The organism is Arthrobacter sp. AK01, assembly GCF_021109375.1.
Lineage (GTDB): Bacteria > Actinomycetota > Actinomycetes > Actinomycetales > Micrococcaceae > Arthrobacter.
The window spans coordinates 1-42,560 of the sequence record NZ_JAJOHP010000042.1 but is presented as its reverse complement, the minus strand read 5'-3'; the positions used below and the strand labels follow the sequence as shown (position 1 = coordinate 42,560).

Sequence of the window (42,560 nt, the reverse complement as noted above, 5' to 3'; positions counted from 1 at the left end):
GCATCAGCCATCGCGGTGTTGAGCGCTTTGGCCATGGTGAGGCTCTGCGGGCCAGTTGCCTCTGCGGTGGCCGGGGGCCCCCCCCCCCCCCCCGGGGGGCGGCCCGGCCCAGGTTGCCCAAACCGTTCGCGCCCTGCGGCGAGCCCAGTTCCTCGAAGAACTCCACGTTGGCCCGGACGTAGTCGGCCCATTCATCCGGGACATCGTCCGCGTAGTAGATCGCCTCAACGGGGCACACAGGATCGCATGCCCCGCAGTCCACACATTCAGACGGATGGATATAGAGCGAGCGTTCGCCCTCGTAGATGCAGTCCACGGGGCATTCCTCGATGCACGCTTTGTCCTTGACATCAACGCAGGGCTGGGCGATCACGTAGCTCATGGCTCGCTACACACCCGTGTAGACGGTCTTGCCCCACGTGTAGAAGTCCAGGGCGGACCTGCCTTGCTCACGGAAGGTATTCGTTGAGGAGTCCTTCACGCCGCCGAAAGGCACGTTGAGGTCCAGCCCCGCGGTGGGGCGGTTGACCTTGACCACGCCGGCCTGCGCCCGTGCGGCAAAGTCCGTCGCGAGGGCCAGCGAGTCCGTGCAGATGCCGGCGGTGAGGCCATAGCGGGAATCGTTGATGGCAGCGAGGCCGGCCTCGTAATCGGGCACCTCAAGTACCGCAACCACGGGACCGAAAATTTCTTCGGTGACCGCGGCGTCGTCGAACGCCAGGTCAGCCAGAACCGCGGCCGGGAAGAACAGCGGACCGTTCGGGTCGCCGTCGTGGCTTCCGTGCAGGAGCGTTGCGCCGCGTTCGACGGCGGTACGCACCGCGGCCTGGTCCTGTTCGAATTGCTGCCTGCTCACCACGGCGCCCATCCGGGCATCCGGGTCAAGACCGTCACCGGTGCTGTATGCAGCGGCCTCCTGGACCAGTGCGTCCAGGAACGCAGCGCGGATTCCCGGCGTCACGTACACGCGCGAGGTTGCCGTGCAGGCCTGTCCCGTCAGGCCGAAAGCACCTGCCGCCACCACCTGGGCAGCCTTGCGGGCATCGGCGTCGTCGAGGACCAGGACACCGTTCTTGCCGCCCATTTCCAGCTGGACCCGGGCCCGGCGGCCGTTCAGGATCTCCTGCAGTCCGAGGCCCACATTGGTGGAGCCCGTGAAGGACATTCCGGCGATGCGCGGATCCCGGGCCAGGGCATCACCCACCACGCGGCCTTTGCCATGCACCACGTTGAATACGCCCGCGGGCAGTCCGGCGTCCTGGAGTGCACGGGCCAGGTGGGTTGCCGACAACGGCGTGAGTTCAGCCGGCTTAATGACCACGGTGTTCCCGCTGATCAGGGCCGGGGCAGTCTTCCATGCCGGGATGGCGATGGGGAAGTTCCACGGGGTAATGAGGCCGATGACGCCCAGCGGCTCGCGGCGTGTGGTGATGGTGGTGTCCGGCAATCCGCTGGGCAGGACCTCACCGGTGGCGGCCCAGCCGAGGGAGCCGAAGAAACGGAGGACGTCAGAGGCCCGCTTGACCTCGCCTTTGGCCTCGGCCAGGGTTTTGCCTTCTTCACGGACCAAGTCCTCGGCGATGGCAGCCTGGCGTTCGATCAACAGGTTGCCGGCAGCGATGAGGATGGCGCCCCGCGACGGTGCGGGCATGGCAGCCCAGCCCGGCTGGGCTGCTGCGGCTGCCGTGACGGCGGCGTCAAGGTCCCCGGCAGTACCGCTGGGGGAGAGCGCGGCGAGCTCTTCCGGACGGGCCGGGTTCATCCGCTGGGTGTCGGCTTCGCCCAGCCAATGGCCGTTGATGAGGTGTTGTGCGGTGATGCTGGAGTGTTGTCCGGGGTTGGTATTCACGGCAAGGGTGGTTTCCAGGGCTGTGGACGTCATGGCGTTTCCTTTGAAAGTAGTGGGGTTAGAGGCTGCGGATCAGTCCGCCGTCGCACCTGAGCGCGACTCCGGTGATGTACGACGCCGGCGCGCTGCACAGGAACGCGGCGGCCGCACCGAACTCGGCGGGTTCTCCATAGCGGCGTGCAGGGATGGTCTTGCGGGATTCGAGCTGGATGTCTTCCATGGTGGTGCCGCGTCGTTTGGCGGCGGCTTGGTCCAGCTGGGTGACACGATCCGTGGCGATCCGGCCGGGCAGCAGCAGGTTCACGGTGACTTCATCCAACGCCACTTCAGCGGCGAGCGTCTTGAGGTACCCGGCCAGGGCAGCGCGTCCGGTGTTGGAGACGGCGAGGTTGGGCAGCGGAGCGACGACGCCGCTGGATCCGATGGCCAGGATGCGGCCCCAACGCCGTTCCCGCATCCCCGGAAGGACGTGCGATACCAAGGCGTGATGGGGTTTGACCAGGAGATCGAAGGCCGCGGCGATGTCGTCCGAACTCAAGGTCGCGGCGGCGCCGGGCTTGGGGCCGGGACCGTTGAGGACCAGGATGTCGATGGGTCCCAAGTCCGCCACGGTCTGTTCAATGGCGGACTCGATGCCTTCGGCAGTGGTGAGGTCGGCCTCGATGGCGACGGCGTCAAAACCGCTGGTACCCAGTGAGCCAGTCCCGTACGCAGCCTGCAGTTCCCCGACGATCTCCTTGGCGCGGTCCCTGCGGCGGCCAACGATCGCCACCCGTACTCCCTCGGCAGCCAAAGCACGCGCCACGGCCAGGCCCAGCCCACCCGTGGACGCAGCAATCAACGCGGTCTTGCCGGCAATTCCCAGGTCCATCAGAAGCTCCCCACTGTTGTTTTCGCGGTCTCCAGTGCCGACGCTGCTTCGCCCAGGTGCGTCCCCATGCTGGTCCGCAGGTTCTCGGGGAAGCCCGCCGCTGGCGCCCGGACGCCCGGGTCTTTGATGAGGCCGCGTTCGCGCAGGCATTCCTTGCGGATGGCCAACGCCACCTTGGCCTGCTGCTCAAAGTTGATCAGTGGCAGATAGGGCAGCAACTCGCGTTGGGCGGCCTCGTAGCCGTCCTCTTGCCACGCCCGTACACAGGCGATCAAGGCTTCGGGGTAGGAGAACCCCGTCATGGCGCCGGCCGCACCGGCCATGAGTTCGTCCAGCAGGCCCTGCCCGCCAAGACCACCAAAGATGGAAACGCCGACGGCGGCACTCAGCTCCGCGATCGCGACGCTGGTGGGCGGCGCTTCGGCCTTAACGGCGATCACGTACTCGCAGGCGTTGACCACGGAGATCAGCGCGGACGTCGCGATGCTGACACCGCTGGCCAGTGGGTAATCCTGCAGGACCACCTTGGCGCCGGTAGCACGGTGAATGGCCTCCAGATGGTCAATCACCGTCCCAGCTTTGGCAGAGTTGGCCTGAACCATCACGGCCGCGAGCCGGCTGCCGGCCACTTCCTGGGCTGCAAGTACTTCCTCGATGGCAGTGCGGGTGGCCAGGGCGGTCACGCCAACGACCAAAGGGAGCGAGGTGCATTCGACCACGGTTTCCAGGACATCCCGGCTTTCCTCGGCCGTGAGCGCGGCTGCTTCGCCGAAGACGCCCAGGACGGTGAGCCCGGTGGCGCCGATGGCTTCATAGTGCTCCACAAGCCCGGCCAGACTGTCCAGGTCAACGTCCAGTGTGCTGCCTTGGAACGGGGTGGCTACGACGCCCCACACGCCTGCAGGCAGGGATTCTCTGTTTTTGGGCGCAACGGATTGCGTCATGGTTGGTTCCTTTCAGTGCAAACCGCAAAATACGGGAAGGCGGATTACTTAGCGGCCCGGCCAGACAGGCGGGCGTTTTTCCTGGAAAGCGCGGACGCCTTCGGCTGAGTCTTCGCTGTCCAAGGCAGCCATGAGGGCTGGCAGTCGAAGGCCGCGGGCTTCCTTCGCCGTGAGATGGGTGGTCTGTGTGACCATCTGCTTCACTGCCCGGACCGACGTGGGGGCGCAGGCAACGATCTGGTCCACCCAGCGCTGCACCGCGGCGTCCAGCTCTTCAGCCGGAACCACCTCGTTGACCAGGCCCATGGAGTGCATTTCCGCGGCGTCGGCTTTGCGACCGGTCAGCAGCATGCCCATGGCCTGCGTGTGCGGGATCCGCCGCACCAACTGGTGGATGCCGCCGTCGAGCGCCAACCGCCCCACGCGAGGCTCGGTCAGGCCGAATTTCGCGGTATCGGCCGCCACCACGATGTCTGCGCCGAGCACCATCTCCATGCCGCCGCCCAGGGCGTAGCCGTTGACTCGGGCGATCACCGGGATATCGAGGGTGGTGCGCAGGCTCAGGCCGCCGAAGCCGTTGGGATCCAGGCCGGCCCAGTATTCAAGGCCCGTCTTGTCCACGGCGGAGGCAGACATGTCCGCGCCCACCGAGAAGGCACGGGATCCGGCGCCCGTGATCACGACGACACGCACTGATGGATCGTTCTCCAGCTGGTCCCAGATCCCGTTGAGCCGGGCTTGGGCGGTGGCATCGACGGCGTTGAGGACATGCTGGCGATCGATGACCACCGTTGCCACATGGTTCTCAATGGTCAGGGTCACGGTGTCAACGTGGGACTCCACAACAGTCGTCATCGGAGGACCCCCAACTGCTGCAGGCGTTCGATGGTTTCCTGGTCAAAGCCGTTCTCCAACAGGACCTCCACGTTGTGCTCGCCCAGGCGGGGCGCTGCACGACGGATGCTGGGAGGCGTTGCCGAGAGCCGGATGGGCGCGTTCAGCATGCGGACCGTGCCTACTGAGGGGTGTTCGGCTTCCACGATCATGCCGTTGGCTTCTGTCTGTGCATCCGCCAACGCCTGCTCCAAGGTGTGCACCGGAGCGTTGAGCAGCCCTTGCTCCTCGAGCTGGTGTGTCCAGTACTCGGTGGAGTTGGTGGCGATGTGCTCCCGGAAGATCGCCTGCAACGCCGGCTTGTTCTTGAACTGCTGTTCCAGGCTGGAGAATTCCGGACGCTGCGTCAGGTCCTCATCCAGCCCCAGGGCGTCGGAGATCCGGGCCAGCGGGTCCGGCGTGAAGCCACCCACCATGCACACGGCACCGTCAGTGGTTTCGAAGACGCCGCTCAGGGGCATGGCACCCCAGTTGACCTCGTAACCGCGGTTGAGCTGCATGCACGCCTCCTGCATCTGCAGGTGCAGCATGGAGTCATACATGGTCACCTCCACACGCTGGCCAACTCCGGACGTTTCCCGGGTGCGCAACGCCAGCAGGATGCCCTGCATGAGGTGCATGCCGGTGATGTAGTCGCACAAGGTGGTGGGGTAGATGGCCGGCTTGGTGTCCTCGGACTCGCGCCGCCACATCACACCGGAGTATGCCTGCGCGATCGCGTCCTGGCCGCCCTTGTGCGAGTAGGGACCGTCCGGGCCGAAACCGGTGCCCGATGCCCAGATGATCCCCGGGTTCGTGGCCTTGAGCTCTTCGTAGCCGAAGCCCATGCGCTCCATGACACCGGAACGGAAGTTACTGACCACTACGTCTGCACCGGCCAGCAGCCGGTGCAACACGTCGCGGCCTTCTTCGGTGCGGGTGTCCACGGAGACGCTGCGCTTGTTCCGGTTGATGGACAGGAAGATCGGGTTGTCCTGGCCGTCCTGGTCCGGGAAGGAATTGCGCGAGATGTCACCGGCGCCCGGGCGTTCCACCTTGATGATGTCCGCGCCGTAGTCACCCAGCAGTTGCGTGCAGGATGGGCCCATGAACACTTGCGTAAAGTCGACGATCTTGATGCCATCCAGCGGGAGCGGCACGGTTGCGGGAGACCCGGTGGCGAGTGCCGCCGTCGTGCTTTCCTGCTGTTCCGGTTCTACGGTCACGGTGCTCATGCCGGCACCGCCGCGGTTGCGTCGACGGTAGCGTTCGACGACGGGACGTCGCCCGGGTCTGCACCGTGGTGGCGCATGCCCTGCTGGATGTCCAGCGCGGAGACGTCGCGGACCAGGAGGTTGTTCTCCACGGCGAGTGCTGCTGCGACGCCGACGGCCTGGCCCATGGCCATGCAGGGCGGGATCTCGCGGGACATCTTCTGCGCCTCCGGCGTTGCGGAGTAGTGGCGGCCGGCCACCAGGAGTTGGTCCACTTCCTTGGGCAGGAGCGAGCGGTAGGGGTAGTAGTAGTCGCGGCCGCGGGCCACGGTGTCAGCGAAGTGCCGGCGCTGGGTGACGTCGTCCTTGGTCATGACGTACTCGCCCTCCAGGAGGCGGGTCTGGCGAACACCCATCTGCGAGGCGACGTCCAGCATGTAGCAGTTTTCGAAGCCGGGGAGGTTGGCGCGGACGTAGTCCACGGCCTCGGAGATGCGGTCCCTCGCGGCAAACTCCGCGGCAGTCATGTCGGCGGGATCCACGCCATCAAAGCCGGTCATGTGGGGGGCGTTGCACCACACCACGCCGTCGATGGGCGTCTTGAGCCACCACAGTTCCCACGCCCCGCCGAGGAGGCGCTTGATCTTGCGGTTGATGGCCCGGGCTTCCTTGGGGTTGGCCTGCTCGAAGGCTTCGGCGGCGTTGGTGTCCACGTTGCCCAGGCGGAAGACCAGCGTGGTGAGGTAGTTGTCCTTGGCGTAGCTGGCGCCGGCACGGGAAGCGACGTCAATGTCACCGGTGGTGTCAATGACGACGTCGGCCATGAACGCCTGCGGGCCAAGCTTGGTTTCGCAGATGACGCCCTTGATCACGCCGTTGTCCACGATGGGACGGGAGAACCAGGAGTGCAGGCGGAGGTCCACGCCGGCTTCGCGGACGAGGTCGTTGGAGACGCGCTTCCAGCCATCGGGATCGAAGGCGGCGGCGTAGCAGATGGGCTTGGGGTTGGTGTGGGAATGGAAGTCGAAGGTGCCGTAGCGGCCCCACTTGTTCCAGAGTTCCTCGGAGGTCTTGCGGTCATCTGCCGGCGGGACGATTGCCAAGCCGAGCTTCTGGAGGCGTTCGACGTACTCGGAGACGATGCCCGTGACAGTGATTTCCTGGCCGTTGATCATGTCATCGAGAACCAGGACCATACCGCCCGACGCCAGGCCGCCCAAGGATGAGTAGCGTTCCAGCAGGGTGACCTTGGCGCCGGAACGGGCCGCGGTGACGGCAGCGGCCACGCCGGCGGGACCACCACCAACTACCAGGACATTGGAGCGTGAGATGACCGGGGCGGTGAGGTCCGCCGTCGTGGTGCTGAGTTCCAGTGAGTTCAGAGCGTTCATGGGAGGTTCCTTACTTTCCGACGAAGATGCCGTTGCTGCGGCGTGCGGCGAGGTAGAAGACGATGCTGAGGATGGACAGGACGGCCACGTAGACCGGGAAAACCCAGGTGAGGTTCAGCGATTGGAACCAGACCAGAAGATAGGAAGCAGTGCCGCCGAAGAGGGCAACGCCGATGCCGTAGCCCAGGGCCACGCCCGTGCCGCGGATGTTCTTGGGCATCAGGGACGAGCTGACCACGTTGTAGAGGGTCATGTTCAGGACCAGGACAATGGAGCCGCCAAGAAGTACGGCCGCGAAGCCGCCGATGCCTGGCTGGACGTACATCAGCATGAGGAATACGGATGGGATGGCAAGGATTCGGGTGACGAGGAACCACTTGGACATTGCCTTGCCGTCGGCCAGCTTGCCGATGACCCAGCTGCCGACCACCAGGATGACGCCCAGGATGGTGGTGAGGGCGAAGACGGCGGTGGGATCTTCCTTGAATCCGCTGCGTGCTGCGCTGGGGAGCCCGACGTTCCAGGCGTAGTTGTAGGCCTGTGCTGCGCCCACCACGAAGATGATGGCCAGGACGGACAGCCAGTGCTTACGGACTCCGGACCACACTGCGCGGGGGGTGTTGGTGGCCATTTCCTCGGCCTTGAGCGTTTCCGGCAGGGAACGGCGGAGGTAGAGAACCACGAATCCGAAGAGGGCGCCGATGATGAACGGTACGCGCCAGCCCCAGTCGGCCATAGCGGCTCCGCCCAGGACCAGGCTGCAGAGGAAGCTGATGAGCGAGGCGAGGAGGATGCCGATGTTGACGTAGAAGGACATGATGCCGGCCACGTAGCCTTCCCGACCCTCTGGGGCGAGTTCAACGGCGTGCGAGGTGGACAGCGGAGCCTCAATGCCGGTGGAAATGCCTTGCAGGACGCGGCAAACCAGCAGGATGATTCCCGCAGCGGGGCCGATGGTCGCATAGCTTGGAGTGACGGCGATGACCAGCGTTGTTCCGGCCATCAACATGATGGAGAGCAGCATGACGCGGCGGCGGCCGATACGGTCGGCCAAGGTTCCCAGCAGGATGCCGCCCAGGGGACGGAACGCGAATCCGACGGCGAACACGGCCAAGGCGTTCAGCGTTGCGGAGAGTGGATCGGTGTTGGGGAAGAAGTTGGGGCCGATGAAGGCGGACAGGAGTCCGAAGACCATCCAGTCGTACCATTCCAGGGCGTTTCCGAGGCCCAGGCCCAGCAGGCCTTTGCGGACTTCCGGGGTGAATTTTGCGTTCTTCCGGGGAGATGAATGGGTGGTGCTTGGTGATGGGACTACGTTGTCCGTCGTTGTGGTGTCGAGCATGGAAGTGTCCTTACGCTGACGCCCAGGAGGGCGTGGGAGGGTATGACGCAGGAACGCCTGTTGGAGGAGGCGCTTGATGCGAAAGTGGCAAGGATTGTCAGCGGCCACGGTGTCGTGTCCGGACAGTTAAGGGAAAACGCTGGCGCCGTGTCGGGGCGGCAGGGTTACCACGCGTGTGGTGCGTTGACCCAGATGGCTACGCATACCTCTTCGTAGCTGTTCTTGTACCAGTGGGGAATCTCTGAGGAGTAGGTGATGGAGTCGCCCTCTTCAAGGCTGTAGCAGACGCCGTTGAGATAGACGTCCTTACGGCCGGAGATGATGTAGCAGAACTCTTCACCGCTGTGGGTAAAGGGGGTGTCGCTGGTGTCATGCCCTGGGGGCGTGCTGATCCACTGCGCTTCGATGCTGCCGTCGCGGTTCGGGGTGAGCAGCTCGTGCACTGCTTCACCCACGGATTCGCGGGTGACGTTCTTAAGGTTGCGTCGATCGGACCTGCGGACCACGGGAGACTTGGATTCTTCCTGGCCGATGAAGAATCTTCCCACCGGGATGTCCAGGCCGTGGGCCAATTGAGCGAGTGTGGTGAAGGAAGGGTTGGCCATGCCGCGTTCGATTTGGCTGACGATCGCCTGGCTAAGGCCGGTGATGTCCGAGAGTTGGGCCAAGGTCATTCCCTTTGCCTTGCGCATGGTGCGCACCTTGTTTCCGACGGTCGCCAGCAGTTCGCTGGTGGCCGGTGGAGCAGGAGTCTCGGTAGTCATTGCCGCATCCTTCGTTGGTGAGCTAACTCACACAACTATAGTGAAGATCTTTAGCGAGTCAATGGTTTCTCTTCAATAAGGTGAAGAAATTTACAGGAGTGGTGTTTCAAGCTCACTGATGGTCCCGCGCACGTAAAGGTCGATTTCGCTGACCTGCGGAGCGAGTTCGTAGAGGTGGTCCGCGTTGGGCAGGAGCCGGATGCTGATCTCAAGCTCTGTCGCCAGCCGGTTCATGCAGATGGCACCCACCATGTGGCTGGAGGTCTTCAAGCTCAGGACAGCGTCCATGGCGTCTTCCATGTCCAGGTTTTCCAAGGCACGATGAAGCCGCGAAACCCGCCACGGCAGGAGGGCTACGTAGTTACGGACGAAGGCGCCGATGATGGCTTGGTCTCCGCCAAGCTCAGCCTGGAGTTCGGTCAGGACGGTGCGATCCACCAGGGCGTCTGTGCACTCGTCATACTCAGACACCAGACTCCTCCCGCCTCCAAACAATAGATTCACGATTCAACAGTAGGACCCGTTCAACTGCCGACGCGCCATAAAAGCAAAGCTTGATCCAATCTTGAGCGGACTCAGAGGGAGTCTTGATCACCGGCCCACAGAGTTGGGACGAGCAGCTGAAAGATCGCGGATCCGGGGGATTCCAGGCTTGAATCAAGGAACGGGAAACAGCATGAACAGTAGTGCTCGTCCAGCACCAGGCCTCATGGTCATCATCGTCTTTTGCATGACCGTTCTCCTTGGCATCGGTGGCACCGCAGCGTTCGCACTCTGGGAACAGAGCACCCGTCCCGCAGCTACTGATCAGTCGGTCACGTCCGCCCCATCTGCTCCGCCTGCGCGATAGCCGGAGGGGTTCCCAGGCTGCCCATCCAGAAACTCCGTGAGCCGGTCTTCCAGTACTGACCGGTCCTTCAGCTGGCACTCCCATACCGTCAGCACGTCCCAGCCTCCCGCAGCCAGCTGCTCCCGTTGCTCGGCATCGCGTTGACGGGTCCGGGTTCGCTTGGCTTCCCAGAACCCGGCATTGGCCGCTGGCGCATGCTGCCCGACCCGGCAGTCATGGAAATGCCAGAAACAGCCGTTGACGAAAATGACCTTGCGCCGTCCCGCGAACACCAAGTCCGGACGCCCCGGCAGCTTCGCCGCCCCGGCCTGGCCGTGCAGCCGGTACCGGTACCCTTTCGCGTGCAGGAGCTTGCGGACCACCACGCGGAGTTTTTGTACACCTCTTGCCCCTAAGACCGGGTTTTAGAGGCATTAGCTGTACAAAAACTCCAGGGTTACTGTCCTGGGCGCCTGGAAGGACAACAACCGGAGCCAATCCGGGTTTGAGTCCCGAAGCCGGACACCCTTGAGGGCAGCTGCCGTTTCATGAACGACGACGGCGGCCTCCAGCTCGGCGAGCTTGGCACCCAGGCACCGGTGGATCCCGGAGCCGAAGGCGAGGCCGTAGGGCGTGGGGCCCGGACGATCGGCGCCGGAAGTTTCAGCACCGGCAGTATCGGCGCCGGCAGTATCTGCCCAAGGGAATCCGTGATTGCCCGTCAGCTCCAAGAGAATCTCCTCACCCGCCGGGATACGCTGACCGTCCAGCTCCGTGTCCTGGCTGGCCACCCGTCGCCACGTGGGCACGGAAGACTCCGTTGCAAGGACGTGGCGGACCAGGTCGCGGGCCTTGGGGGCGGAAGCGGCTTCGCACCAGGAGATGCCACGGGACCCTTCGGCCAAGCGGAACAACGTGGTGCTGATCAGTTGCGTGGTGGTCTCCTGTCCAGCGATCAGCAGGAAGTAGCCCAGGGAGCAGATCCCGGGAGTGCTGAGACCGTGGCGGGCCAGCGCATTGAAGAGGTTGGGTTCCGGCGATGCCACCGATTCCAACACCAGTTCCCTGAGCCAGGAGTAGAAGTCTGCGGTGCTGTGGGCCAGCTCGAGTTGCCGGTCCTCATCCGGCCAGCCCCAGAACAGTTCCAACGAGTCCAGGCTCCACGCTTTCAACGCCGGCACGTCGCGGACCGGCAAACCCAGCATCTCCAGCATCACGATGGCCGGGGGATCGGCGGCCACGGCCTGCACCAGGTCCACGCTCCCTCCGGAGGCCATCAGTTGCGCGGCGCGGGCAGCTGATTCGCGCGCCAAGGCACGAATGCGGGGTTCCATCGCTGCCACTTTGGCTGGCGTGAAGAAACCCGCCACTACCTTGCGGATGCCTGCGTGTGTCCCGGTGTCGTTGCTGGCCAGGACCGGCGGAAGCGCAAACCGGGCCTTCTGCAGCACCCGCAGCGCCCGTCCGCTCAACGGCGTCACGGCCAGCAGCGCGTTGGCCGGGCTGAAGTCCTGCGGCCTGTGCAGCACTTCGCGGACAGTATCCGGGTTCCGGAGCACCCGGTAAGGGCAGGCGCCGGACTCGGGAAGACCCACTTCGGTGGTTGCTGCCGCGCTCATGCCGGCAGCCCCTCAAGCCATGCGCATGAATGGGCGCGGAAATCGGCAGGATCCAGTCCGGAGGCATCAACCGGGATGGCACCAAGGAATGGAACCGGCCACGAGGTGATGGCAGCCCTGTTACTCCGCTCCACCGCGCCCGGCGTCACCGGCCAGCTTCCGAGAACCACTCCCACTACGGGCAAGGTCCTTCGGTCCAATGCCTCCAGCGTCAGCGCCGTGTGGTTCAAGGTGCCCAGGGCGGACCGCGCCACCACAACAAAAGCAGCCGAATCGCCCAGCCGGGTTCCCAGATCGGCCAGCGTCCCGCCGTCGTGATCCAACTCCACTAGCAGTCCGCCGGCGCCCTCCACCAGCACGTGATCGTGCGCTGCTGACAGCTCACGGATCCGCCCGGCGTGAACGTCCAGCAGTGGCAGGGTGACCTCATCGAGGACGGCTGCAGGGACGGGCGCCATGGGCTCTTGGAGAACGACGCCAGCCTCCGTCGTGAGCGGATCCGCCAAGCGGGTCACCTCGGCGCAATCGGAATCGCCCACCACATTTCCGCTCTGGCAGGGCTTGTAAACGGCAACCGTCCGGCCCCTCTGATGAAGGGCAGCGGTGACGGCCGCCGTCGTGATGGTCTTACCGACGCCGGTATCGGTGCCGGTGACCAGGACGATGGGAGGCAGTTTCATGATGTTCTCTCCAGAATGCCGCGCAACGTCGCGCAGGCGTGGTCGATGTCAGCCGGGGTGAGGGTGGCCCTGGCCGTGAGGCGAAGGCGGGACACCCCATCCGGGACGGACGGTGGGCGGAAGCACCCCACTAGGACGCCCTCCGCATGGGCGGCCCCGCTGGCAGCGAGAGCCTCTGCAGCGGAGGGCATCGGGATGGACTGGACTGCTCCGGCGGAGCGTTCGACGGCGCTGCCGAGCCTCTCCAGCGCAGGCTGAAGGTGGGCAGCCATGGCAGCTGCGTTGTGGTGGACAGCCGCTGCACGCCACGGTTCGGTACGCACGACGCCGATGGCAGCGAGCGCCGCGGCCGCCGCCGGGGGAGCGAGTGCTGTGTCGAAAATGAAGCTTCGGGCCCTGTTCACCAAGTGCTCCCTGAGCAGGGCTGGGCCCAGCACGGCTCCGCCTTGGCTGCCAAGTGCCTTGGACAGGGTGGCTGTGACGATGACGTTGGGATGGCCGGCCAATCCGGTTCCCGCGATCGCGCCACGTCCGGCGTCCTTCCCGGAGCCCGCGACGCCCAGGCTGTGGGCTTCGTCAACCAGCAGCACGGCGTCATGGGCTTCGGCCAGGTCCAGGAGTTCCAGTAGCGGTGCGGCATCCCCGCCCACGCTATAAATGGACTCCACGACGATGATCCCCCGTGGCTGGGTACGTTTGGCCAGTTTTTCCGCCGCGTCCGCCACGCTGTTGTGCGTGAATTCCTTCACCTCGGAGCGGCTCAGCCGGAAGCCATCGATCAGCGAGGCATGGCACTGCGTGTCGGCAACAATCAATGCCCCCGGGCCGCCGAGGGCGGTAGTGACTCCAAGGTTCGCTAGATAGCCGGAGGAGAAAACCAGCCCGGCGTCCATCCCTGTCAGCTCAGCGAGTCCGTGCTCCAACTCCAGGTGCAGCGCGGTGGTGCCCGCTACCAGTCGGGACGACGTGGCGCCCGTGCCCCACTTGGCGATGGCTTCCCGCGCGGCTTCGGCGAGCCTGGGATCCGTGGCCAAGCCGAGGTAGTCGTTACTGGCGAGGTCGATCATCCGGTGGTCCGCCCGGCGAACTTGAGGCATCCTCACCAAGCCCCGGCGCTCGCGGACCCGGGCCTGTTCCTGCAGCCACGTGGCCATGGCGGTGCTCACGCGGCCACCACCTGGTGGGAGGTTTCCGCCACGGCGGCCACCATGCCAGCGGCCATCGCGCGCACTTCAGCGTCCGAACTAATGTACGGCGGCATCGCATAGACCAGGTTCCGGAACGGGCGAACCCACACGCCATGCTCGACGGCGGCCTTCGTCACCGCGGTCACATCCACCGCGTCCCTCAATTCGATGACGCCCACGGCGCCGAAGGTACGGACGCCGGCAACGGCGTCGAGCGTCATCGCCGGGGCCAAACCCTCGGCAAGTGCGGTGCCAACGCGTTCCACGTCCTCTCGCCAAGCTCCCGTGGCAATGATGCCGAGGCTTGCGTTGGCGGCGGCGCACGCCAGGGGATTGGCCATGAAGGTGGGACCGTGCAGGAGTGCCCCGGCGCCTCCGGAAGATACCGCCCGGGCAACGTCGCCGGTACACAGCGTCGCAGCCAAGGTGAGGTAACCGCCGGTGAGCGCTTTGCCGACGCACATGATGTCCGGGACGACGCGTGCGTGGTCCGCGGCGAAGAGTTCGCCGGTTCGCCCGAAACCCGTGGCGATCTCGTCCAGGGTCAGCAGCAGTCCGTGGCGGTCCGCGATCCCACGCAGGATCCGAACGCACTCGGCCGGGTACATGAACATGCCGCCTGCGCCTTGAAGCAATGGCTCCACGATAATCGCGGCGAGTTCGTTGGAATGCTCCACGGCAAGGCGCTCCACGGCGGCCCGCCATTCCTCGATTCCGGCGGGGGTGGCTGTTGCGGCCGCAGGTGGGCGGGGCGCGAAGACGTTGCGGGCCAGCAACCCTGGGAAGGACGAATGCATGCCGTCCACAGGATCGCAGACGCCCATGGCCGCGAACGTGTCCCCGTGGTAACCGCCACGGATGGTCAGGAAACTCTGCCGCGTGGGCCGGCCGGTTGCCGTCTGGAACTGCGCCGCCAGTTTGAGCGCGACCTCGACCGAGATGGATCCCGAATCTGCCAGGAACACCCGTTCCAGGCGCCTCCCCGGTTCGCCCGGAGCCATGGACAGCAGGCGTTCCGCGAGTTCCACGGCGGGCTGGTGCGTGAGCCCGCCGAACATCACGTGGCTGAAACTGCTGAGCTGGCGCTGGATGGCGGCGTCCATGACGGGGTTCCGGTAGCCGTGGATCACCGACCACCACGACGACATCGCGTCCAGCACCTCATGCGTTCGTCCCCGTTCGTCGCGAAGCCGCAGCGCCACGCCGTCGGCCGCTTCCACCTCCCACAGGGGAAGCGTCGGGGAGGCAGGCGCGTAAGGGTGCCATAGGCTCGCGCGGTCACGCTCGATCAGCGTGCTCATGATGCCAGCCGTCCGTGCCTGGAACAGTCCGCGGTCCAGCCCAGCGGCGTGACCTGGACCTTCATGCGGCGGCGGCACTGCGGGCAGAAGCGCGGCGGCTCCATCGCCAGCCGCTGGTGGCAGTTTTGCTGGGAGTCCGACGTCGGGCTGTCACCGCTGCCATGGACGTTACCGCCGCAATGCCCGCAAAACTGTTGGAAGTCTGCGGTGGTCACAGCGACTTCTGGAATTCCTTGATGGGCATGTTGAGCTCCACCAGCAGGTTCAGGTCGGCGTGGGCGGGGCGCCCCAGGGTGGTGAGGTAGTTGCCCACGATGACAGCGTTGATTCCGCCGAGCAGGCCCTCGCGGGTGCCGAGGTCGCCGAGGGTGAGTTCACGGCCACCGGCATAGCGGAGCACGGTCCGGGGCATGGCGAGCCGGAACGCCGCGATGGCACGGAGGGCGTCCTTGCCGTCCATGATGCCTTGGTTCTCCAGGGGTGTTCCGGGTCGGGGGTTGAGGAAGTTGAGCGGGACTTCGTGGGGTTCAAGGGCCGCGAGCTGGGCTGCGAGTTCGGCACGCTGGGCCACTGATTCGCCCATGCCGATCAGGGCGCCGCAGCACAGTTCCATGCCGGCGGCCTTGACCATGGCGCACGTTTCCAGGCGTTCTTCGTAGCTATGGGTGGTCACAACCTCGGGGAAGTAGCTCCGGGCCGTTTCAAGGTTGTGGTTGTACCGGTGGACGCCCCACTCGGCCAGCTGGTCCACTTGCCGCTGCGTGAGCATGCCAAGCGAGCAGGCGATGTTGATCTCCACTGCTTCGTTGATACGGTCGATCGCGAACTTGATCTGGTTCATGAGCTTGATGTCGGGCCCGCGTACGGCTGCGACGATGCAGAACTCCGTGGCCCCCGTGGCGGCGGTCTCCTTGGCGGCCTTGACCAGTTCCGGAATGTCCAGCCAGACACCGCGTACAGGGGAGTCGAACAGGCCGGACTGGCTGCAGAAATGACAGTCCTCGGGGCAGCCGCCGGTCTTGATGGAGATGATGCCCTCCACTTCCACGTCCTCGCCGCAGTGCTTGAGGCGAACCTCGTGGGCCAGTTGCAGGGCTGCGGGGATGGCGTCGTCGGGGAGCTCAAGGATCTCGATGAGTTGGGCTTCGGTCAGGCCCTCGCCGCGTTCGAGGACCTGCTCGCGGGCGGTGTCCAGGATGGCGTAGGTGGTGGTTTCCCGGGATTCCTGGGTTGCTTGGGTGCTCATGTCCTTGACGGTATCCGCGCTGGTGAAGGGCGATTTTGTGGGGTGCGTACAAACGCGGGTGGTTGATTTTGGACTTGACTGCCCAGGGCGCCTGGTGCAGAAGTTACAGCTGTGAAACATGGACGTGACTGAATTGACGCGCTGCGTGACTAGCGTCGGGGGCGAGGCACAGACCCCGACGAAAGCGACCACGAATGATCGACGACAAGACGAGTACCGCCACACTGGAGCCGACGACGGCGGCAAGCACCGCCGTCGGAACCGGCACCTCGGGTGCTCCAGCAGCCGGCAACTCCGACGCAATGAGTGCAGCGAAGGAGAGCCTGGAGGATTACACGCTCCGCTTCGCCCCGCGCTCCTACCGGAAGTGGAGCGCCGGTGTGGTGGCCACGAGCGCGCTGGGTGGCATCGCCTACCTGGCCGACTTTTCGATCGGCGCGAACATCGGCATCGCGTACGGAACGGTGAATGCGATCTTTGGCATCATTGTGGCGGCCGTGATCATCTTCGCCACCGGGTTCCCGTTGGCCTACTACGCCGCCCGGTACAACATCGACCTTGACCTCATCACCCGAGGCTCGGGCTTTGGCTACTACGGCTCGGTGGTCACCAACATCATCTTCGCCACCTTCACGTTCATCTTCTTCGCCCTCGAGGGCTCCATCATGGCCCAGGGGTTGCAGTTGGGCCTGGGTATCCCTCAATGGATCGGCTACGCAGTGTCCACCATCATCATCATTCCCTTGGTGATCTATGGGATGAAGACACTCGCTACGTTGCAGGTGTGGACCACTCCGCTCTGGCTGTTGCTGATGGTGGTTCCCGTTGGCTACCTGCTGCTGTCGCACCCCGAGAGCATCGATGCCTTCTTCGCTTTCACCGGTGCGTCCGGCGGGGGCGGCCCCAACCTGGCCTCGGTGATGCTGGCCGCAGGTGTTTGTTTGTCCCTGATGGCGCAGATCGCTGAGCAGATCGACTACCTTCGCTTCATGCCGCCCAAGACCGCCGAGAACAAGGGTGCCTGGTGGCGCGCCGTGATCCTCGCCGGACCGGGCTGGGTCATCTTCGGTGCCATCAAGCAGATCATTGGCCTCTTCATCGCGATCTACCTCATTGCCAAGCTGGACCCCGCAGCTGCTTCTTCCGCGAATGAGCCGGTCCACCAGTTCCTGGGCGTCTACGAGGAGATGATGCCGGCATGGCTGGCGATGACACTGGCTGTGGTGCTGGTGGTTATTTCCCAGATCAAGATCAACGTCACCAACGCCTACTCGGGTTCGCTGGCCTGGACCAACTCCTTCACCCGCATCACCAAGACCTACCCGGGCCGCATGGTGTTCGTGGTGGTCAACCTGGTCATCGCGCTGATCCTGATGGAGTCGAACATGTTCGAGTTCCTCAACACCATCCTCGGTTTCTACGCCAACTGCGCCATGGCCTGGGTGGTCACGGTTGCCTCCGATATCGCGATCAACAAGTACCTTCTGAAGATCTCGCCCAAGGTTCCGGAGTTCCGCCGCGGCATGCTCTACGCCGTGAACCCGGTGGGCTTCGTGTCCATGCTGGTCTCAGCGGGAGTCTCCATCGCGGTGTTCTTCGGGGCGTTCGGTTCCGGTGTCCAGCCGTTCTCGCCCATCTTCGCGGTGGGTCTGGCCCTGGTACTGCCGCCCGTGCTCGCCCTTGCCACGAAGGGCCGCTACTACCTGCGCCGGACTGACGACGGCATCGACCTCTCCATGTTCGATGCCGACGGCAACCCGAGCGACGCGAAGCTTCTCTGCCACGTCACGGGCCTTGAGTTCGAACGCCCGGACATGCTCCGGTCCGGTCAGGACGGGCCCGACGGCGAACCCCAGTACATCTCGTCCCTTGCCTTGTCCACGGATAAGTCGGGCGAGCTGGTGCTCCCGGCCCAGAAGTAGCCGCTCCCCGAACCCCACCAGGTGTCAGACCAGGTCGTTTTGAGAGCTCAGTAGGACCTGATCTGCGACCTACTTGGGTGCACGCAGAACGCCCCGGCTTCCAGGAAAGGAGCCGGGGCGTTCTGCTGTGTGTTTAGTGCTGTGTTTGCGGGGCCAGGGGCTTACTTGTCGAAGGCGTCCTTTGCGGCGTCCTTGACGTTCTCGCCGGCCTGCTTGGTCTTGGCCGCCGCTTGGTCAGCGACACCCTCGGCCTGCAGTTTCTCGTTGTTGGTGGCGTCGCCCAAGGCTTCCTTTGCCTTGCCGGTGACTTCCTGTGCCTTGTTGCTGATCTTGTCTCCGAGTCCCATGGGCCCTCCTTCGATGTAATCAAACGCTGACAATTGCTAGGCTATCGAGCAATTCTGGGTACTTCCTGAATGGAGTCCAAAAATAGTCAGGATGCTTACACTGAGACCATGGCTGCGGAGATCCGGAACGAACAAACGGAGAAGACCGACCTTGACGAGGACATCGCCATGGCCTTGGTCAACAATGTGGCGTCCGGGTCCTACGATCCTGACGGGGAGAGCGCGGATCCCCGCACCAAATACCCGTCGGGAGAATTCGAGCCACAAACCCAGGATTACCCCGGCTGGACCGAGGCCATGAACCCACGGCCCGACCACGGCGAGCAAAGCTATGTGGGCCACCACCGCCTGCTGGGCCGCCGGACCTTGATCACCGGCGGCGACAGCGGAATCGGCAAGGCTGTGGCCATCGCCTTTGCCCGGGAAGGTGCCGATGTTGCGTTCACCTACCTGCCCGAAGAAGAGCAGGACGCCGAGCACACGGTCCAGCTGATTGAAGACGCCGGAAGCAGGGCATTGGCATTACCAGGCGACCTGCGGGACGAGGAGTTCTGCCAGGAGGTCATTGCCCAAACCGTGATGGATTTCGGTGGGCTCAACGTCCTGGTGAACAACGCCGGGTTCCAGATGACAACAAGCCAAGGACTCGAAGACCTCAGCACCGATCAGTTTGACCGGACGTTCAAGACCAATGTCTACGCCCTGTTCTGGCTCACCAAGGCTGCCCTCCCTCACCTGCAGCCGGGCTCCGCAATCATCAACACCTCGTCCATCCAGGGCTACCACCCAAGCCCGTCCCTGATCGACTACGCCGCTACCAAAGCAGCGATCAACAGCATGACCTTTTCCTTGGCGGAATCACTGGGGCCGAAGGGCGTACGCGTCAACGCTGTAGCCCCAGGTCCGGTGTGGACCCCGCTGCAGCCGCCCACCCAGCCCGTGGAAAAGATCCAAGCGTTCGGGCAGGACACCCCGCTGGGCCGTGCGGGGCAGCCGGCCGAACTTGCTTCGACCTATGTGTTGTTGGCCAGTGAGGATTCCAGCTATATCTCGGGATCGGTCATTGGCGTCACGGGTGGGAAGCACTTGGCCTGATCGTCCGGGGGTTCAAAACGTGGGATCAGGGACGTCTTCGACGCTGAGTGGGCACCGGCCTTGCCGAAACTACCGGCAAATAAAACCATAAGTAATCTGATCATCGGTGTTAACATGGTGGGCAAGGGAGAGTTTCGGGCAGAGATGACCGAGGAGTGTCCGCATTGCCGTCAATGAAAAACCCTCTGGTTCCAGGGGACGCAACCCGTCCTCACGCCGAACCCCTCCGGTGCAGCCAATGCCGGTCCGCTGATCACTTGGATCTGGAAACCATCGAATCCATTGACCCGCATGCCGGCGATTTGATGGTCCGGGTGTCCTACAGCTGCCTCGCCTGCGAGGCGTCGTACGCCCACAACGCTGCGTTCCATGACGTTGCCGCGGTCCTCAACCGGAACGGAAGCGTTTCCGGTTTGCTCCAATTCGGTGGGACGTACTTTCACTGCGGAGAAGCCATGACCTTCGCGAAATCGTCCGCCCGGAGCGTATACGCCCCCATGACCACTGAGGACGTGGACGACGGCTTGCTGGACGTTTACCTGAAGACGCGCGTGATCCAATGCCGCTGCGGATTCCGGATGGAGCTGCCGGCCTGAGAGCCCGTAGTTTCGAGGTGGCCTCATCGGGGCACACCTCGAGTATCAAGCACAGCGTGGGCCACGAGCGGCACCCATAAAAGCCGCCCATCAGGAGGTAGTGCACATGGACACGGGACAACTGGTTCTCATCATCGTGTTGGCCGTCGTCGTTATTGCTGTGGTGATTGCCGCAGTGGTGATTGGACGCCGTAAGAGAACGGAGATGAACCGGCACCGGGCCGAGGAGTTGCGTGAGAAGGCAGCCGAGGAAGCCATCGGAGCACACCAAGCCAAAGCCGAGTCGGCGCAGGCTGAAGCGGCCGCGCTCCAGGCGGAAGTCGAGGCGAACCGGCTTCGCAAGGACGCGGAGCGCCACGCGGAGAAGGCCGGCGAGGCGCATGAGCGGGTCGAGGAGCACCTTCGGCACGCTGACAAGCTGGACCCCAACGTCAGGGATGGCCGCGGGACAGACGAGGAACGCAATGAGCATACGGAGCGCGCGACTGGTCGGGACCAGGCAACGGTCGACGACGGTGCGCGCCTGAGGCGCGACCGCAACGGACGTGACGATTCGGTGCGTGACGGTTCAGTGCGTGACGATTCAACGCGCGAGGGTGACAGGAATTCATAGTTTCCATGGAACGGAGGCAGGAAGTGAGCATCGTGGTGAGACGAACAGGTCAGGCGGTGCGCTCGGCTGAGTCGAAGGCGAGCCGGCACGCGGTTGACGTCGTTTTGGGGCATTTGGGGGAGATCGGCCCGGCAGTAGCGGCACTGCGGCGCGAATCTTCCAGGCTCGCCGAATGGGGCGAACAGCTGGCACTCGTCAGGCTGCGCGGTGGAACTGTCTTTGCCGCGGGCAGCGACGGGTCCTCGCACGAGGCCCAGAGATTCACTTCCGAGCTTGCCGCCCACGATCCCGGGGACGGTTCCGGCTTCAAAGCGATCTACATCCCCAAAGGCACCGACGGATCAGATGGGGCCGCAGGAAGTATTAGTGCCCGGATCTCGGATCAGGTCCGACGCGGAGACATTGTGGTGCTGCTCGCCGCGAAGGGAATCACCGAGGACCTCAGGGATGCTGCTGCCGCCGCGAAGTCTGGTGGAGCGCGGGTGTGGGCTCTGACCGGAAAGGAATCCAAGGACCTGGCGCAGTCGGTCGATGAGGCCATCTGCGTCAACACGGACCCCGCCCACGCGGAGGAAGCGCACCTCGTCGCGGTGCTGGCCCTCTGTGAGTGCTTCGACGACGCACTGAAGAACCGCAACGCGGAGTAAGTCCTCCCGCGCTGACACGTGCGTGTGATCTGCGCCTCCATCGGAATAGTTGCAGACGCCTTGCAGTTGGGCAGAGTGAACCTGTTTCATTCTGAAAGGAACTGCGCATGCTGTTTTCCCCCCTGGCCCTCGGCGAGCTAGAACTTTCCAACCGACTGGTGATGGCGCCCCTGACGCGTCTTCGTGCGGGTCAGAATGGCGTGCCGGGTCCGTTGATCGCCGAGCATTACAGGCAGCGGGCTTCCTTGGGGCTGATCGTGAGCGAGGGTACCTACCCGGTTGCGGCCGGCCAGTCATACCCGGGACAGCCCGGACTCGTCACCGAGGAGCAAATCGCGGGTTGGAAGACAGTCACCGAGGCCGTTCACTCCGACGGTGGGCGCATCTTCGCGCAGGTCATGCACGGTGGCCGCGTTTCGCACTCGGACATCACGGGCGGCAATGAGATCGTTGGTCCCAGCGCTGTCGCCATCGACGGCGCCGTCCGCACCCCCAGCGGCAAGCAGCCGTACCCGGTCCCGCGCGAACTCCGCACCGACGAACTGCCGGGTGTCATTCAGGAAATCGTCACCGCATCCAAGAACGCCATCGACGCAGGGTTCGACGGCGTGGAACTCCACTCCGCCAATGGTTACCTGCTGCACGAATTCCTTGCGCCCAATTCCAACATCCGCACGGACAGCTACGGTGGCTCCCCGGAGAACCGGGCCCGCTTCGTGATCGAGACCGTCAACGCCGTGGTGGAAGCCCTCGGTGCCAACCGTGTGGGCATCCGGATTTCCCCGGAGCACAACGTCCAGGGCATCGCGGAAACCGATGCCGCTGACGTCCGGGCAACATATGAAGTCCTGGTGGACACCATCGCACCGCTGAACCTCGCCTACCTGAGCATCCTGCACCACGACCCCAAGAGCAGCCTGGTCCAGGACCTCCGGGAGCGTTTCAATGGGACGTTCCTTGTCAACACCGGGTTCAGCGAAATCACGACCCGCGACGAAGCCTTCGCCATCATCGAAGGCGGCCTCGCGGACGCCGTGGTGGTCGGCCGCCCTGCCATCGCCAACCCGGACCTCGCCCGCCGCTGGCGCGACAGCCTGCCGCTCAACGAGCCGGACGCCTCCACTTTCTACGCCGACGGCGCCGAGGGCTACACCGACTACCCGTTCTATGCGAACTAGGTCTGTCATCCGCTGTTAGCCCAAAGCACCTCAGCAAAACCACGACGTCGGCGCCCGCCCGGGTGCCGACGTCGTGGTTTAACCTTGCGGCCGCCCGCGCGGAATATGACCGGCCCCGCGCCTGCTTTCCTATAGGATTTGTGGCATGTCTGATCCTTCCCCTGCTGGTGCCCGCGCTGGTTTTCCCGTCAGCCGCCAAGTGTTGGCCGACCACGTTTATGAAGCGCTCCTCGAGTGGCTCATGGACGGCCGCCTGGAGCCCGGGGCGGCCGTGAGCATCGACGGGATGGCGCGCGAACTCGACGTTTCTCCCACTCCGGTGCGCGAAGCCCTGGCTCGCCTGGAGCACACTGGCATGGTCCGGCGCGTTGCGCTGAAAGGGTACCGGGTGGCGCCCGTATTCACCCGGGAGGACTTTGCGGAGCTTATGGAAGCCCGCCTGTCCATCGAGCCCGTTAACGCCAAGTTGGCTTGTTCCCGCATGACGCCGGACGGATTGGAGGCCCTGAAGCGGGCCGTGGAGGATCTCAAGACCGCCCCTCGTGGGGGCACGTTTGCCGAGTACCGCAGCTACCTTGAGGCAGACGAACGGTTCCATCAGCTCATCGCCGCGCAGGCCAACAACCAGTTCCTGCTCGCGGCCTACAACACCCTCGGTGGCCAGATCCAGCGCTTCCGGCTGTTCGGGGGAGTGGGCATCACTGATGCGGAGCAAGCCATTGCAGAGCACCAGGCTGTGCTTGACGCCATGCTCGGCGGCGACCCGGAGAAGGCCGCGGAGATGATGGTTGACCACGTCGAAAAGGTCCGTGGCCGGGCTATGGCTGACGCGCCGGAGGACTAAACACCGGACTAAACAAGGGGCTCGCCGGCTGCGCTGGCGGGCCTTCTTTGTGCGCACAGTGACCCCCTTCACATGCATATGTAAGACATATAGGATCTAGGAAGTTCCGGAAAAGGGTTGACAGTCTTGCTTGATTCGTAAATCCTATAGGAAACAGGATTCCACGAAGGAGTGATCGTCATGGCGTACACCGCCGAGAATTGGCCCATTACCGCGGCCCTCCTGCAGTTCCCGGGCACCGACGCCGCGGGGCAGCAGGTCAACGACGCCGATGCTTCCGTTTGGGCTTCGGTCCTCCAGGAAGTGAAGGACGCAGGTTTCGCCAACGCGGACCTCACTGACAGCTGGGTTCGTCCCGGCGACCTCAGCAAGGATCGCCTCGCCGAGTTCAAGCAGACCGCTGATGAAGTGGGCATCGGTGTTCCGGTCATCTCTGCCATCCGCCGCAGCGTCATCCACGCGACGGACTGGGCCGAGAACCTGGCGTACAGCCACCGGACCATTGACGCCGCCGCGGAGCTCGGTTGCGAAGTCGTATCGTTTGGACTCCACCAGGCCATCACCCCGGAGCAGCAGAAGCAGCTGTGGTTCTGGACCGTCGAGGGCTACAAGGACCCGGTGGGGGACAAGGAAGCGTGGGGCAACGCCGTCTCCCGCCTCCGTGAGCTCGGCCAGCACGCAGCAGACGCCGGCATCCTCCTTTCCCTGGAAATGTACGAGGACACGTACCTCGGAACCGCTGACTCTTCAGTTCAACTGGTCCAGGACATCGGCCTGGCCAACGTGGGCCTCAACCCGGACCTCGGCAACCTCATCCGACTGCACCGGCCCATCGAGGACTGGCGCGAGATGGTGGCAAAGACCCTGCCGTACTCGAACTACTGGCACATGAAGAACTACATCCGCGACGAAGACGTTGCCCGCGACAGCTACATCACCATGCCGGCCCCGATGGAAAGCGGACTCATCAACTACCGCGAAGCCTTCAAACTGGCTCTCTCCGTGGGCTTCCAGGGCATCCTCTGCACCGAGCACTACGGCGGCGACGGCCTGAGCGTCACAGCCAGCAACCAGGACTACCTCCGCCGCCACGTCCTGCCCAAGAGCGAAGGCTACGAACTCGGCAAGAGCCAGGTAGCGCAGGGGCGCCAGGAACCAGCCACGCAGCTCGCAGGAGTTTAGGAACATGACACAGATTTTCGACAACCCGGCAGACTTCGCCGATGAAGCGTTGGACGGCTTCGTTGCGGCCAACCGTGGCTATGTTGCCAGAGTTGATGGCGGCGTCGTCCGCTCCACTGAAGTCCCTGCCGGCCAGGTGGCGTTGGTGGTCGGCGGCGGTTCGGGACACTACCCGGCGTTCGCCGGACTCGTCGGACCCGGACTCGCGACGGGCTCGGCCTGCGGGAACATGTTCGCATCCCCGGCCGCAGGCCAGGTGTACCGGGTGGCCAAGGCTGCCAACGCCGGAGGCGGAGTCCTCCTGAGCTACGGCAATTACGCCGGCGACGTCCTGCACTTCGGCCAGGCCCAGCTCCGGCTCAACGCCGAGGGCATCGAAACACGCACGGTCACCGTCACGGACGACATCGCCAGTGCTCCGATCGGCGAACTCGGGAAACGCCGTGGCATTGCCGGTGACCTGACGGTCTTCAAGATCGCCGGTGCCGCGGCCGAAGCGGGACTGGACCTTGACGACGTCGAGCGTTTGGCCATCAAGACCAACTACCGGACCCGTTCGCTGGGTGTGGCCTTTGACGGGTGCACACTGCCGGGCGCCAAGGATCCGCTGTTCCACGTGCCGGCCGGACAGATGTCGCTCGGCCTCGGGATTCACGGCGAGCCCGGCATCTCCGAGCACCCGATGCCAACAGCATCCGAGCTGGCCGAACTTCTCGTCTCTAAACTCCTCAACGACAAGCCCGAGGACGCAGGTGACCGGGTGGTTGCCATCGTCAACGGACTTGGCACGGTGAAGTACGACGAACTCTTCCTGCTGTTCGGCAAGGTCGAGAAGCTGCTGACCGCGGCCGGGCTCACCGTCGTTGAACCGGAATGCGGCGAGTTGGTGACCAGCCTGGATATGTCCGGACTGTCCCTGACCCTGCTGTGGTTGGACGAGGAATTGGAACAGTACTGGGCTGCGCCTGCCGACACCCCGGCGTTCCGCAAGGGCAGCATGTCGCCCCGTGCACCTCGCGCTGACGCGGAAATCGACGACGCCCAAACGGCCGACGCAGAACAGACCACCTCGGCTGCAGCCGACCTCGGGCGGTTGGCTCTTGCCATCCTCGCCCAGGTGCGGGACGTTGTGGTGGACCATGAGGAAGAGCTCGGCAAGCTGGACGCCATTGCTGGAGACGGCGACCACGGAATCGGCATGCGCCGTGGCGTGGATGCCGCAGCGGCGGCCGGGGAAAGCGTGGCCGGTTCGTCTGCAGCACGCATCCTGACCACGGCCGGGGAGGCCTGGAGCGAACGCGCCGGCGGCACGTCCGGAGCCCTGTGGGGCTCGGCAGTTATCGCCGCCGGACAAGCACTGGGCAACCGGGATGCATACGCGGCGCAGGACGCAGCGGCCGCGGTCAATGCCTTCGTCCGCGCCATCACCGAACTCGGCAAAGCCGAGCCGGGGGACAAGACCATGGTGGACGCGCTCCTGCCGTTCAGGGACGCCTTCCAGACGGAGCTCGACGGCGGCGCTCCCGTTGACCGGGCCCTGGCGGTCGCCGCCGCGGCGGCCCAGTCAGCTGCCGCGAAGACCGCGGACCTGCGTCCCCTCAAGGGCCGGGCCCGTCCCCTCGCGGAAAAGAGCCTGGGCCATCCCGACCCCGGGGCAGTCTCCTTCGGGCTGATTGCCGCCAGGATTTCACAGTTCATCGATTCACAACTGGCCACGGTTGCCGCAGCCGGAGAGCTGTCGGCAACGGCCGGAAACGGAGCCCAAGCATGAGCAACACCCAAGGCTGGCGCATCGTCGTTGGCAATGACGAAGCCGGAGTCGAGTACAAGCAGGCACTTCTCGCCTTGCTGGAGGCGGACCCGCGCGTGGCATCGGTGACCGACGTCGGCGTTGGTTTCAACGACTCCACCGCGTACCCGCACGTCGCCGTTGACGCCGCCCGCAAAGTGGCCGAGGGGGAGGCAGACAGGGCACTCCTGATCTGTGGCACAGGGCTCGGGGTTGCTATTGCAGCCAACAAGGTCCCAGGAATCCGCGCGGTCACCGCCCACGACAGCTACTCCGTGGAGCGTTCGGTGCTGAGCAACAACGCCCAGGTCCTCACCCTCGGCCAGCGGGTGATTGGCTTGGAACTGGCCAAAAAGCTCGTAGGGGAGTGGCTCGACCACCGCTTCGACCACACCTCATCTTCCGCCGCCAAGGTGGATGCCATCTGCTCGTACGAGCCCGACTACACGAAGGCAGTCTGATCATGACCACTCCTGAAGCAACCGAAGGTTCCTCGAAGAACGCAGCCCGGAAGATCGCCGTCGTCGGCTCCGGCTACATGGGTGGCGGCATCGCCCAGGTCTTGGCTCTTGGCGGGGCGCGTGTTGCGCTGGCCGATGTCTCTGCCGAGATCGCGCAGAAGAACTTCGACCGCCTCCTGGTGGAGTCGGACCAGTTCATTGCCGACGGACTCTTCCCAGCGGGTTCCACGGAAATCCTCAAGCAGAACCTGTGGGCCGCCAAGGACATTGAGGAAGCAGTCGCGGACGCCGACTTCATCGAAGAAGCCGTTCCCGAAGTCCTGGAGATCAAGCACCAGACCCTCGCCCGGATCAGTGCCGCGGCCCGCCCGGACGCCGTGATCGGTTCGAACACCTCCACCATCTCCATTGGTGCGCTCGCGGAGGCCGTCACCAACCCGGAGCGCTTCCTGGGCGTCCACTTCTCCAACCCGTCGCCGTTCATTCCTGGCGTCGAGGTCATCCCGCACGCTGGCACCGCTGCCGCTACCGTCGCCGCCTCCCGCGAGCTGGTCCACGCGGCCGGCAAGCAGACCGCCGTCGTCAAGGACGTTACCGGTTTCGTGCTCAACCGCCTGCAGTACGCGCTCTTCCACGAAGCGGCGCAGCTGGTGGAGCAGGGCATCGCAACAGCGGACGACGTCGACACCCTGGTCCGTACGACATTCGGCTTCCGCTTGCCGTTCTTTGGTCCGTTCGCCATCGCGGATATGGCCGGTTTGGATGTCTACAACTTCTGCTACAAGTCGCTGCAAACAGGATTCCCGGAACGCTTCGCGACGCCGAAGATCCTGTCGGACCTGGTTGAGGCAGGCAAGCTCGGCACCAAGACCGGCGCCGGGTTCCTCAACGTCCCCGCCGAGCGCACGCCCGAACTCATCGCTTACCGCAACAAGGCCTACGTCGCTATGCAGAAGCTCATTGAAGAGCTCGGCCCGGCCCCCATCAACTAACCCTTCCTTCAGGAGTAAACACATGACTTTCCCCGCAGAACGCACCGCAATCGTCACCGGCGCCGTTTCCGAACGTGGCATCGGCCGCGCAACAGTCAACTACCTGGCCGCCCAAGGCTGGAACATCGGCATCATCGACCTGGATGACGCCGCCTGCAAGATCGCAGCCAAGGAAATCGCCGCGGAATACGGCGTCCAGGCCCACGGCGTTGGCGCCAACGTGGCCAGCGAGGCCGAGGTCCGCGCCGCCATTGACGAACTGGAGGCAGAATTGCCGCAGATCGTCGCCCTGGCCAATGTTGCCGGAGTCAGCTCGCCTGTTGGTTACCTCGAACTCGAACCGGCCGAATGGGACCGGGTCCTGAACATCAACCTCAATGGCGTCCACTACGCCACCCGCCGCGTGGCCGAGTCCATGGTCAAGAACCGCATCGGCCGCATCGTGAACATCTCCTCCGTTTCAGCCCAGCGTGGCGGCGGAACCTTCTCCAAGACCCCGTACTCGGTGGCCAAGGCCGGCGTCATCGGCCTGACCCGCGCAACCGCCCGTGAGCTGGGTGAGTACGACATCACCGTCAACGCCATTTCCCCCGGTCCCATCGACACCGACATCATGGGCGGCACCCTGAGCCAGGAACGCAAGGACGAACTCACCAAGGACCTTGTGGTGAACCGGGTGGGCTCCACCCGCGACATTGCTGCCGCCATCGCCTTCCTCATCAGCGAGGACTCCGGATACATCTCCGGCCAGACGCTGAATGTGGATGGCGGACTGTACATGCACTAGGCCCCCATGCGGACCTGGACAAGAGAACGCAAGATCTACCTTGCCGTGGGCATCCTTGCCTGCGCAGTGGGCATGGTGCTCATTTTCTTCCCGCGCTGACCGCGGCTGCATTAGTTGTTTCCTGTCACTCAAAGAGGAGTTTCAATGTCTGTTGCCACCAATTCCACCAAGGAGTTGCTGGATACGCCGGTCCTCAAATCGGCGATCTCCAAAGCGTCACGGCGGCTCATGCCGATGCTCGTCATCCTGTACGTGGTGGCCTTCCTGGACCGCACCAACGTTGGCTTCGCAGAAGCAGCGCTGGAAGTGGACAAGGGCATCACAGCGGGCGCCTACGCCCTGGGCGCGGGGATCTTCTTCATCGGTTACGCGCTGTTCGAGATCCCCAGCAACCTGCTGCTCACCAAGTTCGGGGCCAAGGTGTGGCTCGCCCGCATCGCCATCACGTGGGGCATCGTCTCGGCGTGTTTTGCTTTCGTGCAGGGCGAGACGTCGTTCATCATTCTCCGGTTCTTGCTGGGCGTCACTGAGGCCGGCTTGTTCCCGGGCGTCATCATGTTCCTGGCGGCGTGGTTCCCCAACAAGGTCCGAGTGAAGATGTTCGCCATCTTCTACCTGGCCCAGCCCTTCTCCCAGATGATGGGTGCACCGCTGTCCGGTTGGCTCATCAACATCGGTGACCAGGTCCCGGGCGTTGCAGGCTGGCAGGTGATGTTCTTCGTCGAAGGCATGCTGGCCGTCCTGGCCGGTATCGCCGCCTACTTCTTCCTGATCAACAGCCCACAGGACGCCAAGTTCCTGACCAAGGAAGAGAAAAAGGCGCTGTCCGACGTCATGGCACTCGAAGACACCGTCAAGGAGGAAACGGGTCCCCGGGGCGTCCTGGCCTCCATGCGGAACGGCCGCGTCTGGTACTTCACCGTCATCTACTTCTGCCTGCAGGTAGCGGTCTACGGTGTGACGTTCTACCTGCCCCAGCAGGTGGCGCAGCTGACCGGACAAAAGGTGGGCATCGCCGTCGGACTTCTTGCGGCTATCCCGTGGTTCTTCGGAATCTTCGCCTGCTACTTCATCGGCAAGGCCGCCAACACGGTGGCGCGTCGTCGCCGTTGGGGCACGGCACTGTTCATCTCCACGGGGCTCTGCATCTTCGGATCCGCGTGGGCGGGCGCCAACCAGCTGCCCGCGCTCGGCATCATCTTCATCACCTTGGCGGTGTGCAGCTTCTTGTCCACCGGTCCCATTTGCTGGTCGTATCCGACGGCGTTCCTCACCGGAACTGCCGCGGCTGCCGGCATCGGGCTGATCAACTCCCTTGGAAACCTGGGCGGGTTCGTCGCCCCGATCCTGCGCACCACGGTCAACCAGGTCACGGCCTCGGACACGGGAACCATGGGCGTCTACGCCTTGGGCGTCCTGCCTTTCGTCGCGGCATTGCTGATGTTCGGTACCAAGCGCTTCAGCAACAAGGCCGACGAACTGCTGGGCAAGTAGATCGTGATGCTCTCTGCTCCTGACACCCTGTTCATCGGGGTCAGCACCAAGATGTACATGGGCTACGCGCAGAGCCTGGCGTGGTTGGAGCAGCTGGTGGCAGAAGTGGACGCCCGTCCGGCCCTTGCGGCCGGGCGGGTGGTCCCGTTCGTGATCCCGTCCTTTCCGGTTTTGCCCGCAGCGGCGCGGATGCTGGAGGGCACATCCTTGGTGCTCGGCGCCCAGAACTGCGGCTGGTCTGATGGTCCGTGGACGGGTGAAGTTTCTCCGTCGATGCTTGCTGAACTCGGGGCTGGCCTGGTGGAAATCGGTCATGCCGAGCGGCGACGTTTCTTTGCAGAAGACGAGGCGATGATCGCGCTCAAGGTCAGCGCCGCCGTCGACTCCGGGCTGACGCCGCTGCTGTGTGTGGGGGAACGCGACGTCGGCGATCCGGAGGCGGCGGCTGATACGGTGTTCCGGCAGATCAAGGCAGCAGTGGCAGGTGACTGGTCCGTTGCCTCACAACTGGTTATCGCTTACGAACCTGTGTGGGCGATCGGTGCCCCGGAGCCCGCCTCAGCCGGGTATGTTTCGCGGGTAGCGGCCGCGCTACGGGAATCGCTGGGCCAGCACGGACTGGCAAGAATGCCCGTGGTCTACGGCGGATCGGCACAACCAGGCTTGTTGCCACAGCTGGACGGGGTGTCAGGGCTTTTCCTTGGCCGGTTCGCGCACGACGCCACCAACTTTGGCCGGGTCCTGGACGAAGCCCTGAGTTTTTGTACAGCAGATGCCCCTAAGACGCCTTCTAAAGGGCATTAGGTGTACAAAAACTCCGCTGGCAGAGGGCCACGAATCCGCCAAGGTTCTCCAGGCCTTCCGGATGCGTCGGCAGGTAGTTGGTAAGCTCCGGCGAACGCACGACGACGGCACGCCACTGCCCGCGCGAGACCGCCACGTTGATCCGGTTGCGGGACAGCAGGAATTCCATGCCGCGGGGAACTTCGCCAGCTGCCGACGCTGCCATGGAAACGATGACCACAGGTGCTTCCTGGCCCTGGAACTTGTCCACGGTACCCACACGCACCTTGCCCAGCCCTGCTGCCCTGAGCTCATGCTTGATGAGCTGGACCTGGGCGTTGTAGGCCGCGACCACCAGGATGTCTGTTTCCTCGAGGGGGCGGCAGTCCGGAGAGTCCGAAGGGTCCAGCCATTTCAAGCCCAGATGAGCCTGGACTTGCCGCACCACTTCGGCAGCTTCCTCGGGGGAAGCCGTCGAGTTGGCCGTATGCGGCACGTAAACGCAGGAAATACCCGGAGCCGCGCCCTCCACGGATCGTTCCTTCGCCGCAGGGGCAGCCTCGAGCCGATTGTCGTAGGACAGCTCGGAAACGGCGCTGCACAGCTCCGGATGCATGCGCCACGACAACGCCAGGAAATAGCCCAGATGTGCGGGCAACGTGTTGTAGCCCTCCGACAACCAGCCCAAAGCTGATTCATCAACCGGTTCCGGGTGCTTGCCCTGGGTGACCTGCGGAAGCTGCTGTGGATCGCCCAGCAGCAGGAGCCGTTTGGCTGCCCGGCTGACGGCCATGGTGTTGGCAAGCGAGAACTGTCCCGCTTCGTCGATGACCAGGAGGTCAAGCGAACCGGCCGGGACTTCCTTGCCCACCATGGTCCAGGCGGTGCCTCCGATCAGGGCCCCACCTGGCCGGGCCAGCAGCTCTTCGACGTCGCCCTTGGCACAGTTCGTCCAGGGCACAGGATCGTTGTGCTTGACATCCTTGGCCACGAGGCGGGGATCGACGCCGGCCTTCTCCACGGCAGCGCAGAGCATGTTTTCCACGACCGCATGGGATTGCGCCACGACCCCGACTTTCCACCCGTCGGCTACCAGCCTGGCAAGCACGTGGGCACCCACGTGGGTCTTCCCGCTGCCAGGTGGACCTTGGACTGCCACGTAGGAATGGTCCAGGTCCTTCACTGCCGCCGTAATGGCATCAATGTAGCCATCGGGGCCGGAGGGTATGGCTGGAAGGTGGGCCAAGGTGCGCAGCCGCGGCTGCTGCCGGCGGACCAGGTCCAAGGCCGGATCCTTGGGCCAGGAAGGCAACGATGCGCGGAGCTTGGTGGCCAACGCGGCCAAGGCGGCCCGCTGCCCATTCGTCTGAATCGGGCTGTCCGGGGTCAGCGCCATGGGGGTTTGTGTGAACTCCGTCGAATCGTTGCGTAGTTTCTCGGCGATGGTGACCGATTCGAAGTCTCCCTCTTCGCCGACGTCGATGACCTCCGTTCCAGCCCAACCCGCACGGCCGAGCACCGGGGATTCCTTGGCCGCCAACGCGTCCGGCAACGGGGATTGGTACATGCGGAAGTACTTCCTGCCGCGGTCCAGTCCGGCTCCGTCACCTGACCGGCCGAGCAGTTTCACGATCCGTGCAGGGTTGCTGCGAGGGGTTGGCTTGGCCCAGTCCTGCAGCAACTCGACGTGGTCCACGATGAAGAGATCGCGGGACTCGTCCCATTGCGAAGTCGGCTTTTCCAAGCGGTCGAAGTGCCCCCACCAGTGCTGCTTGTCCTCGCGGCGGTGATACCCGACTCCGGCGGCGACGATGCCGATGGCCCGGAAGTCCGACGGCGTCTGATCATCTTCGGGCAACCGGGCAAGGTAGTCGAAAAGGGCCTTCTCTTCCGGTGGTGCCTCGTACTTCTCCGGCTCGGCCTCTGATCGGGGCTCGTCCTCCACGGGGCCGCCCGGAACGATCGAGCGCTCCGCAGCACGGGCGAGCAGCCAGTTACGCAACTCCAGTGTTGAGAGGCAGTCGTATTCGTTGTAGTCCCGGATACCTTCGAGAATGGTGGCAGCTTGCTGGGCTTGGCCCGTGTCCCTGGCAGTGCAGAAGTCGGCGTAGGCAACCACGGAAGCACCGGCGTCGGTGACATCACCCGAGCGCAGATGCTGCCCCATGTAGAGGGGTTCCAGCTTCTTGATGCTGTAAGAGTTCTCGGAGACCCGGATGCTGTGCCGGACGGTGTCGTAGAGGTCCACCAGGACGCCTTGGCGCAGGAGGTCATCGACGGCGGTTTCGCCCACCACATGCGTCAGCGAAAGATTGCGAAGGGCCGTCTTTTCGTAGGCCGCGTAGTGGTAGATGTGCATTCCGGGGTAAATGGCGCGGCGCTTGGCAACGTATTCCAGGAAGTCCACAAACGCTTGGCCTTCCTCCACCCGCGAGTGCGCCCAGAACGGCCGGAAAACAGGCTCAGCGCCCGGTTCCACTGGGTTCTCGATAACCCCGAACAGATACTCGAGGCCCCACTTTCCGCTGGCGGGATCCTGCCAGAGGGGGTCTCCCTCGAAGTCGAAGAAGATGTCGCCCTGATCGGGAGCCGGGAGCCTTCCCAATGTGTTATCCGGGAGCACCTTGTAACTAACGGATTTGGCTTCACCGGTTTTGTCCGTGTAGTTGACGGTGCCGTCCGGGGTGCCTGTGCCGGTCTGGAGTTGGGCTTGCTCGCGGAGCCTGAGCAGCGTCGAGTCGCCAGTGGCCGGCATGGCTGCGAGCTGATCGATGGTGGTCACCCCGGTCTCGATCAGTTTCTTGCGACGGCTGATTCTCATGCCAGCCACCATGAGCAGATCCCTGTGCAGCTGGACCTGCTCGGCGCAGTAGTCACAGCGGCCGCAAGCGGAGAAACGGGTGTCGCCCCACTCCGCGGGGCCGGCCTCCGAAACATGGGCAGTTGTCATGCCGAGGAAGCGTTCCCGGCGTTCCTTGAAGACGGGGAGGATCTGTGCAAGTGGGTGGTCGCTGTGGACGCGGTTGCCCAGCACCAGGGTGACGGTTGGATCCGGGGTTATTCCGGCCTTGAGGAGCTGGTCTCCGTAGGCGGCAAGCTGCAAAAGTGCTGTGACCTTGGCATGGCGGGCCAGCTTGGTATCGAACACCGCATACAGTCCGCCGGGTTGCTTGACCAGAAAATCCGAGCGTCCGTGGAACTGGCCGTCGAAGAACGCGGCTTGGAATACTACATCCGCTCCGAGGCGCAGGGCGTGGACGGATTCCGCATGCTTGGCCGTCAGGGTGGCACGGTCCATCGAAGTGGCGGGGACGACGTCGTAAACGCCTTTTCCTGTTGCCGCGTCCCAGTGCCCGAATTCAGCCACGAACTCGTCCAGTACGCGATGTTCGTGTACGTCGCCCAGTTTGGCCGTGCGATCCAACATGGCGTCCGCCGCGAAGTCCGGTTTGGGTGACCGGCCGAGTTTTTCATCGAGTTTCCGGAGCAATTGGTATTCGCAGGTGGCCGCGATGACGAGGTCGCTGGCCGAGAAGACCAGGTCCTGCGGGGCGCCCGCTGTCTCCGGATCGAGAAAGAACACAGCGACCCACCTCTCTTCCAACCAATTGAACCAAGCCAGTTGAATCCTTGTAGCCAAGCTATCAGCGGGCACTGACAAAATAACTTCCGGCAAAGTAGCGTCGGGCCAACCTAGACTGCACCCATGACTGAAACAGCCCCCACCATTGACCCTGCTTTCGAAGCCGCGTACCAGGCCGCACAGAAGAGCCTCAGCGAGGGCGGCATTCCCATCGGGGCGGCCTTGGCCCGGGGCGGAGAAGTCATCGCCAGTGGCCACAACGAAAGGGTGCAGCACGGCGATCCGATTGCGCACGGCGAGATGTCCGCACTTCGTGCCGCCGGACGCCAAAAGACATACCGTGACACCACGCTCTACACCACGTTGGCGCCCTGCGCGATGTGCACGGGAACCATCATCCAGTTCAAGATCCCGCGCGTAGTGGTGGGCGAAGCCGAGACGTTCCCTGGCGAATTCGACCTCCTGCGTTCACGCGGCGTCGAGGTAGTGGTCCTGGACGATGCGCGCTGCGTGGACATGATGCGTGCATTCCAGGCAGAACACGCCGAACTGTGGGCCGAGGACATCGCTGAGTAGCCGCCGCGACTAAGCCGCGGCAAGGAGAGAGCGACGGCGGCACCAAGGGCGGGGTGCCGCCGTCGCCGGCTACAGAGGATCCATATACCAGCTAGCCATCCGACGGCTTTTTGGCAGGCTTCCTCGGAGCCGACCGGCGGGAACGGGCCGCCGGAGTTGATGGAATCAGTTCCTTGACTTGGGCCAGCACTGCGGCGTTGGCGCCACGGGTGCCCAGATCCTTGGCGAGGGTCTCGACCTCGGACTTCGCGGCCGCGGTACTGTCCGCTTTGGCGTGGAGTTCGGTACGCAGCTCCACCAGGCCGCGGTAGGCGAGGTTGCTTGCCGCGCCAGCGCCTTGCTGGTAGCTGGCCAGGCCGGCATCAGTCAGCGCCAGTGCACGCTCAGGGTCAGCGCTGTGGTGCTTGACCATCTTTTCGTCCTTGCGGCGGTAGAAGTCATCTCCCACGGACTGCGCGACGGCGGTGGCAGCCTTGACGCCCAAGGGCTCGCCACCGAAACGCCCGGCCGCCTCGGTCAGCGCGTCCAGGCCCTTGCTGAGATACGGCGACATGGAGCCCTCGAAAGCGAGGGTCAGGCCCACCTCGCGCGTGAAGAACTCCGGCGCGAACCGGTCCTCTTCACGGGTGACGGGAAAACCGACACGAAGAGGCAAGGTATTGGACGCTTGGACGATACCGTCCGTGGCATAGATGGCGCGGACCAGGTACTGCCCGGGCTCGTCGAAAGCGAAGCCTCCCACTCCGTAGGCGAGCTGGACGAGTTGGCTGTAGCGGTCGCTGCCGTCGTCGTCGCCCACCGGGGCAGGAGCCAGCGTTACGATCTCCGGAAGTCCGTAGAAGCAAACCACCGATTCATGCAGCACCACAGTTCCGTTGGGCTTCTGCACGTAGACCGTGGTGTTGCCGTACCGGGGATCGAGCCTGCCATCCACCATGACGGGCACGTCGGTGGTATTCCGCAACCGGAACTCGATGGACACGGGCTCCATGTAGTCGAAGTGGTCCTTGGCCGAGAGCGTCAGTTCAACGTCGCTGCCCGGCCCGGAGACCGTCATGGCGCCGGCAGGGGATTCCAGATGCCCGCCGGAGGCCCAGGGATCTCCACCCATGATCACGGAGGCCCGGTCACCGTGGCGCATGTGGAGGAGCTCGTCGTCGTCAAAGCGGAAACGGAAGTTGGCCCAGAAAGTGTCCGTGCCGTTGCGCTGATCGTATTTCCAGTCGTAGTTCATCCAGGACAGTGCATCCGGGCGGGCTTTGTCCCAGGCATGCAGGAAGTTGAAGGCGTGCCCGGCTTCGTGGACCCAGGTGTAGAGGAAGTGCCGCATGGCCCAGGCCTGATCCTGGGTGGTGGGGTTGGAGACAAGGTTGGTGAACCAGGAATGGTTCCGGAACACCGCAAAACCCTGGCGGTCGGGTCCGCGACCAGCGCCGCCAAAGCCCGCAGCGGCGTCGAACATAATGCCACCCACCCCCGCGCTGTCAAAGATGCCGGCCTGGATGCCCCACATGTTCCACGCGGGCCACCCCGAGTTGTACTTGCCGAACGAGGTTTCCATGGCGTCGTGGAGTTCGCCGACATTCCATGAAGCAAAGCCGGCGGCGCTGTCGTCGATGACTGTATGGACCGGATCGACGGTGACCGCGATTCCGGCGTCCTTATACGACGACTCGATGGTGATGGTTCGGTTGGGCAGGTCCGCGGGTCGGTTGTTGTGGGCGTGGCTGTTGTAGATGGGAACCTTGGGTTCTATGTCTACGGACGAGCAATAATCCAACTCCAGGTTCATGTCACGGAAGGCGTCCGAACGGTAGGTGCACGCGTAGGGCTGGCCGAGGACTCCGCCGGAAGTAAAGGTGGCAACAGCTCCCGTGACTGCGCCGTGGGACCACGACACCACAATGTCCACCGTGGTGGCAGGATGGGTTCCTTTCCAATAGCGGACGGTTCCGAGGATATGCACGTCGGTATCGGTGAACGTCACAAGGGGTGTGTCCACGATCCAGGACTCAACATAGGTCTTCACAAGTTGGTTGACCCCTGCCACCTTGACGAAGCGGGTGCTGTAGAAGTCACCGCTGACCTTGTTCATGACAGGAGACTGGACGCCGTCGCGGGAGTCGATATCCAAACGGAGGTCCACTGCGCTTCCGATGGGGCCGGGGTTGCCTTGAAAACCTTCATATCGCCCGCTGACCGCTGCGGGTCGCCGGCACCTCCAGAATTCCGTGGAGGGAAGGGACTGGACAGGTTCATGGGAGACGTCAGGGTTGTAGTAGGTGCTGGGGACGTTGGGGGTGTCCATGGGGAGATCTTTCTCGCTCTTCAAGCAGTCAATATGCGTTCGTTCATGGATCTGCACATGAACGGCATGACGGTTCAGGGCGAGGCGGGTGCGCGTGATGAGTGCTCAATATGAGTCCGAATGGCCAATGCCCAGAAGCCGTGTGTAACCCAAAATGAGGATACTCCAGCGAATGGATTATATCCAGAGGAATGGTGTTGTTTTCTGCCGTCCGGAAGGGGCTGGATCGTCTGGTCAGGTGTTCCCGCCGAGCGTAGGCTGGCATCATCGGCGCCCGGAGCCGAAGGACCCGTGCCGAAGGCCCCGCGTCGATGACCCCAATCGATGAAGGAGGACCCATGAGTGCCGTACGTGAATTCATGACGACGAATGCACAGTGCATCGCCGAGGATAAGACTCTTCAGGAAGCCGCCATGCTGATGAGGGACCTGGACTGCGGTTCACTTCCCATCTGCGGCACCGACGGCAAGCTCACCGGCTTCATCACCGACCGCGACATCGTGGTCAAGTGCTTGGCCGAAGGCAAGGATGCCCGCGAAGTCCTTGCCCGCGAGCTCGCAACCGGCAAACCGTACTGGGTGGACGCCGACGCCAACGTGGACGAGGCCGTCACCATGATGGAGGACCGCCAGGTTCGCCGCCTGCCCGTCATCAGCGACCACAAGTTGGTAGGAATCATCAGCCAGGGCGATATTGCCCGCAACCACTACGCAGAACAGCGCCTCGGCGAAATGGTGGAGCACATCTCCGCCAAGGAACACATGGCCCATTGAGGAACAGCAACCACGCTGAGCCCAGCAATCACGCTGAGCCCAGCAACCAATCCAGCCGCCGCGAGGCCTTCCTTAGAGGAAGGCCTCGCGGCCCGTTCCTTCACGCAGTACGAGTTCGCCTTCTTCGATGGAGACGATCAGGCTCTTTGGTTTTCCCACGAGCTTCTTCGTTGCGCTGAGTTTCCTGCTGCTGACTTCCACTCCCACCGTGGCGCCCTTGGCCGGCAGCTCCACAGTGACTTCGTCGGCCATCCCCAGCAACATTTTGGTGGAGATGCCGCGCTCGGAGACGGCTTCCTTGCCGTTGACGGTCACGGTGACGTCGTCGGAGACGAAGCCGTCCTGAAGGATGATGAGCAGTTCCTGCATGGTCCAACTACAGCACTAACGGCGCCGCCGGGATAGGGCTTCCCGATACCTCCCTTCGGAAACTGTCGGCCACGTGAGGCAAACTGTCATGGTGACTTCAAATCTCCAACACCAGTCAGCTGACTCCGCCATCCACGCCCAGATCGCCGCCGAGCTCGGCGTCAAGGCCTGGCAAGTCAAGGCCGCGGTGGAACTGCTCGACGCCGGATCCACCGTCCCGTTCATCGCCCGCTACCGCAAGGAAGTTACCGGGACGCTCGATGACACCCAGCTCCGCGACCTCGAAGAACGGCTCAGATACCTGCGTGAGCTGGAGGAACGTCGTAAGTCCGTGCTCGAGGCGATTGCCGCCCAAGGCAAGCTGACTCCGGAACTGGAAGCCGCCGTCGTCGGCGCTGATACCAAGGCACGTCTGGAGGACATCTACCTCCCCTTCAAATCCAAGCGCCGCACCAAAGCCCAGATCGCCCGTGAAGCCGGGCTGGAACCGCTGGCCGACGTCCTGCTCGCCAACCCGCAACTGGACCCGGCTGCTGAAGCCGCCAAGTACCTGAACGCCGAGCACTCCATCGACGACGCCACCATGGCGCTCGCAGGCGCCCGCGCCATCCTGGTGGAGCGTGTCGGGCAGGACGCCGACCTCGCCGAGGACCTCCGCGAACGCCTTTGGAAGCAGGGACGCATGGTGTCCCGCGTCAAGAAGGGCATGGAGGCCGAGGGCCAGAAGTTCAAGGACTACTTCGAGTTCACGCAGGTGCCCTCCGGCATGCCGTCGCACCGCGTGCTCGCGCTGTTGCGTGGTGAAAAGGACGGTGTCCTGGAGCTGGATCTCGCCGAGGCGGACCCGGCCGACGACGACGCCCTGGCCGCCGCCCGCGGGAAGTACGAGAACGCTGTGGCCAAGTGCCTCGGGGTCGCCAACCAGGGACGGCCCGCCGATACCTGGCTGACGCAGACGGCCCAGCTTGCCTGGCGGGGACGCATCCTGGACCGCCTCACCACCGACCTTCGCGGGCGCATGTTCGCCGACGCCGAAGATGAAGCTGTGCGCGTTTTCGCCGCCAATCTGCGCGATGTCCTGCTGGCCGCTCCTGCGGGCAACCGCTCCACGCTCGGCCTGGACCCGGGGCTCAGGACAGGTGTGAAGGTGGCCGTCGTGGATGGCACTGGCAAGGTGGTCACCACGGACACCATCTACCCGCACGCCCCTGCGAAAAAGTGGGACGAGGCGTTGGCCACCCTCGGCCGGCTCGCCAAGCAGTACAACGTGGAACTCGTCGCCATCGGCAACGGAACGGCTTCCCGCGAGACGGACAAGCTGGCCACGGAACTCATCAAGTCCCTCGAAGCTGCCGGATCCAAGGGGATCCAGAAGCTGGTGGTGTCCGAAGCCGGAGCATCCGTCTACTCCGCTTCAGCACTGGCAGCTTCTGAACTTCCGGGCATGGATGTCTCGCTGCGAGGTGCCGTGTCCATCGCCCGCCGCCTGCAGGATCCGCTGGCGGAACTGGTCAAGATCGAACCGAAGTCCATCGGTGTGGGTCAGTACCAGCACGACGTCACGGCCGCGAAGCTGGACCGTTCACTGGATGCCGTGGTGGAAGACTGCGTGAACGCCGTGGGTGTGGACGTCAACACGGCCTCGCCCGCACTGCTAAGCCGGGTGGCCGGCGTAGGGCCATTGCTCAGCGAGAACATCGTGGCCTACCGGAATGAGAATGGGCCTTTCGCCAAGCGCAGCGACCTCAAGAAGGTCCCGCGCTTGGGTGCGAAGGCCTTTGAACAGTGCGCCGGCTTCCTTCGGATCACCGGGGGAGCGGAACCCTTGGATGCCTCCAGCGTGCACCCGGAAGCGTACTCCGTGGCCCGCAAGATCCTGGTTGCAGCCGGAGGTGGACCCGCTACGTCCCTGGATCCGCAGGCGTTCGTCGATGGCACTTTCGGCCTGCCCACGGTCAAGGACATCATGTCCGAACTGGAGAAACCTGGCCGCGATCCGCGTCCGGCTTTCAAGGCGGCGTCGTTCTCGGAGGGCATCGAGAAGATTTCCGACCTCAAGCCCGGCATGATCCTCGAGGGAACCGTCACCAACGTGGCCGCATTCGGGGCCTTCGTGGACGTCGGAGTCCACCAGGACGGCCTTGTCCATGTGTCGGCGCTGTCCAACAAGTTCGTTTCCGATCCGCGTGAAATCGTGAAGTCCGGTCAGGTGGTCCGGGTCAAGGTCCTTGAGGCAGACCCTGAGCGTAAGCGCATCTCCTTGACGTTGAGGCTCGACGACGAACCCGGCACCGCGGGCGGCCGCGGCTCCGGTGGACGTGCTTCGGGTGGACGGGATTCCGGAGACAGGAATTCGGGTGGTCAGCGTGCCGGTGGTCAGCCGGGTCAGCGCGCCGGTGGTCAGCCCGGTCAGCGTTCCGGCCAGCCTGGCCAAGGGGCCCCGCGGCAGGGCCAGGGCGATCGTCGTCAGGGCGGCGCGCGGCCAGGCAAGCCCCAGCAGGCTCCGGAGCCCGCGAACACCGCCATGGCTGAAGCTCTGCGCCGGGCCGGTCTCGGCAAGTAGCTCCTACAGGCCCGCCGTCCTGGCTTCCCACGCCACTGCCTCCGAGGGCTGCAGCGCCGTGGGAAGCCAGCGACCGATGCGCTGGAAAGCCTCGCGCCGGATGGGTTCGGGGGACAGGAAGATGTCGTGGAACGCGTTCGGCAGCCGGCTCACGGTGACAGTGTCCGCCAAGGACAGCGAGCGGTGGGCGACGGCGTCGACATTCAACGCGACGTCGGCTGTGAGGGCGTCGGCTGACCATTTCGGTTGCAAATAGCTCTTGTCCGAGAGCATGACGAGCACCGGTACGTCGATGCCAAGGCCGGCCGCAACGGTGGCCTGCCCGCGGAACACGGCGTCAAGGAATGCAGGCGTAACAGGGAAGCCCCGGTCCGGCCGCCAGTCAAGGTTGTACTCCCATTCGCCGTCGAGCGTAGCTGATACGGCACGGGTGTAGATGCCCGGATCCACCGGCGGTAGGGGTGCCAGCGGGTGGAGCTTTGCGTGGAGCCCCACCAGGGGTGCAATCGCGCGCCTGCCGAGTTCCGTGGCCTGAAATTCCAGCCAGGGGCTATTGAGGATCAGGGCCGACGCCATGCCAGGGTGGCGGGATGCCCACAGACTGAGCGTGAGCCCACCGGTGGAGTGGCCCAGCAGAATGAGTGGGCGGTCCTCGCCAGGAACACCGGAGCGGCCCATGGCTGACAGGGCGGCCGCGATGTCGGCGTCGTAGTCGGCCAGGTTGGTGACAAAACCCGGAACGAGTCCCGGCGCCAGGCTGCGGCCGTAGTTGTGCAGATCCAGGGCGTGGAAGCGTGCACCGGCCCGGTGCCAGAATTCGGCGACGTGGCGCTGGAAGAAGTAGTCGGACCAGCCGTGCACGTACAGGACATCTGCGTCGAGGCCAACGCCATCCGGGGCATCCAACCATTGCGGGCCGGAGCCGAGATACCGGACCAGGGTGGCGACAGCACCGCCGTCGAGGTTCAGCGTCTGCTGCTCAAAGCCTTCGCCAAGAATGTCCGGGCTCCACGGCTGCGTCATGCGTCCTTTTCCTTCTGCCACGGCCAGCGGCCCGTGATTTCCAATTCAAGGGAGAAGCTAAGGAACGTCCGGATCAGCACGATGATTGCCAGGACGCCGACGCTTTCGAACGTTGGAGTCACCGCGACCGTGCGGATGATGTCGGCGGCCACCAGGAGCTCAAGGCCCAGGAGGATGGACCTGCCCAGCAGTTGCCGGTACGAGCGGTACGGGGAGAACGGCGTGAGCCCGCGAGCCCGTTTCGGTTGGTAGCCACGCAGGGCCAGGGGGACGGATACCAGGGCGCCGATCACCATGACTGCCACCCCGACGGCGTCCATGTACCGGCCGACTTCTTCGATGACGTGCTGGAAATCCATGGCCCTCCTCCATAGCTGCGTGCCTCCACCGTCTCACACAACAAATAGCGACGGGGGGGGGGCCCGGGGGGGGGGGGGACAAACACCCCGCGCCCGCCCGGGGGGGGGGGGGGGGGGGGGGGGCCCCCGCCCCGCCGCGGGGGGGGGGCCCGCCCCCGGGGGGGCG

Annotated in this window: 39 protein-coding genes; 17 read left to right on the top strand and 22 right to left on the bottom strand. The window is 64.3% G+C overall.

The window, feature by feature from the left end; translation table 11 throughout:
- From fdxA to bioB, 16 genes are all read right to left on the bottom strand, one after another.
- Nucleotides 1-382 (bottom strand): ferredoxin (fdxA, locus tag LN996_RS15325; protein ID WP_374202225.1); only part of this gene is annotated, 382 nt, incomplete at its 3' end.
- A 6-nt stretch (nt 383-388) separates the two neighbouring features.
- Nucleotides 389-1,882 carry an aldehyde dehydrogenase family protein gene (locus tag LN996_RS15320; protein ID WP_231341222.1) on the bottom strand — a complete coding sequence of 498 codons (1,494 nt, stop codon included), beginning with the start codon at nt 1,880-1,882 and terminating at the stop codon, nt 389-391.
- Nucleotides 1,883-1,907: 25 nt separating this feature from the next.
- Nucleotides 1,908-2,720: an SDR family oxidoreductase gene (locus LN996_RS15315; RefSeq protein ID WP_231341221.1), complete on the bottom strand. Its 813-nt coding sequence runs from the start codon at nt 2,718-2,720 to the stop codon at nt 1,908-1,910.
- Complete coding sequence (locus LN996_RS15310) at nt 2,720-3,664, bottom strand: dihydrodipicolinate synthase family protein (RefSeq protein ID WP_231341220.1); 945 nt, start codon at nt 3,662-3,664, stop codon at nt 2,720-2,722. The genes LN996_RS15315 and LN996_RS15310 overlap by 1 nt, the downstream gene beginning before the upstream one ends.
- 48 nt (nt 3,665-3,712) lie before the next feature.
- Nucleotides 3,713-4,519, bottom strand: a complete 807-nt coding sequence (locus tag LN996_RS15305; protein WP_231341219.1) for an enoyl-CoA hydratase-related protein — start codon at nt 4,517-4,519, stop codon at nt 3,713-3,715.
- The gene (locus LN996_RS15300) at nt 4,516-5,772 is read right to left on the bottom strand and encodes a CaiB/BaiF CoA-transferase family protein (RefSeq protein ID WP_231341218.1); all 1,257 of its coding nucleotides are present in this window, start codon (nt 5,770-5,772) and stop codon (nt 4,516-4,518) included. The genes LN996_RS15305 and LN996_RS15300 overlap by 4 nt, the downstream gene beginning before the upstream one ends.
- Complete coding sequence (locus LN996_RS15295) at nt 5,769-7,142, bottom strand: FAD-dependent oxidoreductase (RefSeq protein WP_231341217.1); 1,374 nt, start codon at nt 7,140-7,142, stop codon at nt 5,769-5,771. The genes LN996_RS15300 and LN996_RS15295 overlap by 4 nt, the downstream gene beginning before the upstream one ends.
- A gap of 10 nt (nt 7,143-7,152) precedes the next feature.
- Entirely contained in the window at nt 7,153-8,484 is a 1,332-nt protein-coding gene (locus LN996_RS15290; protein WP_231341216.1) for an MFS transporter, read from the bottom strand.
- A 164-nt stretch (nt 8,485-8,648) separates the two neighbouring features.
- Nucleotides 8,649-9,248 (bottom strand): helix-turn-helix domain-containing protein, encoded by a 600-nt coding sequence (locus LN996_RS15285; RefSeq protein ID WP_189015422.1) that lies wholly within the window; start codon nt 9,246-9,248, stop codon nt 8,649-8,651.
- Between the two features lie 90 nt (nt 9,249-9,338).
- A complete protein-coding gene (locus LN996_RS15280) occupies nt 9,339-9,719 on the bottom strand; it encodes an Hpt domain-containing protein (RefSeq protein WP_231341215.1) in 381 nt (126 codons plus the stop codon).
- A gap of 336 nt (nt 9,720-10,055) precedes the next feature.
- Nucleotides 10,056-10,463, bottom strand: a complete 408-nt coding sequence (locus tag LN996_RS15275; RefSeq protein ID WP_231341214.1) for a very short patch repair endonuclease — start codon at nt 10,461-10,463, stop codon at nt 10,056-10,058.
- Nucleotides 10,464-10,511: 48 nt separating this feature from the next.
- Nucleotides 10,512-11,696 carry a cytochrome P450 gene (locus LN996_RS15270; protein WP_231341213.1) on the bottom strand — a complete coding sequence of 395 codons (1,185 nt, stop codon included), beginning with the start codon at nt 11,694-11,696 and terminating at the stop codon, nt 10,512-10,514.
- Nucleotides 11,693-12,376, bottom strand: a complete 684-nt coding sequence (gene bioD, locus LN996_RS15265) for a dethiobiotin synthase (protein ID WP_231341212.1) — start codon at nt 12,374-12,376, stop codon at nt 11,693-11,695. The genes LN996_RS15270 and bioD overlap by 4 nt, the downstream gene beginning before the upstream one ends.
- A complete protein-coding gene (locus LN996_RS15260; protein WP_374202226.1) occupies nt 12,373-13,530 on the bottom strand; it encodes an 8-amino-7-oxononanoate synthase in 1,158 nt (385 codons plus the stop codon). Before LN996_RS15260 ends, bioD begins: the two co-directional genes overlap by 4 nt.
- An 8-nt stretch (nt 13,531-13,538) precedes the next feature.
- Nucleotides 13,539-14,864, bottom strand: coding sequence for an adenosylmethionine--8-amino-7-oxononanoate transaminase (locus LN996_RS15255; protein ID WP_231341210.1), 1,326 nt, complete (start codon nt 14,862-14,864; stop codon nt 13,539-13,541).
- Between the two features lie 211 nt (nt 14,865-15,075).
- Entirely contained in the window at nt 15,076-16,110 is a 1,035-nt protein-coding gene (bioB, locus tag LN996_RS15250; protein ID WP_231341209.1) for a biotin synthase BioB, read from the bottom strand.
- A gap of 194 nt (nt 16,111-16,304) precedes the next feature.
- Here bioB and LN996_RS15245 point away from each other — a divergent pair, with 194 nt between their 5' ends.
- Complete coding sequence (locus LN996_RS15245; RefSeq protein ID WP_231341208.1) at nt 16,305-18,032, top strand: cytosine permease; 1,728 nt, start codon at nt 16,305-16,307, stop codon at nt 18,030-18,032.
- 161 nt (nt 18,033-18,193) lie between these two features.
- Here the strand turns inward: LN996_RS15245 and LN996_RS15240 are convergent, their stop codons facing one another.
- Nucleotides 18,194-18,379 (bottom strand): CsbD family protein, encoded by a 186-nt coding sequence (locus LN996_RS15240; protein WP_018777112.1) that lies wholly within the window; start codon nt 18,377-18,379, stop codon nt 18,194-18,196.
- Nucleotides 18,380-18,487: 108 nt separating this feature from the next.
- Between LN996_RS15240 and LN996_RS15235 the strand changes: the two genes are divergently transcribed.
- The 13 genes from LN996_RS15235 to LN996_RS15175 all read left to right on the top strand — a co-directional run bounded on the left by LN996_RS15235 (nt 18,488) and on the right by LN996_RS15175 (nt 30,861).
- Entirely contained in the window at nt 18,488-19,474 is a 987-nt protein-coding gene (locus LN996_RS15235; protein ID WP_269215749.1) for an SDR family oxidoreductase, read from the top strand.
- Nucleotides 19,475-19,731: 257 nt separating this feature from the next.
- Entirely contained in the window at nt 19,732-20,070 is a 339-nt protein-coding gene (locus tag LN996_RS15230) for a hypothetical protein (protein WP_231341207.1), read from the top strand.
- Nucleotides 20,071-20,176: 106 nt separating this feature from the next.
- Entirely contained in the window at nt 20,177-20,683 is a 507-nt protein-coding gene (locus tag LN996_RS15225; protein WP_231341206.1) for a hypothetical protein, read from the top strand.
- Between the two features lie 5 nt (nt 20,684-20,688).
- Nucleotides 20,689-21,330: an SIS domain-containing protein gene (locus tag LN996_RS15220; protein ID WP_231341205.1), complete on the top strand. Its 642-nt coding sequence runs from the start codon at nt 20,689-20,691 to the stop codon at nt 21,328-21,330.
- A 107-nt stretch (nt 21,331-21,437) separates the two neighbouring features.
- Nucleotides 21,438-22,508, top strand: coding sequence for an alkene reductase (locus LN996_RS15215; RefSeq protein WP_231341204.1), 1,071 nt, complete (start codon nt 21,438-21,440; stop codon nt 22,506-22,508).
- Between the two features lie 145 nt (nt 22,509-22,653).
- A complete protein-coding gene (locus LN996_RS15210) occupies nt 22,654-23,352 on the top strand; it encodes a GntR family transcriptional regulator (protein WP_231341203.1) in 699 nt (232 codons plus the stop codon).
- A gap of 180 nt (nt 23,353-23,532) precedes the next feature.
- Complete coding sequence (locus tag LN996_RS15205) at nt 23,533-24,534, top strand: sugar phosphate isomerase/epimerase (protein ID WP_231341202.1); 1,002 nt, start codon at nt 23,533-23,535, stop codon at nt 24,532-24,534.
- 4 nt (nt 24,535-24,538) lie between these two features.
- Nucleotides 24,539-26,305 (top strand): dihydroxyacetone kinase subunit DhaL, encoded by a 1,767-nt coding sequence (gene dhaL / locus LN996_RS15200; RefSeq protein WP_231341201.1) that lies wholly within the window; start codon nt 24,539-24,541, stop codon nt 26,303-26,305.
- Complete coding sequence (locus LN996_RS15195) at nt 26,302-26,784, top strand: ribose-5-phosphate isomerase (protein ID WP_231341200.1); 483 nt, start codon at nt 26,302-26,304, stop codon at nt 26,782-26,784. The genes dhaL and LN996_RS15195 overlap by 4 nt, the downstream gene beginning before the upstream one ends.
- A 2-nt stretch (nt 26,785-26,786) precedes the next feature.
- Complete coding sequence (locus LN996_RS15190) at nt 26,787-27,776, top strand: 3-hydroxyacyl-CoA dehydrogenase family protein (protein WP_231341199.1); 990 nt, start codon at nt 26,787-26,789, stop codon at nt 27,774-27,776.
- A 22-nt stretch (nt 27,777-27,798) separates the two neighbouring features.
- The gene (locus LN996_RS15185; RefSeq protein WP_017197721.1) at nt 27,799-28,563 is read left to right on the top strand and encodes an SDR family NAD(P)-dependent oxidoreductase; all 765 of its coding nucleotides are present in this window, start codon (nt 27,799-27,801) and stop codon (nt 28,561-28,563) included.
- Nucleotides 28,564-28,707: 144 nt separating this feature from the next.
- Nucleotides 28,708-30,057, top strand: a complete 1,350-nt coding sequence (locus tag LN996_RS15180) for an MFS transporter (RefSeq protein ID WP_231341198.1) — start codon at nt 28,708-28,710, stop codon at nt 30,055-30,057.
- Between the two features lie 6 nt (nt 30,058-30,063).
- Complete coding sequence (locus LN996_RS15175) at nt 30,064-30,861, top strand: triose-phosphate isomerase family protein (RefSeq protein ID WP_231341197.1); 798 nt, start codon at nt 30,064-30,066, stop codon at nt 30,859-30,861.
- Here LN996_RS15175 and LN996_RS15170 read toward each other — a convergent pair.
- On the bottom strand, nt 30,848-34,423 hold the full coding sequence (locus LN996_RS15170) for a TM0106 family RecB-like putative nuclease (protein ID WP_231341196.1): 3,576 nt from the start codon (nt 34,421-34,423) through the stop codon (nt 30,848-30,850). The two genes, LN996_RS15175 and LN996_RS15170, sit on opposite strands and share 14 nt — an antisense overlap.
- Nucleotides 34,424-34,546: 123 nt before the next feature.
- Here LN996_RS15170 and LN996_RS15165 point away from each other — a divergent pair, with 123 nt between their 5' ends.
- Complete coding sequence (locus LN996_RS15165; protein WP_231341195.1) at nt 34,547-34,999, top strand: nucleoside deaminase; 453 nt, start codon at nt 34,547-34,549, stop codon at nt 34,997-34,999.
- Nucleotides 35,000-35,090: 91 nt separating this feature from the next.
- Here the strand turns inward: LN996_RS15165 and LN996_RS15160 are convergent, their stop codons facing one another.
- On the bottom strand, nt 35,091-37,307 hold the full coding sequence (locus tag LN996_RS15160; protein ID WP_231341194.1) for a hypothetical protein: 2,217 nt from the start codon (nt 37,305-37,307) through the stop codon (nt 35,091-35,093).
- Nucleotides 37,308-37,645: 338 nt separating this feature from the next.
- On the opposite strand from LN996_RS15160, the gene LN996_RS15155 reads away from it, so the two are divergent.
- Complete coding sequence (locus tag LN996_RS15155; RefSeq protein ID WP_231341193.1) at nt 37,646-38,080, top strand: CBS domain-containing protein; 435 nt, start codon at nt 37,646-37,648, stop codon at nt 38,078-38,080.
- Nucleotides 38,081-38,152: 72 nt separating this feature from the next.
- Here the strand turns inward: LN996_RS15155 and LN996_RS15150 are convergent, their stop codons facing one another.
- Nucleotides 38,153-38,449: a hypothetical protein gene (locus tag LN996_RS15150; protein ID WP_231341192.1), complete on the bottom strand. Its 297-nt coding sequence runs from the start codon at nt 38,447-38,449 to the stop codon at nt 38,153-38,155.
- Between the two features lie 88 nt (nt 38,450-38,537).
- Between LN996_RS15150 and LN996_RS15145 the strand changes: the two genes are divergently transcribed.
- Nucleotides 38,538-41,012, top strand: a complete 2,475-nt coding sequence (locus LN996_RS15145) for a Tex family protein (protein ID WP_231341191.1) — start codon at nt 38,538-38,540, stop codon at nt 41,010-41,012.
- Nucleotides 41,013-41,015: 3 nt separating this feature from the next.
- Here the strand turns inward: LN996_RS15145 and LN996_RS15140 are convergent, their stop codons facing one another.
- On the bottom strand, nt 41,016-42,035 hold the full coding sequence (locus LN996_RS15140) for an alpha/beta hydrolase (RefSeq protein WP_231341190.1): 1,020 nt from the start codon (nt 42,033-42,035) through the stop codon (nt 41,016-41,018).
- A complete protein-coding gene (locus LN996_RS15135) occupies nt 42,032-42,394 on the bottom strand; it encodes a DUF1622 domain-containing protein (RefSeq protein ID WP_231341189.1) in 363 nt (120 codons plus the stop codon). The genes LN996_RS15140 and LN996_RS15135 overlap by 4 nt, the downstream gene beginning before the upstream one ends.
- Nucleotides 42,395-42,560 lie beyond the last annotated feature (166 nt).

Coding starts and splice junctions, on each gene's coding strand:
- LN996_RS15240 (WP_018777112.1), bottom strand. CDS start 18,379: ATGGGACTCGGAGACAAGATCAGCAACAAGGCACAGGAAGTCACCGGC.
- LN996_RS15185 (WP_017197721.1), top strand. CDS start 27,799: ATGACTTTCCCCGCAGAACGCACCGCAATCGTCACCGGCGCCGTTTCC.
- LN996_RS15160 (WP_231341194.1), bottom strand. CDS start 37,307: ATGGACACCCCCAACGTCCCCAGCACCTACTACAACCCTGACGTCTCC.
- bioD (WP_231341212.1), bottom strand. CDS start 12,376: ATGAAACTGCCTCCCATCGTCCTGGTCACCGGCACCGATACCGGCGTC.
- LN996_RS15145 (WP_231341191.1), top strand. CDS start 38,538: ATGGTGACTTCAAATCTCCAACACCAGTCAGCTGACTCCGCCATCCAC.
- LN996_RS15270 (WP_231341213.1), bottom strand. CDS start 11,696: ATGAGCGCGGCAGCAACCACCGAAGTGGGTCTTCCCGAGTCCGGCGCC.
- LN996_RS15245 (WP_231341208.1), top strand. CDS start 16,305: ATGATCGACGACAAGACGAGTACCGCCACACTGGAGCCGACGACGGCG.
- LN996_RS15295 (WP_231341217.1), bottom strand. CDS start 7,142: ATGAACGCTCTGAACTCACTGGAACTCAGCACCACGACGGCGGACCTC.
- LN996_RS15175 (WP_231341197.1), top strand. CDS start 30,064: ATGCTCTCTGCTCCTGACACCCTGTTCATCGGGGTCAGCACCAAGATG.
- LN996_RS15155 (WP_231341193.1), top strand. CDS start 37,646: ATGAGTGCCGTACGTGAATTCATGACGACGAATGCACAGTGCATCGCC.
- LN996_RS15210 (WP_231341203.1), top strand. CDS start 22,654: ATGTCTGATCCTTCCCCTGCTGGTGCCCGCGCTGGTTTTCCCGTCAGC.
- LN996_RS15220 (WP_231341205.1), top strand. CDS start 20,689: ATGGAACGGAGGCAGGAAGTGAGCATCGTGGTGAGACGAACAGGTCAG.
- LN996_RS15255 (WP_231341210.1), bottom strand. CDS start 14,864: ATGAGCACGCTGATCGAGCGTGACCGCGCGAGCCTATGGCACCCTTAC.
- LN996_RS15215 (WP_231341204.1), top strand. CDS start 21,438: ATGCTGTTTTCCCCCCTGGCCCTCGGCGAGCTAGAACTTTCCAACCGA.
- LN996_RS15290 (WP_231341216.1), bottom strand. CDS start 8,484: ATGCTCGACACCACAACGACGGACAACGTAGTCCCATCACCAAGCACC.
- bioB (WP_231341209.1), bottom strand. CDS start 16,110: ATGAGCACCCAAGCAACCCAGGAATCCCGGGAAACCACCACCTACGCC.
- LN996_RS15235 (WP_269215749.1), top strand. CDS start 18,488: ATGGCTGCGGAGATCCGGAACGAACAAACGGAGAAGACCGACCTTGAC.
- LN996_RS15135 (WP_231341189.1), bottom strand. CDS start 42,394: ATGGATTTCCAGCACGTCATCGAAGAAGTCGGCCGGTACATGGACGCC.
- LN996_RS15305 (WP_231341219.1), bottom strand. CDS start 4,519: ATGACGACTGTTGTGGAGTCCCACGTTGACACCGTGACCCTGACCATT.
- LN996_RS15300 (WP_231341218.1), bottom strand. CDS start 5,772: ATGAGCACCGTGACCGTAGAACCGGAACAGCAGGAAAGCACGACGGCG.
- LN996_RS15165 (WP_231341195.1), top strand. CDS start 34,547: ATGACTGAAACAGCCCCCACCATTGACCCTGCTTTCGAAGCCGCGTAC.
- dhaL (WP_231341201.1), top strand. CDS start 24,539: ATGACACAGATTTTCGACAACCCGGCAGACTTCGCCGATGAAGCGTTG.
- LN996_RS15260 (WP_374202226.1), bottom strand. CDS start 13,530: ATGGCCACGTGGCTGCAGGAACAGGCCCGGGTCCGCGAGCGCCGGGGC.
- LN996_RS15285 (WP_189015422.1), bottom strand. CDS start 9,248: ATGACTACCGAGACTCCTGCTCCACCGGCCACCAGCGAACTGCTGGCG.
- LN996_RS15140 (WP_231341190.1), bottom strand. CDS start 42,035: ATGACGCAGCCGTGGAGCCCGGACATTCTTGGCGAAGGCTTTGAGCAG.
- LN996_RS15150 (WP_231341192.1), bottom strand. CDS start 38,449: ATGCAGGAACTGCTCATCATCCTTCAGGACGGCTTCGTCTCCGACGAC.
- LN996_RS15205 (WP_231341202.1), top strand. CDS start 23,533: ATGGCGTACACCGCCGAGAATTGGCCCATTACCGCGGCCCTCCTGCAG.
- LN996_RS15320 (WP_231341222.1), bottom strand. CDS start 1,882: ATGACGTCCACAGCCCTGGAAACCACCCTTGCCGTGAATACCAACCCC.
- LN996_RS15190 (WP_231341199.1), top strand. CDS start 26,787: ATGACCACTCCTGAAGCAACCGAAGGTTCCTCGAAGAACGCAGCCCGG.
- LN996_RS15315 (WP_231341221.1), bottom strand. CDS start 2,720: ATGGACCTGGGAATTGCCGGCAAGACCGCGTTGATTGCTGCGTCCACG.
- LN996_RS15195 (WP_231341200.1), top strand. CDS start 26,302: ATGAGCAACACCCAAGGCTGGCGCATCGTCGTTGGCAATGACGAAGCC.
- LN996_RS15180 (WP_231341198.1), top strand. CDS start 28,708: ATGTCTGTTGCCACCAATTCCACCAAGGAGTTGCTGGATACGCCGGTC.
- LN996_RS15310 (WP_231341220.1), bottom strand. CDS start 3,664: ATGACGCAATCCGTTGCGCCCAAAAACAGAGAATCCCTGCCTGCAGGC.
- LN996_RS15225 (WP_231341206.1), top strand. CDS start 20,177: ATGGACACGGGACAACTGGTTCTCATCATCGTGTTGGCCGTCGTCGTT.